Raw genomic sequence first — 57,671 nt, forward strand, 5'->3', positions numbered from 1 at the left:
GAATAAATTGTAACTTTTTTATCCGTCTTCGAAGCGGTTTGAAATGTTCTTTCACGACCATAGCCGCTAACATACTTTGTTCCCTTTCAAATTCATCCAATGTATCATCAGAATATATCTCTTCCTTCTGCAGTTGTTGATGAACTTTTAAATATGTTTCTTTATCTAATAACTGTATTTCTTCCTCTACCCATAGCTTTTTTCTTTCTACTTTTTCTTTTTTCCTTAGTTCCTTTAATAACCACTCAGAAATCAGTTTGATTCGATTTGGAATACGTATTGCCGAATCAAATTCATAAAACTTCTCTTTTATTTGCTCTTTTGAAATCATAACTTTCCCTTTAAACTTAATATCTTTAAATCGCATGCCTTCTTGTTTTAGAAATGCGATATACCGATCCATTGCAGTAATAAATTGTGAACTGGCTTTATATTTTATCCCTTCTAACCGAGCCTTGTAATTTTCATCTTCTATTTTTGTTAATACATACTCCATTTGCGTAAATGGATCTTCTACTTCAAATTCTCTTTCAATATGATTCTCCAAATATTTTTGAAATGTCGTTTGTTTCATATTATCTTCCCCAAGCTCTGGCAAAACAGTGGAAACATAACTATTGAACATCGCATTTGGAGAAAAGAGGACAATCTGATTCGCATGTAATGTATCGCGATAGCGATATAACAAATATGCGATGCGCTGTAATGCTGCTGATGTTTTTCCACTTCCAGCTGCACCTTGTACAATAAGTAAACGACTTGTTTCATTTCGAATGATTTGATTTTGTTCCTTTTGTATAGTCGATACAATACTTTTCATTTGTGTATTCGCATGATTCCCAAGTACTTCTTGCAGCATCGTATCACCAATAGTAACCGCTGTATCAAACATACTCCGAATCTTACCATCACGAATAACATATTGACGTTTTAAAGTCATCTCTCCAGAAATCGTTTCATGAGGTGCACTATACTTCGCTCTTCCTAACGAATAATCATAGTACAAACTAGAAATAGGCGCCCGCCAATCATAAACGAGGAACTGCTCTGTACTTTCATCATAAAATGAATGAATCCCTAGATATATACACTCTTTCTTTTCTTCACCATCTTCTATAAAATCAATCCGTCCAAAATATGGTGACTGCTGTAATCGTTGTAATCCTTTTAGTTGACTCGATATATGACGATGGCTTTGCTCTCGTTCTGATAATAATTCCGCTTGTTGCTTTATACTCGCCGCTGTTTCTACAGCTTCTTCCATATTATCAACATTCACTGTTACATCATCCCAAAAATGTTTGCGTATTTGAACAACATCTTTTGTTACTGTACTTACATATTGCTCTAACGAATCTATACGCGTTCTAATTTTGCTTACGACCTCATCCACGCGCTGCTGCTCTTGCTTCCATTCTTGCTTTGTTTTCTCCATATCGCCACTCCTTATCAACCATTCTCCTGCTCATCGTTTCGTACGATATAAATTTTCAACAAAAAGTTTGACAATCACTCATCACTTTTGATATAATTATATTGGATAATTATTGATTCTTTTAAAAATAAACAATAAGCGTTTTTCCATTTTAACACATATATACAAAAAATCAATAAAAAGTATGTCGGATCCTTGAGATATAAGTCAATAAGATGAATAAGAGACTTCTACCAAAAATCAGAGCTGTCTTTTATCCATTTTTGATTTTTCTAGATGTTGTGAAATGTATATCCAATACAAAACGTTAATCTATTATCTAAAAATGATTAGAAGAGCATGTTTCATAGATGGATTTCACGCAGGTTGTTATACCTAGATTGCTTGCAAATAACGAAGGGTTCAATTAGAAAGTATAGGCAAGTTGATATCTACGTTTAGCTCTTAATTACAAAGTGACTTTCCCACCATGATAACAATAGTAAGTTTCAGCTTTAAGATTTTTAATCTTTTTCAAGGACTGTTGTGCTTTCTCAATATTTAAACAAAATTGTGGATTCGCAATGATTAATTCATCATCCTCATTAACAGCTGCATCACCTGTAATTACACTTTTTAAACTTGGAAAATACAATGAAATATGCCCTGAAGTATGCCCAGGTGTTGCTACTACTCTACATTTATTATCTAGAATCATATCGCCATCATGTACCTTTTCATCAATTGAAACATGCTTCAAATTCTTTAATTGTTGTTCAAACCATTTACCAAATTCGATTTCTTTCATTGTCATATTTTCAAGCATTTCCTCAGCTTGAACCAATCTCTCTGACTTTATTTCACCACTAATGTATTTTGATTCACTTTCACTAGCTATAATGTTAATCCAAGGATACTTTTCTTTGAAATCATAAAGGGAGCCTATATGATCATCATCATAGTGCGTAATGATTATATTCTTTAAATCCTTCACTTCGTATCCATTTTTTAAAATTTCGTTTTCGATTAAAGGTATGAAATTTGCATACCCTGTATCGACCAAAGTTAGTTCATTATTCAATATAATTAAGCTAGGATAAATGTAATTTTTTTGCCCCTTAAATTCAAATTCAATTGGTAGCTCTATTATCTTCATTTTCCCCTCCATACTGCACGTTTGTAAAACGTGCGATAACCAAATATTCTATACATCTACTATATATGATATAGAAAAATATGACATACACCCTTTCATATTCTTAGTTTAAACAATTTTATTGTTGTTCATGAACACTTTCTACATTTTATTATTTGGTCCTGATGCAAGAAATCTTACCCAACTTGTTTCTTCCTCCCTTTTATAAAACCATTATAAAATGAGAAATCCAGATAAGGTGAACCTTTAATCAATGGTAGTTTTCTCCATCCCCTACTGATTATGAACCCTCACCAATCAGGCTGTCCATTAGGGATAAATCGCATTCCAGAATCCCACCTCAAAATTCGAATAGCTTCCCAACCGATGAAAGTTCCGTGTTACAAAGCGGTTCTCCTCTTCAATTCCCTTATAATCCATTTTTTATCATCCCCTTCGAAATATACACATTTTCACCAAAATTAAAAATTTTCATTTTTTTGTTTACTTTTATCTATTTATTGTATATACTTACTAGCGTAGGAAAAATATTCTAAAAGGAGGTCGAATGAAATGTCAAAATTACAATTACATGTTATTGCATCTGTTTTTCAATTTCATAACCATTCGACCAACCTAATGGAGAATTAAAAATCGCCTTTTATTTTTAACTCATACATTCGCCACAGGAGGTCGTATACTTTCCTGTGGCTTTTTCGCGCCCAGCCATAGGAGTACAATATCTTCCTGTGGCTTTTTTGTGCGATTTTTAGTCTCTTACATTATTTTTTAAAGAAAGGAGCAACATTTGATGACTTTTCGCGTATTGTTTTTAAGTATTACGATTCAAAAAACTACGACTTCTGAAGCTGATCTAGCTCATAATGAGCAGATTGAAAAAGCGATGAATGAAATCAAAGAGCGTCAAACACTTTATTGTGATCATCTATAATTCCTTTTCGAAAGGAGGAATTCGTTCACCTATGACCTTTCATATTTTCTTTTTTACAATTACCCTTCAGAAAAAAACATTGTCTGAAGAAGAGATTTTACGAAAACAACAGTTAAAACAAACGATGGAGGAAATAACCGATCGTAGAAGTTTGTACTATACTCAAATGTATTAAATTGAAAAGGGGCCATCTCTAATGAAATTTAAAGTATTCTTTTTAACCATTATCATACAAAAAAATAAGCTCTCAGAATCTGAATTGTTTCATGAACAACAAATTCATAAGGCAGTCAATGATGTAAAAATACGACAAAGCCTTTACTGTAGTCGCTTATAAATTCTTTTAGGATGGAGGAATTCAAATATGAAATTTAAAGTATTCTTTTTAACGATTTCAATTCAAAAGAGACCTTTATCTGAAGCAGAAGTAAAGCAAGAACAACAATATAAAAAAACTGTTGAGGAAATTCGTAACCGCCGAAGTACCTATTGCAGATTCTTATAAAAAATCATATAAACTTATAAAGAAAGGAGCGAGTTAAGATGTTCATAGCACGTTTTGAAAAAATGATTTGGATTATAGAGAGGGATTCCACTTAGCCAAAAAACACACCTTTACACACAGTAGACTTATCAACCTAAAACAATGGAATTAAATATATAAAAATTCCATAATAAATATAGCTTTTTTCATCGATACAAAAAAGATACACCTCCTTTCTCCTTTCCTTCATTAGAGGTGTATCTTCCTTACTTTACTCTATTTCCGACTACTCCGTTTTGTCTTAAATAATCTCACTAAATTAGAAACGACTGTTTTTGTAACCGCATAAGCTGGCACAGCTAAAATCATTCCAATAATTCCAGCGAAGTTCCCTACTCCTAAGATTAATACGATAACTGTCAAAGGATGAATATTTAACTTTGAACTCATAATACGCGGTGAAATAATGTTACTTTCAAATTGTTGAACAATCGTTACGATCAATATTACCCAGACAGCTTGCATTGGCGATACAAATAATCCAACAATAACAGCGGGCGCCGCTCCAATAAATGGCCCTAAGTTTGGAATAATGTTTGTAAATGCCGCTATGATTCCTAAAATGAATGCATACGGCAATCCAATAATTAAATATCCGATAAATGTAAATGCTCCTACAAATAAACAAACAAGTGCTTGTCCTTGTATATATGCAGATAAAGTTTCATTTGTTTCTTTTATAATACGCAGTCCTTCTTCACGGTACGATTCTGGCAAAAAGCTAACAGCCTTTCCAGGAAAAGCATGTCCATCTTTGAACATGTAAAACAGGATAAATGGTACAGTAAATATAACTAACGCGACATTTGTAATGATACCGAATAAAGCCGTTGCACTCGACGTAATCGTATTTGGTATATCTTTCAAATATTCCACTGCATTTTTTTCAATTGTTTCAATAGAAATGTAATCTTGTGTAGTTAGCCATTCAAATAGCCTATGATGAGATAGTTCTTGTATGTATATTTTTCCCTCTTTAATGTAATTTGGTAAGTTTTTCACTAATTCCATTAGCTGTTGGGAAACGGTCGGAACAACTACACCAATTGCCACTGCAGTTAATGTAATAATAAAAACATACAATAGTAAAATTGCTAAATTTCTAGGAACTTTTTGATTCTCTAAAAATACTAATACAGGATTGAATATAAAATATAGAAACAAAGCAATTAAGATTGGGAAAAATAAAGTTGAAATAAATATGCCAATTGGTTGAAATAGAAACGATATTTTTGTGCAAATAAATATAATTCCTACAACCATTAGCACTTCCAATGTCCAAAAGTGCACTTTCGATTTCAAAAAAATGGCCTCCTTTAAACTAGCACCTCTCCTCATTGTACCAAACTAAGCGTGAATTTCACATAATATTTTTAATTACAATATTCCAAAATACCATCAAATACACTACAATGAAATTAGATTACATACAAATTTGTAGATAAAGGTGATAAATATGGCGCAATGTATCATTTGCCGAAAAGAAACGAAAGAACTTAGTGAGCAACACGTCATTCCAGAGATATTATGTGGATATTATTTCACAAATTCAGTTTGTGATTCCTGCCATGAACATCTTACAATACATGTTGATCGCCCATTAATTAGACATAAACTTAGCCAATATAAAATTGAACAAATGAAGCAACAAATTGACTCTCCCCTTTACATAAATGAATATGGTCAAGAATTAGCTGCGGCGGAAACAGATGTTGCCGAGACAAAAGATGAAATTCATTATTCTAACTCTCTTATTATGAAACTATGTAAAAAACACGATATTTCACTACATAATGAAATTTGGAAAGAAGAACGTGTTACAAAAGTAGCCAGCTCCATTCAACGTGAATTACTTTTGGATAATCGAAAATATAAAATGAGTATTTTAAAAATGGCTTACACTTTCGCTGTTCAAGCAATAGATGGCTATTTTGATGACCCGGATGCAATTGAAATTTCCACCATTCTATCCAACGCAGACTTCTTTGAATTAAAGGAAAAAAGTATTGTGCGTGACTTAAGTAAAAGCTCGCTATGGAATACATTAAATACAAAAAGTGATAATCACTACTTTATTTTATTAAGTGATAAAGACGGTTTATTCTGTTTCATCCGTCTATTTAATATTTTTGATGTTGTTGTTCATCTTTCTCAAAAAGCGTATAATCTTCCTTCTCCAATTGTTGGTGTGAATGATGTTCAAAACCAATCATTCTACATAGAAAGTTTAAAAGAATACATGAATCATTTATTTAGAGAAAAAAGACCATCTACGCATATTTCATCATAAGTATTCAAAACTAGAACATACGATCTCCTTTCTTGATAAAAAGACACTATGTTATAATGAGTATGAAAAGAACAATACAATCACATAAAACAATAAAAATTGTATATAAATAAAAAAGACTAGTGTGCGGCTACACACTAGTCCACGTAACTTGACAGATTGGATTGTTCATTTATCCTATTTGTTTCTTATGAATATAACAACCCATATTCTATTGGCATAGATGGGTTGTTATTTTTTGAGCTTGTCAATTAAAACGACAACGAACGTCAGCAATGCAACGAGAAATAATCCACCTTGCAGTAGCAACGTAATCTCGCTCACGAATTATCACCCCCCTTCTATGTGGAGAAGTGATAATTGAACACCCAACCATACCATAAGTTACCTTTTTATTTTATCATATTTTTTCGAATTTTACGATAAAAACCGGCGAGATAGCAGCTTGCCGGTTTGTTTTTATTACTCTATTATTTCTTTTCTAATGCATAGGCATCCGCAATCATTTCTCCAACAATTTTATCTTTCTCATTTTTGGATACCGGTAAAAGTGGAAATAGCAGTTCAGCTACTTGATACGCTTCTTCTAAATGTGGATAACCGGATAAAATAAATGTATCTATACCTAGTTCTTCATACTCTCTTATTCTTTTTGCCACTGTATGTGGATCTCCAACAAGAGCTGTTCCAGCGCCTCCCCGTACTAATCCAATACCAGCCCATAAATTCGGGCTAATCTCCAAGGCTTCTCTCGCTCCTTTATTTAAACGTGTCATACGTTTTTGTCCAACTGAATCATAACGTGCAAATGTTTTTTGAGCCAATTCAATTGTGGCATCATCTACATATTGAATAAATCGTTCCGCATCTTTCCAAGCTTCTTCTTCTGTCTCTCTTACAATAACATGTAATCGAATGCCGAAGCGAACTGTACGTCCTTTTGCTTCTGCCAATTTTTTTACTTCTTTTATTTTTTGTTCTACTTGCGCCGGTGGTTCTCCCCATGTTAAATATATATCACAATGTTCTGCTGCTACAGCTTTCCCGGCATCTGATGATCCACCAAAGTAAATCGGCGGATGCGGGGATTGAACAGGCGGAAACACAACTTTACTGTCTTTTACTTGAATGTGTTCTCCCTCTAAAGAGACTTGTTCTCCTTGCAAAACTGATTTCCAAACCTTTAAAAACTCATCTGTAGCATCATACCTTGCATCATGATCTAAAAATAGACCATCTCCCTGTAGTTCAACTGGATCTCCTCCCGCTACAACATTAATAAGAAGACGTCCAGATGAAATCCGATCAAATGTCGACGCCATTCTCGCTGCAACTGTTGGTGACATAATCCCTGGCCTTACCGCAACTAAAAAACGTAATTTTTCCGTTTCAGCAGCAAGTGCTGAAGCTAATACCCAAGGGTCTTCACATCCTTGTCCCGTAGGAAGTAATACACCGCTATATCCTAAATAATCAGCTGCTTGTGCAACTTGCTTATAATATCCGTACTCAGCAGCTCTCCCTCTTTTTGTCGTACCTAAATACCTGCCATCACCATAAGCTGGAATAAACCATAATATTTCCATTTCTTCATACACCCCTTTTTCGTTTTACGTTCTCCTTTAACTTGCGGCTTATGAAAATCTCACGATATACTCTGATTCATTTCCAATTCGACTCTTTAAACTCCAGACTCCCCTTTGTAATTATCTCTCCATTTCAAACATCTCACTTCCAATAAGCGAACGAGTGAATCTGAAAATTTCCCTACAAATGCAAAAATAATAATTCCTACAAAAACAATATCTGTATTAGAAAATTGTCTCGCATCCATAATCATATAGCCAATTCCTTCCGTTGAGCCCATAAGTTCCGCTACTACTAAGCTCACCCATGCAACACCTAGAGATAATCTGGCACCTAATAATAAATTTGGTAAAGCAGCCGGTAAAATGAGCTTTGTGATTAACTTCCTTTTGCTAAATTCTAATACTCTAGCAACATCAAATAACTTGGAGTCTACACCACGAATTCCTAAAAACGCATTCACATATAAAGGAAAAAAAGCCCCATCGGCAATCAGTAATACTTTTGATGTTTCGCCAAATCCAAACCATAAAACAAATAATGGTGCCACAGCTAAATGTGGTACAGTTCTTAGCATTTGTATCGAGGGATCTAAATATTGCTCGCTTCTTGTTGAAAAACCAACAATTGTTCCTAAAACCACCCCTAGACTGCCGCCAATGAAAAAGCCAACAGCTGCTCGAAACACACTAATACTTAAATGATTAAACAATTCCCCCGTCTGAACAAGGCTCTGAAAAGCTAGAAAAATATCCCACGGTGTAGGTAAAACTGTTTTAGAAACAAGCTCCAAAAATCCTGCCAATTGCCAAATCAGCAATACGATAGTCGGTATGATAATTGCTCGTATCAAGAGAGAAACATTCTTTTTACGAGAATGAGTCATTTCTTGCGTTTGAGCTAATTTGACTTCTGCTGTCTCAACTATCGTTTTCGCTCCTTCCATCGTGTAACACCTCTTTTCACTCCGATTTTAATGCTTTTTCAACATACGTATTATCTACAACTTCAGCAGGCTTAATTTTCTTTTTAATAGAATGCAGTTTATATTGGAAATCAGCCGTCTTTTGCTGTTCTTTTATAATGTCCTTCGCAATTGGTACTAAAATAGGTTTGTCGTGATGAAATACTTCTTTTACAATTTCAGGATCAATTTTCTTTGCGGAAGCATAAATATTGACTGCCTCTTCAAAATGAGACTCCTGCCACACTCGCGCTTTTTCATATACTTTCAGAAACGTCACAACGAGTTCTGGGTGTTCTTTCGCAAACTTTGTTCTTGCAACAATAAATTCTGGCGATGGGATGTTTAATGTATCACCATCTACAATCACCTTTGCCCCCTTTTTTAATGTATGTAATGATATAAATGGATCCCAGATTGCCCATGCATCTACCGATCCTGATTCAAAAGCTGGCTGTGCTTCATCAGGTTGTAACTGAATAACATCGACATCTTTTGCATCTAATCCTTCTTTCTCTAACGCACGGTATAATAAATTAAATGCGCTGCTTCCTTTTGCGACGGCAACTTTTTTCCCTTTTAAATCTTTTATACTTGTAATTTTACTATCTTTTTTCACAAGAATTCCTGTACCTTTTCTTGCATAGCTCGTATTTGCAATTTCTGTAAATTCAATATTCGCAGCTTGAGCGGAGATAACCGGTGAGTTTCCAACTTCCCCAAAGTCTAAACGATTTGAGGCAATCGCTTCAAAATAAGGAGGACCACTTTGAAACTCCGTCCACTTTACTTTGACACCAGCTTTTTCAAACTCTTCTTCAAACCATCCCTTTTTCTGCGCGAGTAGTAGCGGACTTAACCCTTGCTGTATACCAATTTGGATTGTTAGATCTCCCTTCTCATTTTTTCCACTTGCTGCCTTACTTTGACACCCCATCAATAAAAGTAATATCCCTAAAGCAAAATAAATCAATATAATCTTTTTATTCTGCATCAACCTTCCCTCCTTATACACTTTTAGTCGTAAGTTCTTCATACTCAAACTCTTTTAAAACTTTCGTTCGAAATTGTTGGAATAATGAAGAAGTCTTACTTCGTGGATATGGTAATGGATTAGGGATCACTTTCTTTATTGTTCCAGGTCTATGACTCATAATGACAACCCGATTGGAAAGATAAATTGCTTCATCTATGTCATGCGTAACTAAAATCATTGTTGTCTTCTTTTGCTTCCAAATATTTAGTAACACATCTTGTAGATGCGTTCTCGTAAATGCATCTAGCGCACCAAATGGTTCATCTAGTAGTAATACATTGGGATTTCGTAATAGTGCTCTTGCAATGGCAACTCTTTGTGACATACCGCCGGATATCTCTTTTGGATAAGACTTTTCAAATCCTTTGAGCCGAACGACTTCAATCCACTCCTTCACTTGTCTTTGTACCTCTAATTGTCTAAGTGATAAATCAGCTGCAATATTTTCTTCAACTGTAAGCCACGGAAACAAACGATGCTCCTGAAAAATAAATCCTTGTTTCATACTTGGTGCTGTCACTTGTTCCCCATCAATGAAAACTTCACCGATAAAATCATTATCTAATCCTGCTACAATCTTTAATAAAGTACTTTTGCCACACCCGCTTGGGCCAATTATAGTTACAAAATCTCCTTTATTTATTTGTAACTGAATATCCTCTAACACTCGAACACTTCCAGAGGATTTCACAAAAGATTTCGTAACGCCTTGAATGGAAACTGTCACACACTCGCCCCCTTAAAATAAATGAATTAAGAAATGATATAACAAATAAAAAAACCAAAGGCATTTCATAAATGAATGAAATGCCTTTGGTTTTTCCAATCAGCAATATATTATTGAATTAACTATATATTATATAAACATTTCCGATAAGTCAACTGTGTTTTATGGGGATTATCTCCAATTTTTTCACTTCTAGATATGTAAAATCATTAAACTCACGTAGTACAGTCTTACATACAAATCCTATAGATAATACTTTCTCGATTTTACTCATATCGCTTACACTTCTCTAATTTTTCAACAACCGCCTCATAAAACTTCTGTTCATCGTCTACATTCAAACGTACGCGCTTTACTTTTTTTACAAATCCATATAATAAATGAGCCGTTAATGGTTCTTTTAGTTTGATTTCGATTCTAGCCGGCTCCTTTATAAACTCCATGAGAGTCGCTTCAAATACTTCTTTTTCTTCTCCCTTTGTTAAGCTTTCTCCTTTATAAAATACAATGTCTTTTATTTGACAAAATGGGATGATTATTTTCTTTCCAAACCCAATTTGAATGATGATTTCTGTTTCCGTCATAATATATGGATTCGTGCGAATTGCTTGTATCTCAGCTAAAAAATAAAGAATTCCATAGATATTGAAAATGAGCAAAATCCAAGCTAACCATTCATTCCATTGATGAAGTAAATAATGAAATCCAATCGATTCGATGAGCGTTGCATGAATAATCATAATATAAAACGGGATGGCTCCAGTTTTTTTATGATAGGAAAATATATGCGGGCTTTCTGGCATCTTTGTACGCCAAGAGAATAAAGCGTAGTACAGTAATTTACATTCCGAAACAATCACATCTACTACCTTATTTCTTCTCACCGCAACATCAAATGCTTGATCAATTGCAAAAGCGAATGATGGATATTCGCTCTTATATTGTTTATAATATCGTATAATCCTAGGCAACGCTCTCGCAATTTTATATAGAATGAATAACTCTAAACTTAAAAACGCCAGTTCACCGGCCACTAAAATATAATGAATAAATGAAAATGACTGTAAGTAATTACTATCTTTTTCCCCTTCATTTGAATCATCCCTTACTTATTTTTCGAGCGAAACCACGCTGTACTATAATCAATAATCTCTCTCTGCTTCATAACTCTACACGTTGCATTTCCAATCTTTCCAATTTGAACAGCATTTGTTTCTTCAAATTCTTTCCCAATCTTAACAAATGGTGCGGGATCATAGTCTATTTCATCAAACTCTTTCCATACGCCGACCCCATTTTCAATAATAGGCGCTCCTTCTTTTATAAATTCACACGCCCCAGCACGTATTTCCGATAAATGAAGTGATGTATTCGAATCATAGCCAACTCCTATGAATAATACATATCCATCTAAATCATATATTTTCTTTAATGGAGATTCTTCCCCAAAACTAAATGACAGTGAATGGCCAGCTATAATCTGTTCTGCATGTTTCCCCCAAGCAGCGAAACTATTTAACGGATGACTACTTCGCTTTACATTTGGATATGTACGGAAACACTCTACAATTTCCCCCATCGCTCTTGTTGGAGTGATATCAGGATGAAAGGCAGGTACATTCTCACGAATTATGGGCCACCAATTTTCTGGAACTGGTGGTCGCGCCCAATTTTTTGGATCCGACAAATCAGATGTTTGCGTTGGCATTACAATCGTTCCCTCTTCCGTAATTACATTCATTAACGCTTCTACCACCGCAACTGCTCCGCCGCACACCCATCCCATTGAACTAAGTGAAGAATGTACAATCACTGTCATTTCTTTCTGTATCCCTAATTTCCTTAAATCATTTGTGATTGTTTCAATGGTATTTGGTAAATCTGTTTCCGCTACTATGTCATTTATTTTCATCATGATTCCCCCACTTTATCACAAACCTTACATAAACTCACATTTTTCATTTTATCATATTTTTCTTAATTTTTTATTTATTAGAAGATAAAGTTAAAATTCTTATCATGTATATTTAGAAAAATAAATTTAGAGATATTGAAAAAATACTCTCCTAAAATATATGTAAGAAGTATTCATTCCCAATAACACTGAAACCTTTCCACACCTGGATATTTTTCTCCTAAGCTTGTAATAATCCATCCACATTTTCTATAAAACTCAACTGCTTCACAGTCTGTTTCGGCTTCTAAGTAGATTAATTGATGTATTCGAATGATTTCCTTTATCATATAAGAAGCAAGTCATTGATGACGATTCGCTTTTGAAACAGCAATATGGCATAATCTTGCTTTATTTTCACCTATCAGTTCCATTCCAACACAAGCATTCTCTCCACATTTATATAATATCGCCTGCTGATTTTTTGTATAAAAATGAATTGCTTTTTGTAAACTGGGCTCCGAGGGGCCAACTGCAAGCTTCAATATATGTACCATGTTATCTTGTCCTATGTTTTCAATTCGTTCTAACATGCTGTACATCACCTTTCTTCACGATATATGTACGGGAACTTTACTGACTAAAATGAGGAAATGAATTGTTTTCACTTCCTCCTATATATCCTTTTAAAAAATAGTAGCTCTTTTCTTTTAAAGAGCTACTATCGATTTACGCTGTTATTTTCTCTTCTTTCTTTACAATGATCGCAACATAGCTATGCAATACCATTCCAACAACAACTAAACTCATGCCAATCCAAGATAATGAGGATGGAAATGGGGCTGATAACCAGATTAATTCTCCTAATAAGGCAAAGAAAACCTCACCAGACTGTGTTGCTTCTACAGTAGCTAATTTTTGCGGATCATCTTTTACAAGATCAGTTGCAAAAAAGAATAATACAGTCGCAATTAAACCAGAGCTAATCGCTACAATCAAACATTGTACGACTTGATTGCTTGATGGTAATCCACTAACAGAAAGCTCATAACCCGATAATACAAACCAAAACGGTAAGCTCGCAATTGTCATACCGAGAACACGTTGGAAAACATCTAACTCCCCTTTACAAACTTGCATCATTTTCCGATTTCCAAGTGGATAAGCAAATGCAGCAATGATAACAGGGACAACACATAAAAGCGTTTCGCGAATCCCTAACGCTGAAGCATGTTCTACTTGCATGAGAAGAACGCCTAATAATATGACAGAAGACATCATAAGTTCCTTTACGAGAATTTTTTTATGTAGGGAATATGTCGCAAAGAATGGCGTTAATAAAATTCCTGCTATAATGGTAATTTGCCATGTAGAAGCAACGAGCCAACCCGGACCAAATGCTCCTGCAAAACTAAGCGGCGCATAAAAAAGATCAAAACCGATCGTACTCCATAGGAACCACTCTTTCGGGTTATGTTTCATATATTGAAAAAGTTCTTTTAAGTTCCCTCTATACATCACGATCATAAATAGTAATGGAATCATAAAATAGTAACGTAAAGAAGCACTCCAAATCCAGCTTCCTCCCTGCAAATCCATTTCCCGGTTTAAAATAAACGTAAAGGCAAAGAAAAACGATGCCAATATCCCTGCTGCAATTGCTTTCATCCTAAAACCCCTTATACTTTTTCTTCTACTATATAATGAAGTATAATTAATTTGAAGAAAAATCTGAAAATAACACATAAATCTTTCCTTATCATCTTTTCTCCTTCACAAAAATAACACCATATATTCTTCATCACGGTACATACCGTTCATTTTTAGCGCATTTTTTTCTATTCCATACGTTTTAAATCCGATAGATTGATACAGCTTCTTTGCTGCGTTGTTATCAGAAACGACTCCTAAATAAATTTGCTCTATGTCTATTCCTTTTGCCTTTTCTATTAATGCTTCCATTAATGCTTTCGCAATTCCTCTTCCTCTACTTCGATGATCGACATACATCGCAACAAGATGGCCCTTATGCTTATATACCGCTTTTTGCTCTAGCAATAACGTTACTACCCCTACCAGTTGATTATCATTCTGGAAAGCACCAAATGTATAACTAGTATTTGAACTTAAATTTCGCTTAACCTCTTCAAGAGGTTTTTCTTTTTGTAGCGCTTCTTCGTAAGTGGTTACAAATGCATCTGGATTCATTTGTAATGCTTGTAAACGTAAGTCCCAATATTGTATGGCGTCTTCTTTTGTTAAAATACGAATCATATCTTTCCACCCCTTCATCAAACTAAGTAACGAACAATTTGTTTACATAATAATATTATGTTTATCTATACTTCCCAACCGAAAATCCTTCAAACAATCTCCCTCCATAACGATCTAATGTTTGTTCAATAAAAAAAATAAGCTCTCTCTTTTCCCCAGTTCTATAAAAATGATCAAACGCCGCTACAAACGCTTCAGCAAATGTTTCATCATATTTTCTTAACACACGAAAAAACCATTTTGAATTTCCAACCCATTGTCTATTTACTCTCAGTACAAATTCATGTAATAAATCTGCCAGGAGATTTGCAATAAACAATTCCTCCTCCCTTTTTGTTGCACCAATAAAATCATCTAATGCGTCTGTAAGGAAATAGCGCTTTCGTCTAATTATTTCTTCTGTCCAAGTTTCAGGACCTTTCTCTAATAATTGCTGCGCTTCCTTCTTTACATGTGACACGATTTGCTTTTCTCCCTTTAACATAATCCCTTCTAAAACAAGTTGAGGAAGAGTTGGTCTTCCCCTCTCACAATCGCTTTTAAAATATTGTTTATAGGTTTCAAAATTATGTACAAACACCTCAACTGGCCAACCGTTGCAAAAGAATGATTCTCGATAACAAGACGGCAGCTTTTTATCTAATACAACAATGTCGAGATCTGATGTTGTTGTTTCTTCTCCTCTTGCAACGCTACCTCCTAATAAAGCAACATCACAATTTGGAAATCGAGCCTCGATTATGTTTTGTGCAGCCTCGATTGCTTTCATATCGCTCCCCCTTTTTTTATCTCTATATACATATGAATATTCGACACTATTTCTAAATTTCCTATTTTATTTTTTACAATACAGTATGTGAAATTTTAAAAATGATGATCTTCATCTTTTTCATTCAGCCCTTATCACTTAACCATATAACAATGACGGAATGAAAGAATCTTATACAATTTTTATAAACTTTCTTTGCATTTCCCTACCTAAAATTGCTAATATAGTAGAGTAGAATTTTTATAGAGAGAAGGAAAATTATGCACAATGGAATTCCAATGACAACTTTAGTAAAAAGGGTACTGCTACTTTGCATCGGGGCTATTTTTTTATCCGAAATGATTTTAGGATTAGGAAATGCTGTTCATGCAAGTACAGAAGATGACGCAAAATCGGTTCAACTTGTAAGTGAAATTCAGACAGCTCTTGCTCCGAAAGAAGCACCGAAGCAATATAACGGGCAAGTTCGAAAAGTCGCTTACTTAACATTTGACGATGGTCCTGGAAAATACACTGCTGAACTTTTAGATATGTTGAAAAAAGAAGATGCAAAAGCTACATTTTTCCTAATCGGTTCAAATGTAAAAGCATTCCCTGATTTAGTTAAACGTGAACATGCAGAAGGTCATTATGTTGGTATGCACAGTATGACGCATAACTACAAAAAGCTTTACACAGAAGGTCGTTACGTTGATGAAATGAAAGAGGATCAAGGTTTAATTGCCGGCGTTATCGGAAAATCACCAGTTTTAACACGCCCATCTTACGGATCTATGCCTGGATTAAATGAAGCTCTTCGCAATAAAGTAGTCGAAAACGGCTTAAAGGTATGGGACTGGACAATTGATTCTTTAGATTGGAAATATAATAAAATGCCAGTCGATGCAGCATCTGCTCAAATTGTTCAAAATGTTCTTGCTGGTGCGAACAAGCCAACGGAAGTTATTCTTATGCATGACATTCATCCACAATCCGTCAAAGCAGTGCCTGCTATTATTAAAGGCTTAAAAGAAAAAGGATACGAGTTAGAAAGCTATAAAGAGGACGAACACTTCCCATTAAACTTCTGGCATGATCATCGTATTTAATTGAAAAAGACTTGATTTTCTTTATTAGAAAATCAAGTCTTTTTTCTTTCTGCCTCATTTAAAATAATTTTGCAATTTCGCTAATCAAAATACCAATAACAGCGAAATCAGAGTCACCAAATGTTGTGTTTTCAAACCCTAATCCGCCTAATACTGGTAACAATAATGCTGGAAGGAACGAAATAAATAATCCGTTTACAAATGAACCTAAAATCGCTCCCCTTCTTCCTCCCGTTGCATTTCCAAATACAGCAGCTGTTGCTCCTGTAAAGAAATGAGGAATCAGTCCTGGTACGATAACACTTAAACCAATAACAGGTAAAATGAACATAGATAATAATCCAGCAATGAAACTTGTTAAAAATCCAATAATAACTGCGTTTGGTGCAAATGGGAAAATAGTCGGGCAGTCAAGTGCTGGTTTTGCATTTGGCACAATTTTATCCGCAATCCCTTTAAATGCAGGCACAATTTCCGCAATTAACATACGAACACCTGCTAAAATAATATATACTCCCGCCGCAAATGTAATGGCTTGCATAAAAGAATAAACTAAAAAATTTTGTCCATTACTTAACTCTGCTTCAATAAATTGCTTTCCAGCAAATGGTGCAACAACGAAGAAAAGAACAGCCATTGTTAGTGACATAGAAACAGATGTATCACGTAAAAAACCTAGGGATTTCGGTACTTGAATTTGCTCTGTAGATTTTTCTTTATTTCCAAACTTGCTACCAACAAAACCAGCCGCTAAATAACCAACAGAACCAAAATGTCCAATTGCAATATCATCCATACCTGTAATTTTCCTAACATATGGCTGTAATAGTGCTGGAAAAATAACCATCAGTACTCCTAAAAGAATGGATCCTATCAATACAAGTGAAAAACCTTTTAGCCCCGCTGTAGAAAATACAGCTGAAATTAAACAGGCCATAAAAAGTGTATGGTGCCCTGTTAAAAATACATATTTCAGTTTCGTAAATCGCGCAATCAATAAATTTACAATCATCCCAAATACCATAATAAATGCTGTTTCTTTTCCTAACGTTTGCTGCGCGATTGCAACGATTGCTTCATTATTTGGAATAATCCCTTTAATATGGAATGCCTTATCAAACATTTTACCAAAAATATCTAAAGAACCTGTTAATATTGTAGCTCCGCCACCTAATACGATAAATCCCATAATCGTTTTAAGCGTACCAGATACAGTATCTGCAAAGCTTTTCTTTTGTAACAATAAACCACACATGGCAAATAATCCAACTAAAATAGCTGGTTGTCCTAAAATGTCTTTCATAATGAAATCAAACATGGCACCGCTCCCCCTTCAGCTCAGAATCAGTGGGACATCAAATCATCCCACTGATTAAAGTTTCACTTTATTCAACTGTGTTACATGAGGTGTTTTTGCAATGCTTCTTTAATTTCATTTTGATCTAAAATATTTGTCAATCCAGCAACAGTACGAACACCATCTTCTAAATTGCAAATAATATCTTTTGATCCTAAATATAAATCAGCTTGTTCCGATTTACTAGATGCTAAATCTGTATGAGAAACTTCCGCTTGTAAACCAAGTTCACCTAGTATTTTCTTCACGTTCATTTCAACAATAAAACTACTTCCTAATCCATTTCCGCATACAACTAAGATTTTTTTCATTTTAACTTCCTCCTAATTTGAATACTTCGCTATCATTTCTAGCATTTGTTCTTTTGAATTTGAACGAATTAACAGATCGACATTTTCAGGTTGTGATAACATATCACTTAATTGTGCCAATGCCTTCAAATGCGTTTCATTATCAATAGCAGCTAATACAATAATTAAATTAGCCGCATGTTCTTGTTTTTCAGAAAATGAAACACTTTCTTTTAATTGCAATAAGCTCATTCCTAATTTTTTTACACCTGCTTCAGGTCGTGCATGAGGAATTGCAATTTTAGGTGCAATAACAATATAAGGACCTAATTTTTTTACATTTGCAATCATTTCTTGCACATATTCTTCAGAAATATATTCCGTTTGTAACAGCGGTTTTGCTGCAATTTGAATTGCATCTTCCCAAGAATCAACGCGATCTTGAAGCTGAATATATTCTTTTGTTAATAGCTCGTTTAACATCGGCTTGTATTTCTCCTCTCTTCCTAAATGCACTGGACCACTTATAAATTCTCTCAGTTCTCTTTTTAAAGCATGCTCATCTCTCACATCTGCATATTTGTGAATCATCTGCATCATAATATCAACTGAATCATTTTGATCCTCACGAAATAAAGTAGCATTCACTTTTCGAAGCAAGGATGCCTTTTCAGCATCTGTCAAAATGGGATTTACCATAAAAATAGGTAGCAATCCCTTCTCTAATTCAGTAGTTGTAATAATACAATCTACATCAAATGTATTAGATTCATATTCTCTCTTTGAGATTGCTTGTAAAATATCCATATGTGAGAATAATTGTTCTAGCTGATATTGCAGCATACGTGACGTACCAATACCATTTGGACACACAAGTAAAGCCGTTTTCCTTGGACTGGGAACGATTCCTTCCTTCCTCATCCAAGCGCTAAAATGCATCGTAATATATGCAATTTCATCTTCTGAAATTTCTTTCCCTACATATTGTTCAAAATGATGAACCACTTTCTTTGTTAAATGATATACTTCCGCATAACTGTTTCGAATTATATGCAACAATGGGTTTTCAATTTCAATTCCATATTTCACGCGATAGAAAGCTGGCTTCATGTGTAAATATAGGTCAGAAGCAAGACCTGTAAAATCTCGGAATATGACACAAGCATAATGCTGAAAATCTTTTATCATGTAATCGACAATATGCCAAATACCGTGAACATCATTCTTTCCATACTCTTTTTGCTGCGCGTTCACTTTCGCTCCCAATAAGTGCGTTGTAATATAATAAATCTCATCCTTTGGAAACTTCACATGTAACACTTTTTCGAACTGTTTTCCAATATAGGTAGCTGCTTGAAAATGCTTTGTTTCACGAAGAACAGCTTTCTCAGTTTCCTCCATTTGAACATATTGCCCTTTCACAATACGACTACAAAACAAACACATATAAACGCTTAAATTCTCAAGCACCTCGTCTGTATATTGAACGCCCAAAAATTCCTCACACTTCGATAAAATATCTTTCATTACACGAAGTTTTTCTTGTTCTGTTTGCTTCTTTTCTCCTTCTCCATGATTCACAATGTTCCTCATATGAGAAACTACATATTCCCAGCTGTGCTTTGCAATTAACTGTGAAAGATATGCTATTAATACATTTCGCTTCCCTTGCTCCATTCCTTTAATGTAATATCCTTGCTTACGGTGAAACTGTAGAGATAACTTGAACTTTCCTAACTCTGCTTTCAATTTTTTCAAATCAGCTAGTATTGTATTTCGGCTCACTTGAATAAGTTTTATTAAATCTTCCAACAAAATTCTTTTTTCTTCCGTTAATAAATATAACGCAAGCCATGCCTTTCGTTCTTGTGGAGAATACTCATATTGAACTGTTATCAATCCTTGTAACTTTTGAGCTACTTTTTGTTTTGTTTTCTTATCTAAACAATATCCTAATGGACGAACATATTGAATTGGTTCTAGATGTTCCGTAATTAACCAGTCATCTACTTTTTTCATATCATAATAAACTGTTCTTTTCGACACTTGTAGTACTTCTGTCAATTGATCAACAGAAGTATAACTATCCGCTTGCATCATTTGTTGTAAAATTGCAGCACTACGATGATCTAATATCATATGATGTACACCCTTTCTATACTTGTTCTTCCTTCACCTTGCAAGTATAGATACTAACTTTGCAAAATTAGATAATTAAAATCATCTTCTACTAATATAGTATCTCTTATTTCTTGCAAAATTAAGTCCAAATTATCGTTTATGTACGGTGCAATAATTGTACTGTTTTTTCACCTTCTTAATTTTATGATATATTTACAATACGGTATGTGAAATTATATATCTTCATTCCAAGCAATTTGTTATGGGTAGACTAAAAGCTTTAAGCCCAAAAGTCTACCCTCCATATGTCGCACTGCAACAAATACACGTACGAATTTTCCTTATAACAATTTCCGCATCTTTTTCATCAAATATTGAAAACTCCATATCTGCCCCTGATACATGTTTTGGAACCTCTATTGACTCTTGGTTATATAACACTTCTTCAAAAGAATGAACTGTGCGTAAAATCGCTGTATTTCTTTGGCTGCTTGCTATCCGATTTTTTATAATGTGGACTGGTAAATCAAACTTCACAACAATTACTTTGAAACCGTGTTTTTGAAATTGTTGAATGAGTCTTGTCCGCGGCGCTTCCTGTAAATTCGCATTACATACAATCATATGATACGCAGTGTTTAATATTGTATACTCTATGATTCGCTCTGTTATACTGTATTTCAATATATTTTCTCCTTCTTTTGGTACAAGTAGAGGATAAACAGATTGAAGAAATACTGCATGTTCATCTTGGTCGATTACGACTGTATGTTCCAATTCCTTTTCAAGTTTCCTTGCGAATGTACTTTTCCCGCTATGTGTTTTTCCAATTGTTAAGATTACATATCTTTCCACCATACACTATCCCTCTTCTCCCTTTCATCAGCACTTCTATACTTATTATATATAAAATCACATATTTCCTTTTCTTATTAACTCATGATTCAAATAAAAAATCCTACTCATACTTTATTTCATATGAGTAGGATTTTTTTATTTATACTTTATTCTGCTTTCGTACTTTGCGTTGTTTTCACCTTCGTTTTATTTTTATCACGATGGTTATAATTGTACTTCGAACGATCTATAGGTGTGAAACCTTCTGGTGTATAGAATCGTAATAAATCACCATTTACTACTTGGTCAGAAAGTTTAAGTGCTTGCTGAACCATTTGTTCATTTTGTTTGATTTCTTCTGTAACCTCTACTGGTTTTCCAGTCGTTGTATCATAATATCTTCCGTTAAGCGCAGTAACAGTCGGACTTACGTAATTACCGTTACGGAATGCTACAACTTGTTTATGCTCTGGTGATAATAAATCTGTACCAAATTGGATATAATTCTTTGTATCGATACCTAATAAATGTAATAGCGTTGGAAGAACATCGATTTCTCCGCCATACTGATGCTGAACGCCCCCCTTCATTCCTGGCACACGAACAATGAAAGGTACGCGTTGTAATTGTGCATTTTCAAAGGAATGAATTTCCTTGCCCATAATCTGTGACATCGCTCTATTATGGTTATCTGAAATACCATAATGGTCCCCATACATTACGATAATGGAGTTGTCATATAAACCAGATTGTTTCAAGTAATCGACAAAACCTTTGACTGCTTCATCTAGATAGCGCGCTGTTTGGAAATACGTATCTACAGATGAATCGCCTGTTGTTGCTGGCTCAATTGTTGCTTCTTCCTTATCAATTGGATAAGGGAAATGGTTTGATAGCGTAATAAACTTCGTATAGAACGGTTGCTTTACTGTTTCTAATAATGGGATTGACTCATTAAAGAACGGTTTATCTTTTAAACCATAGTTAACAACGTCTTTCTCGTTCATATCATAGTATGATGCATCAAAGAATTTATTAAATCCAAATGATTTATAAATGTCATCACGGTTCCAGAATGTTTTGTAGTTACCGTGGAACACCGCTGAAGTATATCCTTGTTGTCCCAAAATAGCGGGTGCTGCTTGATACGTATTATGCGATTTTGTTGTAAATACAGAACCTTGCGGTAATCCAAACATGGAATTCTCTAACATAAATTCCGCATCCGATGTTTTCCCTTGTCCCGTTTGATGGAAGAAGTTATCAAAATACAACGTATTTGCATCTTTTGTAAATGAGTTAATAAATGGTGTTACCTCTTGCCCATTTAACTTGTAATCAATTAAAAAGTTTTGGAACGATTCCAGATGAATATAGATAACATTCATCCCTTTTCCTTTTCCAAAATACTCTGCGCTTGTGCTTGCATAGTTTGAAGCGATGTAATTTCTGACCTCTGTCATACTGTCACCATCTGCCATAGCTCGTTCTGTTGATGCTTTCATACTTTGAATACCATCATAAATGGTATAATTGTAAGCGCCTAAATATTTCACAATGTAGCTGCGGTCAAATGTTCTTGTTAACAATTCCGGGCGATCAGATTCTGCCAGTCCTAAATTAATGCTGAAAATTAAAATGGCTGAAATAAATACTAGTGACAATTTATACTTTGCAACGCGAATTGGCTTTGGATTCGCAACTTTTGTTAAAACAAGTACAAGTAAAACGATTGTGTCTAAGAAATATAAAGGATCATATGATTGTAGCAATGCTACAACACTGCCGCCTAATTCCCCAAAGTTATTCGTTTGAGTCAATGTTGGAAACGTAATAAAATCGCTGAAGAAACGATAGTATACAACATTTGCATACAAAAGAATTGACAGTAGCAAATTAATAATAATCAACCAAATATAAGATCGTTTCCCTTTTGCAAATAATGCAAGTCCTAGAAACAAAATGGCTGAGCTTAACGGGTTAAAAAAAAGCAAAAACTTTTGAATTGTGTTCGATATTCCTAAGTTGAATTCTGTCACATATGCTGCATATGTTTTCAACCAAAATAAAATAACCGCAAAAATAAAGAACCCAAAGTGATTACTTAACACTCGTTTGCTCTTTTGTAATAATTGTTTCATCTCTCCACCTCTTTTAATCATCCAAGGCTTATTTCTTATAAGTCTATCTCTATTTTTTATCTACTTTCTTCATATCGTTCATTTATTTAACCGTATGAAGAATATTAGTAATTATAATTTGAAGCTGTTATTTATTCAACTATTTCCTACTAAACATTTTGACCTTACTTTATATTTAACAAAATACATTTGTAATATTTCCATTTTATCCCCCAAAAAACAACCCATTAATGAAGATATACATCACTATAAACCTTTGCGGTTTCATTCGCAAACATTTTTATTTCCAAAATTACCAATTGGATTGGTAATGGTTCATTTATATAGGTAGAGAAAGTCGATCCATACTTCATTTCCGATTAAGTGAAACTTTAATCAATGGGGGATTCACCCTCCACTGATTATATTCGGGCTGTTACTACCTTAAAATAGCGGAATAAAAAATCCCCCCTATACGCTTTCTTAGTAAAGGGGGGCCATCTGTTTATTTATTTTGGTACATTGCGCTTACTTGCTTTTGTAGTTCTTCATTTTCTAAGTACTCATCGTAAGTCGTTTCTTTATCGATTACACCATTTGGTGTGACTTCAATAATACGATTTGCAATTGTTTGTACAAATTGATGGTCATGAGATGTAAATAGAATTGTACCTTTAAATGCGATTAAACCGTTGTTTAATGCTGTAATAGATTCAAGATCTAAGTGGTTCGTTGGGTCATCAAGTACTAGTACATTCGCACCGCTTAGCATCATTTTTGATAACATACAACGTACTTTTTCTCCCCCAGATAATACAGAAACATTCTTCTTCACTTCTTCACCAGAGAATAACATGCGGCCTAAGAAACCACGTAAGAAGCTTTCAGATTCATCTTGTGGTGAGAATTGGCGCAACCATTCAACTAGATTATATTCACTGTTTTCAAAATATGTAGAGTTATCTCTTGGGAAGTACGATTGAGATGTTGTCACACCCCATTTGAACGAACCGCTATCTGGCTCCATTTCACCCATAAGAATTTTAAATAATGTTGTCATCGCAATATCGTTACGTCCAATAAATGCAACTTTATCACCTTTATTTAAAGTAAAGTACACATTATCTAACACTTTTTCTCCATCAATTGTTTTTGAAAGACCTTCAACCGTTAATAAGTCATTTCCTACTTCACGTTCTGGCGTGAAACCAACGAATGGATAACGGCGTGATGATGGTTTAATATCATCTAATGTAATTTTATCTAATAATTTTTTACGAGAAGTTGCTTGCTTTGCTTTTGATGCATTTGAGCTAAAGCGTGCAATAAAGTTTTGTAACTCTTTTATTTTCTCTTCTTTTTTCTTATTTGCATCTTGCGTTAATTTTAAAGCTAATTGACTTGATTCATACCAGAAGTCATAGTTACCAACATACAGTTGAATTTTACCGAAATCAAGGTCAGCCATGTGCGTACATACTTTATTTAAGAAATGACGATCATGGGATACAACGATAACAGTATTTTCAAAGTTCATTAAAAAGTTTTCTAACCATTGAATTGCTTTTAAATCTAAGTGGTTGGTAGGCTCATCTAATAATAGAACATCTGGTTGACCGAATAAAGCTTGCGCAAGTAATACTTTTACTTTCTCTGCACCTGTTAATTCAGACATCTTCTTATCATGAAGCTCTTCACCAATACCAAGTCCTTTTAAAAGAATAGCAGCTTCCGATTCCGCTTCCCAACCGTTAAGCTCAGCGAACTCACCTTCAAGCTCTGCAGCGCGCATACCATCTTCATCACTGAAATCTTCTTTCATATAAATCGCATTTTTCTCTTGCATTACTTCATATAAACGAGTGTGACCCATAATAACTGTTTCTAATACTGGAAACTCTTCATATTCGAAGTGGTTCTGTTTTAATACCGCTAAACGCTCACCTGGCGTAATATGTACATCACCCGTTGTCGGCTCAATTTCTCCAGATAAAATCTTTAGAAATGTTGATTTACCAGCACCATTTGCTCCAATTAAGCCGTAGCAGTTACCCGGCGTGAATTTTATGTTAACATCTTCAAACAATTTGCGATCCGCAAAACGCAAACTAACGTTACTTACTGTAATCATTTGGTTCCTCCAATTTCGATACTTTTATTACATACTCCACTTACTATACCATATTTAACATGTTAAAGGTATATCCAATCATCTTTGTATATTGTCAACTGAAATTTTTCTTCTCACATACTTTTATCCTTCTCGCCTCCTATTCTACTTCTTTTATTCGCACTAACGTCGCTATAATCCTATATAAAAGTAATAGTACTCCATTTCAACATGCAGCAGAAGCAAAAAATGAATCCAAAATAGACTATTCCTTCATGCTTGATTGATGAAGACGAATCATTACTAAGGAATTGGCGCTTTACTGATGAAAGTTTCAATCGTCGTCGAGGTTTTCTTCAAGTCTAATGTAGCTGGAACAATTCGCTTGCTTAATAGTATTACACATTTTGAAGGTGTTAAATTCCCTTCGCCAGCGACTTAGATATAAAACAATCGACATTTTTTCTGTTAACCTCTTTTTATTTTACTTGTAGTTTACTTAATGTCCCAAAAAACTCCGGGTATGAAACTCCAACGGCGTCAGCATCTTCAATAACTGTTTTGCCATTTGCTAAAGAACCTGCAATCGCTAACATCATGCCAATGCGATGGTCTCCATGACTATTTACGGTAGCTCCCATTAAATTAGACTTACCATAAATAATCATTCCATCATCGGTTGCTTCAATTTGAGCACCGAGTTTTGTTAATTCTGTAACAACTGTATCAATACGATTCGTTTCTTTTACTTTCAATTCATGGGCATCTTTAATGACAGTCATTCCTTCTGCCTGTGTTGCCGCTAAAGCGATAATAGGAATTTCATCGATAAGTCTTGGAATAATATCTCCTGCAATTTCTATCCCTTGCAGCGTCGATGTTTCAATCGTAAGACGAGCAGCTAGTTCAACTGCTTCCTGATCAATCGGCTCTATCTTTAATTTCGCTCCCATTTTCATTAGAACATCTATAATTCCTGTACGAGTTGGATTCATTCCGACATTTTGTAAAATAAGTTTACTATTTGGCAAAACTGCTCCTGCGACTAAGAAAAAGGCTGCTGAAGATATATCGCCAGGAACTGTTATATTTGTCGCTAGTAACTTTTGTCCACCAGCTAGTTTCACTGTTTTCCCCTCACGTGTTACAGTAACACCGAACGCCTCCAGCATTCTTTCTGTATGATCTCGCGAAATATGGGGTTCTGTAACAGCCGTTACACCTTTTGCCGTGAGCCCTGCTAGTAAAATTGCTGACTTCACTTGTGCACTCGCGATAGGAGATTGATAGTCAATCGCTGTTAAATTCCCGCCACGTATTGTAAGTGGCGGAAACGTCCCCTCTTCTCTCCCATCAATGTTTGCTCCCATTTGTTTCAGCGGGACTGTAACTCGTTTCATCGGCCTTTTTGCAATAGAATAATCTCCTTGTATGCAGGAATAAAATGGCGTATTTGCAAGTATTCCAGACATTAAACGAATCGTTGTTCCTGAGTTTCCAACATCTAAAACATGTTTCGGCTCTTGTAGTCCTTCTAATCCTTTTCCAATAACAACTACTTCCTCACCCTCTTGCTTTATTTCTACTCCCATTTCTTTAAAACAAGAAATCGTACTTAAACAATCCGCACCAGGTAAAAACCCTTTAATCGTTGTTGTTCCTTCTGCAATCGCTCCAAACATCACAGCGCGATGCGAAATAGATTTATCGCCGGGAATTTGAATTGTTCCTCTTAATCCATTTTTCACACGTTGTATCACTTGTTCTTTCATCTATTTTCGCCCCCTTTTTTATATTGTTTCATATGTTTGATATTCTTCTTTTTGCAGTACTATCTTTGCTTTTTGACGATCTTCTTCCCTTTGAAAGCTAATGCGAAGCACTCCAAGCAAGCCTTCTCTCGCCTCTAATATTTGCAAGTTTGTAATGCTAATTGCTTCTTGTGCCAACAGATTTGTAATATGAGCAAGTGCTCCAACTCTATCCAGTACATCAACATATAAATCATAATAAGATGGAATGGCCCCGCTTTTTCGAACAGGTAACGAATCGCGGTATTCTTTCGCATTTGCAAAGTAATGTTGTAATTCATTCGCACTGCCGCTTGCAACTGTTCTATATAACTCTTTCATTTCTACAATCCATTCTTCTAAAAGTTCTAATATATGATCTTGATTTTGTTTCACAATATCGCTCCACATTTTCGGACTGCTTGAAGCAATTCTTGTAATATCTTTAAAACCACCAGCAGCTAATTGATGAATGAGCGGGTTAGCACCAGCATGCTTCTCAACTTGCTTCACTAATCCAGCTGCGATCAAATGTGGAAAATGGCTGACTACTCCAGTTACATAATCATGCTCTTTCGTATTTAATACGAGAAAATGAGAACCTGTCCCTTTCAACCATTCTTGTAATTCTTCAACACGCTCATCTAATACGTGATTCATAGGTGTTAAAATATAAAATGCATTTTCAAATAGATGCGCTTTTGCACTTTCCACTCCTGTTTTATGGGATCCTGCCATCGGATGTCCTCCGATAAAAGAGACTTTCTTTGAGAATAAGCTTTCCGCTTCTTTCATAATAGTCCCTTTCGTACTCCCTACATCTGTCACAATGACATCCTCCCGTAAATGAAAGGACGCAAGTTTGTGTAACAGTTTCCTTGTTTCTTCAACAGGGGAAGCGAAAATAATGACATGTGCCTCCTCACATGCACGCTGTAAATCTAGCGCCACTTCATCTACTACATGTAATTCTTTAGCGCGCTCTACTCGATCTTTATATATGTCATAACCGATCACTGTTACAGCATATTCTTTTTTTATGGCTAGTGCGAGAGAACCACCTATTAACCCCGTCCCAATTAATACCACTTTTTTACGCATTTTCCTCATCTCGAGACGTACTGGTTTTCTTTTCAAAGTGTTGTTTTAACACGGAAATCACTCCTTCATTTTGCTCCTGAGTTCCTATTGTAATCCGAACACCATTTGGAAATGGACGAATAATGAAACCAGCATGTGCACAAGCTTCATATATCTCTTGTGCATGTTCTATCGGTAAAAAGATAAAATTCGTTTGAGATGGATAATATGCAACCTCATTTTCATGACAGAACCTTTCATATTGTTGTATCCCTTCACGATTCCTTCGAACAACCTCTTTCATGAAGTCATCATCAGTAAAAGCAATGGCTGCGGCTTTTTGTGCAACTGAAGATACATTAAAAGGTAAACGAACAACATTTAATTTCTCAATTAACGTTTTATCTCCGACTGCATATCCAATGCGAAACGATGCTAAGCCGTATGCTTTAGAAAATGTTCGGAGTATAAGAAGATTTTTATGGTTCATTAGAAGCAGCAATGTTTCTGGAAAATCTTGTGCAACTACATATTCATAGTATGCTTCATCTATAACAATTAACGTTTGCTTACTTACTTTCTCTATCAATTGATTTAATTTTCGCACATTCACGTATGTGCCTGTTGGATTATTCGGATTACAAATCCATACGATTTTTGTCTGTTCATCAATCGCTAAGCACATACGATCTAAGTCATATACACCATTTTTTAATGGGACTTCTTTCACTTCACATCCTTCAATGATCGCATGATGACGATACTGCGGGAATGTAGCTCCAGCGGTTACAATATTATCGCCTGCGCAAAGCATCGCGCGGCTGATGATTTGAATGACTTCATCCAGTCCGCTTCCACATAAAATCTGTTCTTTTTGAACGCCTAGTTTATTTGCAATGGTCTCTCTAAGTTCTAGCGCCTCACCATCCGGATATAAAGCATGCTCACGCCATTCTTTTCGTAATTCTTCCATCACTCTTGGCGAGCAACCAAATGGATTTTCATTTGATGCTAATTTCACAAATGAATGATTTCCGTATATTTCTTTCATTTGCTCTGGTGATTTCCCTGGTTTATACGGCTGTAATGATAATAATTGCTCTTTCACTCTCATCTATCCTCTCCCCTTCCTTAAAATTCTTTTGCGTATTTGTGATGCTGCATTATATTTTGAGCGATTAATTCCATACGATCTTTTCCGAATTGTTCCACTAACGCATCCGCAAGTTCCCATGCAACGACAGCTTCTGCCACAACACTTGCAGCTGGAACCGCGCAGCTATCAGACCTTTCAATACTTGCGTGGAATGCTTCTTTCGTATCTATATCTACACTTGCAAGCGGTTTATATAATGTAGGAATTGGCTTCATTACACCTCTTACAACTATTGGCATGCCTGTTGTCATACCGCCTTCTAGTCCACCCGCATGATTTGTTCGGCGCATATACCCTTTTTCTTCGTCCCATAAAATTTCATCATGCACTTGACTTCCTGGTTTTCTTGCCGCTTCAAATCCAATCCCAATTTCAGCACCTTTAAAAGCATTAATACTCATCATCGCAGCAGCCAGTTTCGCATCCAGTTTGCGGTCATAATGAACATAGCTACCAACACCGATTGGCATTCCTTCTGCAATAACTTCAACTATCCCGCCAATTGAATCTCCATTTGCTTTCGCGTTATCAATCGCTTCCATCATTTCTTGTTCTACTTCTTTATCTAAACAGCGAACAGGTGAATTTTCCGTAATATTCCGAATTTCCTCTATTGAAAAATCCCCTTGATATTTTGCTTCCACGCCTCCAATTGCTAGAACATGTCCTGCAATTTGAATACCTAACTCGGCTAAAATTTGTTTTGCTACTGCCCCAGCTGCTACTCTTACTGTTGTCTCTCTCGCAGAAGATCTCTCTAATACATTTCTTATATCGCGATGACCATATTTAATGGCGCCATTCAAATCGGCATGCCCTGGACGCGGCTTTGTAATCGTACGTTTCATCTCTTTCCTTTCTTCCTTTGAAATCGGTGCTGCTCCCATCACTTTTGTCCAGTGCTGAAAATCATCATTTTTCACGATTAATGTAATCGGAGAGCCAAGTGTCATGCTGTGGCGCACACCACTTACAATTTTCACTGTATCCGTCTCGATTTGCATACGTCTTCCTCGTCCATACCCTTTTTGTCTTCTTAATAACTCTTTATTGATCTGTTCCGCTGTTAATGATAGTCCTGCTGGTACTCCTTCTAAAATAACGGTTAACTGCGGTCCATGTGATTCTCCAGCTGTAATATATCTCATTTTTCCTTTCTCCTTTCCAATTTTTTGTACAAAAAAGTCCCTACTGAGCGCTCAGTAGGGACGATTCAAATCGCGGTACCACCCTAATTGTAGACCGTCTTCGTCTACCTCTTATCATTGTTAACGATCCAAATAACCGTCTTTTCCTTCATACAGATTTCACTCCATACTACGAAAAAGATGCTCCAGGGTTGTAATTCATGTTTATCTTTGTACTGATTTTCACCATCCATCAGTTCTCTATAAACAGGGAGATAAGCACTACTGTTTCCCTTTCTTCGCATATTCTATATGAACTTAAGATAATTTATTTTTGAATTCTTTTAACTCTTCCATGAATCTATGGAACTCTGGAATATCCATTTGCTGTGCTGAGTCAGATAATGCAACAGCTGGGTCTGGATGTACTTCTGCCATTACTGCATCTGCTCCAATTGCTAACGCTGCTTTTGCAGTCGGTAATAATAAATCTCTGCGTCCTGTTGAATGTGTTACATCCACAACAACTGGTAAATGTGTTTCTTTTTTCAAAATTGGTACTGCTGAAATATCTAACGTATTACGAGTTGCTTTTTCGTATGTGCGAATGCCGCGTTCACATAAAATAATTTGATCATTTCCTTGTGCAATAATGTATTCAGCTGCATGCATGAACTCATCAATTGTCGCTGCTAAACCTCTTTTTAGCAATACAGGTTTATTCACTTTCCCTACAGCTCTTAATAAATCAAAGTTTTGCATGTTGCGTGCCCCAACTTGAATCACATCCACATAATCAAGAGCCATTTCCACATCGTTCGGATTTAAAATTTCACTAATAATCGCTAAATCAAACTCATCCGCTACTTGTCGTAAAATTTGTAAACCTTCTACCCCTAAACCTTGGAAATCGTATGGAGATGTTCTCGGTTTGAAAGCTCCCCCGCGCATTAATTTTAATCCTTGCTCTTTCATCGCTTGCGCAACTTGACGAACTTGCTCTAAACTTTCTACCGCACAAGGTCCCATAATGAATGATTGTGTGCCACTACCTAATCGCTTCCCTTTTACATCCACAATTGTATTTTCTTGTTTTTTCTTACGGGAAACAAGGAGCGCTTTACGGTTATCATCTTCTTGAAGCTCTAAGCTTGCTTTGAAAATCGTTTTGAAAATGTGTTGAACCGTCGATGTCTCAAATGGCCCTTCATTACGCTCCGCAATCATATCTAGTACTTCGCGCTCACGAACAGGATCAAAACGCTTCGTTCCTTGCTGTTGCTTTTGTTCACCAATTTTTTGAACGATTCTACCTCTTTCATTTAAAAGCTTTAATAGCTGTAAATTAATTTCATCCACCTGTTTACGTAATTGTTCTAATTCATGATTTGCCATTTTCATATCCTCCTCAAATGTGTAAAAGTATAGTAAGAGAAATAAAATTCCCTATTTTCTGAATCCATAAACTAAATCGTTATCATATGAAATCGATACCGCCTTTTCTGTGTACAAAAAAGCCCTACTGATTCCTTCAGTAGGGACGATATTTATCGCGGTACCACCCTAGTTGCAAGACTAACTTCGTCTACCTCTCTTCACTGTTAACGATCAATCGACCGTCTTTCCCTTCATAAAGATGCTTCTCTTTACTACGAAAAAGATGCTCCAGGACTGTAATTCGCACTTGTTTTTGTACTGGTTCACACCACCCACCAGCTCTCTGTTACAGGGAAACAACTACTACTATTATTCCTTTCACTGCATTTCCTATTCCATTTTCAAGTTGGGCCACGAAATACAAAAAATCCCTACTGATTCCTTCAGTAGGGACGATATTTATCGCGGTACCACCCTAGTTGTAGACTAACTTCGTCTACCTCTCTTCACTGTTAACGATCAAATGACCGCCTTTTCTTCATAAAGATATATTACTCTATTCCGAAAAAGATGCTCCAAGACTGTAATTCATGATAACCCCTGTACTGATTCACACCAACCATCAGCTCTCTGTTACAGGAAGATTCTCACTACTGTGATCTCTTCATTGCACGTTATTTATTCAAATGTTTTTGAAATTAAATAAGTATGATTCGTATTATAGAATGCTTTTTTGAATACTGTCAATAATTTTTCATTCATTTTTTTAAAATTCCGCTTTCCACTTATGATTCTTGCTGAAAATTTGCTACTACAATGCCAATTCGAATCATTTCATTTTGAATTGCGGTCAATATCTCACCATCTACATGACAAGTCTCTAATATTTCTTTCATTTGTATCATTTCATTTTCAAAGGAGCTCGCGTCTTGCACAATTTGTAACAAAATAAAAAATAGTTTCGCATATGCTTGTACATGAGCTATGACCTTTTCTTTTCTCGTTAAAATCGTCAACAGTAATTGTTTCATTTCCGCCTCTGAACAATGTTCGACCGGAATTGGAAAGCAGTTCAAAATGGTGTACACCCCTTTTTCTGCTACTTCATCCATATAGAAAACAAAACGCAATAACATTACATATTCTCGGCCAGTTATCAAACTCATTTTCGGTCGCTCTTTTAAAAATGTAGCTAACCACGATTCCCAAAATTTTTGTTTCTCTCGCGCGCTTAATGTTTTTACATAATAGCACAAATGTTCCAGAAATTTTATTTTGTCATGCTCTTTTTCTTGTATAAATATCATGTAAACCCAGTCTGTTCTCTGCTCCCAGTACAACACACACTTAATACATACAAAGCTTAACCATTTTAAAAAGACTTGTTTTGTATGTGGATGCAATAACTCTAAATGCTCAGCTGCATGTTTAATATATTTTTTTATCTCTGTAAATAACGGCAAATTAATTTGTGTATAGCATAGCCCTGCCCATGCATATTTCACCGCTTTATGTTCTCTATTTAAATTAAGATACGGAAGCAAATACTTTCTGCACCATTGTTTTTCAATGTGAAACAAAAATGTAACATCAGCCGTTAAACGCGCTAACATAAAATACGTTCTCTCAGAAGCAACCTTAATTTGCTCTTCAAATAAAAATAAATATTCATGTATATTGCGATCATATAAATGATCATATGCTAATAGTTTTAATAAAACTGACGTCATTTTTCCCACTGGATGTTGGATTGATTCATTATAAAAATCAAGTTCTCCTACTTTAAAACTGTTCTCTTCTTTCATGATATGCGGGAATAAAGAAAATGCAAATCGCTTCACTGCCCGAATCTGATTTTCTTGAAACTCTTCTAATCGATTACTAATCTCATACAAGAAGCTACTAATCAACCAATAAAATGCGGGATTTCGTACAAACTGTTGCAATAGCGGAATAATCTTTTGAATTTGCTCATTTGTCAACTTTCGATTATTCCTCCATTCTCTAATGCAAACAAACCATATCTCATTACTTACTCCCTGCTCTCCTATAAGCTGATAGGCAAGTGTAATACCCCAATCTACATTCAACTTACAAGCTTTTGATAACATCTCTAAAAAATGACGTTGTTCAAATGAATCGTCATTTGAAAATAACAAAATTTGTTTCTTTATTTCATGACCTTTCAGTTCTAATAACCCATCAGCTGTTACGTTACATATAATGTTTGGAGCCATAACTTCTTCTTTTTTCTCACTGTATTGATTCGAAGTAAAATGCGGATGCGTTCGTTGCATTGTGCGATAGGCTCTGGCAGTACTCGTACTATTTGCATCACATATGTACAATAAATCTAGCACAAGGCACGCATCAAAAAACCTTTCACTTTCAAGCTGTTTCATCACTTCTTGAATGACTTCTTTCTTCGTTTTTTCTAATGCATTTTGATAATGTTTTTTCAGGAATTGAAATACTTCATGCTTATATGTAAAATCTAAAATAAGTTGGTGTTTTCGCAACCACATTAACTTTTCATCAGCTGTTACAAATGTATTTTTACTCATTGTTTCAATCGCAATTTTCTTTTGTAATATACTATCTGTGTCGATCATTTGCGCGATATAATACGCCAATTTCTCTTTATTATGCTCACATAAATAGGCGAGACATTCTTTCACAATTCGGATTAAAAAAGTAAAATCTTTCGGTTGTAAATCGTGCTCTGAAAATTCCACTGTATGATAAAGAACACTATCTCTTTTTTGTAAAGCTGTTTGTCTTAGCGATAACATTTGCAATTTTTCCAGTCCCATAACTAAAATAGGACCTGCAAAATAGGAAATATGTGGTTTCATTTTTTCTTCCCAAATGCGTTGTACATGTGAAAACACCGGTACTGGCAAACGGCTTGATTCCTCTAATTCAACGGAATCCTGCCTATCATCTTCCCATCGTTTTACTCGTTTCAACTTAATTTTCCCATCTAAAATAAATGTTAATAATAAAACGCTAATTTCTTTATGCTCAGGGAACGAACATTTATGTAATAAATAGGAAATCTTTTCTATCGACTGACTATTATTCTCGGCTGTCTCTAATAAAAGTAGCGTCCATTTTGAAAATAATAACGGGTCCATCGGTTCTTTTGTGTCTTTTAAATAGGTGCAAATGCTTCTCCAAAGTAGCGGGGATATTTTAGAATGATTTTTAAAAATGAGTTGAAATAATTCTTTTTGATGGCTAACAAGAAATTGTTCAACAAGCCACTCAGCAAGTAATTCATCCACTTCATCGTAATGCGAAATAATGCGAAATAAATTTTGTAGCTTTCCTTCTGCTTCCAACCATTCCACCCACCCATAATCACGGGCAAATTCCACAAAGTATCTAAGTGTTTCAATTTTTTTAATCGCTTGTTTAATATAAGATAATTGTTCTTGTTCAACAGATGGTGGAACTGTTACAATATCGCGAATACGCATTCTTTTTGTAATATAATTATCTCCCATCAATTCCGCCCATCGTTTTACTGCTCTAACAAGCGCTTGATGGTTATTTGCTTTATTCGGATAAACAATCGGCTTTACTCCTAAATGTTCCCAATGATACGTATTATCCCCTTGTGCAACAAAAGCGTACCGCCTTGTACTCGGCGGTAAACCTGTCGCTAAATATTTCATAACCGGATCATTATGGCTATATCCAATAAACAAAACTGTGTAATTCGAGAATAAATCAACTAAAAAACGACGCGCCCATCCTTCTGTCAAATAAGCCCTTCCAAAGTCACCATCTGTTAAAATTAAATTGTCTTGTTCTTGCTCCACATTTCCGTGTATATATGCTAATCCTTTAAACGCTCTTCCCGTCGGCAAAGCAGGCGCATAGTAAATATTAAAATCCCGCTCACTCTCTCGCATAGCAGTAGTAAAATGCTGATCGAAGTTTGTTGTTACAATTCGTACATCCGTATCTTTCGGAAAAAGCCTTGGAATCGCATAATGCAATGGGTTCGGTTTCGATCCTTCCACGTTTACGAGATCTTTCGCAATTTGATGAACATCTTTCGTCTTTGCAATTTTACCAAGATAGTAATCATGTGGTTCTGTTATTTCACGTTTTTCAACGTATAAAGCCTTCGCAATTTCATCAACTAAATCATCAAAGTTTGGTAAGTTTGATTTTCCTTTCATAGAAACTCCCGCTCCGACAAATAATACGAGCTTCCCTTGTTCAAGGTGATCAAATAACTCCTCTGGAATTTCTACTTCTGAAGTAATCCACATTCGGATTCCCCCCTTACCTAAAAATGTCATAACTCCTCATTTTACTATAACATTTTTCCTATAACATTTTTCAATATTTAGTCAAATTACTAACATGAAAAAATTTTCCGCCTCAATATAGATATGATATGTATGAAGTTCTTACTTTAGAGAAAAACTATGTAGAAACGGGAGGTGTACACGTTGAGTGATCTTGCTTTAGTGCTCATAAAATTTATATCTTGTATCATTGCTTTTGCCATCGGACTTGCTTTGTTTTTTCCGGCCACACTCGTTCAAATTATTTCCTTTAGTTTATTTGTAACGATTGTGTCATACGTATTTGTAGATAAAATAATCTTAGAACGCATTGGCCGATCTGCAGCTATTATGACGGATTTCCTGTTAACTTATTTAAGTGTATGGATTTTTGGAAACATTTTGCTGGATCATTACATGCAAATTGCATGGGGAAGCATTCTTTCTGCTTTAATCTTTACTTTATCTGAAGTCATTGTTCATCGTTTTTCCCATGCTCACGAACGGCATAACAGCGATAACATCCGCCTCAATCGCCGCTTCTCATATGGAACAGAATTTGCGGAAGAACAAAATCCATTAGATAAAAACAAGAAAAAATAAACAAAAAGACGTCATCATTTAAAATGACGTCCTTTTTTTGCACGATTTACTGATTTTGATAATACTCATCGAACACGGATTTCGGTACCATTCCACCGCCTGTTGCCCACATCATATGTATCGAACGATTCATCTTACCTTCTAATTTATGTTTTTTCACATAGTTTTCTTGTTGATACAATTGGACTGGACCATAGACTGCTGCTAATGCAGACGGTTCTAAACGTATATTCTCCGTATCTACCATTGCCTTTAATAACTGATACAGTTGTTGATCTTCAACTGTATAACACCCGCTAAGAAGCGGTTCCATGATCTTTCCAACAAAACCAGATGCCCTTCCAACCGCAAGGCCATCTGCTTCTGTTACATTATCAATCTCGAAATCTTGAACTGAAATTTCATCATGAAGTCCTGTCACTAAACCGAGTAACATGCACGGTGAATGTGTTGGTTCTGCAAAAAAACAATGTACAGCATCACCAAATAGTAATTTCAATCCAAAAGCAACTCCGCCAGGACCTCCGCCAACACCACACGGCAAATAAACAAATAAAGGATGTTCTTTATCTACTTTGATATTTTTATCTTCAAGCTGCTGTTTTACTCTGGAAGCCGCAACTGCATAACCTAAAAATAAATGCTTTGAGTTCTCATCATCAATAAAATAACACTGAGGATCTTGCTCTGCTTCTTTTCTCCCCTCTTCCACTGCTTTACTGTAATCAGACTCATATTCGACAACCGTTACCCCTTTACGACGAAGCAGCTCTTTTTTCCATTCCTTTGCATCAGCTGACATATGTACCGTTACTTGAAAACCTAACTTCGCACTCATAATACCGATGCTTAGCCCTAAATTACCTGTTGATCCGACCGCAATGGAATATTGAGAAAAGAATTCTCGAAACATATCGCTATCTAACTTTGCATAATGATCTCCTTCAGAAAGCAAATTGTGCTCTATCGCCAACTTCTCTGCATGCTGCAACACTTCATAAATACCGCCGCGCGCTTTTATCGATCCGGAAATCGGTAAATTGTTATCACATTTTAATAAAAACCTACCTGGCATTTCCTGCGCAAAGGTCCCCTCTAAATATCGCTTCATATGCCTCGTTTCAACAAGAGGAGATTCGATAATTCCATTCATCTCTTTTGTTTCTGGAAACACTTTCGCAATATAAGGCGCAAACCGAAGCAAACGCGCCTCTGCCTCTTTCACATCTTCCTTCGTTAAAACAAAATCCTGTCTCGCTTTTTCATAGGAAATATAGTTTGGATTTTCCCAAAACACTTCACTTGTTTCTATTAAATGATGTAAAATCGGATACTCCTCAGTCCACTTTCTTATTGTTTTTCCTTTCATCATTTTTTCCCACATATCATTTCCTCCCCTAAATGCTTCTATTTTACGATTCATTAAACATTGAAATCTGTATATTCCTTATTATTAACACCAACTTGTAAGCCCTTTCAATCGAAGTACTATGTAGTAATAAACAGCAATTGAAGCTCCACTACAACATGCTTGATATTACGTTTGACATCCATCTCTTTTAGAGCGCTTTCATTCCTGCTCGATTCATTATACAAAGAACGTTTTGGATTGTCATCCTACAAAAAAGACCCTGTAAAACAGGATCAAAACAATCTTTAACACTTCTTACTGTTATTTCATATTAAAACTTTTCCATAATGGCAAAATAATTCCCTTCATAGTCAGCAAAATTAAAAGCCTTCCCCGTAGGCATATTTACAATTTCGCCAACTGCCACCTTTTTATCAACAAGTTTTTTATGCAACTGCTCAATATTTTCCGTAAAAAACAGCATAGAAGGTGTATTCAAGTTTAATTCTGGCTGCATTTTCGCAATAAATTCTTTATTATGTAACACAATACTTGTTTCAGCTTCCTTCGTTGGCGCAATTTCGATCCATCTAAATCCCTTACCGTTATCTTCTTCAGCAATTAGATGAAAGCCCATCTTTTCCGTCCAAAATTGTACAGCTTCCTCTTGATCCTTTACATATAACATAATTTGACCAACTTTATGAATCATCATCTTCTCTCCTTTTCTAGTCACATAGTTATATTTAGTATATAAGAACGTTCATTCCTTTAAAATATTTTTTGAAATGATTCTATGCTCCCTACCCAAAACCTTCTAATCTATCACCCTTTTATTGTAACCGATTTATTTAGACGAAACATGCAATGAAAACCCAAAAAACAATTTAACATAATTATATTATGTAAACAAAATGAAATTATGCTTAACGCCACTTTCTTTTATTTATTCTATTACTCAATGTTTTACACTTTCAGGCATTTGCTTTGCGACATGCGTATGAAAAATACATATCGCAAATTCTTTTGGGATTTTTTCTACGATTTCTGCAAGGAGAGCTACTCTATCTCCTTCTATCAGTTTCACTTCTTCCTTTTCAAAAAACGAGCCACTCTTTTAAAAGGTTCTATACCGCTCAGATCAGCATAAACGGTGACTAATTTTGTTTCTATAGGTTATTTAACCATAAGAAAACTGCCTTTCTATTCCACTGCGTTCAGATAAAACTACTTCTAAAAACATCCTTGATGAAATTTTAGCTAACTTTATATCCCACTACGTTCTGATAAAACTAAAGATGCGGTAGCAACACATATCTACCAATCCGGCTTTATATCCCACTACGTTCTGATAAAACTAAAGATGCGGTAGCAACACATATCTACCAATCCGGCTTTATATCCCACTACGTTCTGATAAAACTAATACGCAATAGGAGTGAACAAAATGGCTGAGTACACTTTATATCCCACTACGTTCTGATAAAACCCTATACAAAAATCACCATAATTCTCTTTCAAATCAATACATTTATTATACAATAAACTGAAAGTTTTGCAGCACACTGCTAGTTTTGTTTCATATGCATTTTCAAAAATAAAGTCTATCCCTTGAAACATAAGGGTTTTAACCTCTTTCTTTCAAAAATCGATATGCTGCAAAATGAGCATTGGTATAGGTACACTCTTATTTTCTAATATAATACAAAACTACATTTAAGAAAAGAATTCTTTTAATCATTAAAAAAGAGGGCTAAATCGCCCTCTTTTCATACACATTATGATTGCTGATAAGCCGATTTCGTTGCTTTCACATAATAAACAGCGTGTTCAGCATTTAAAATATGTTCTGGCTTTGGTTTTCCGCGATTTGCACGATGACCAGCTAAATGTTCTTCGCTTGTCTCCCAGTTTTTCCATGCTTCTTCAGATTCCCAACGAATCATAATAACAACTTCTTCGTCTCCTCTTCTTACCTTTTTCACAAGAACGTTTAAATCAATAAAACCTTCGAATTTTTCAATCATACCTTCTCCAGAAAAACGCTGCACAACAAGATCTGAAGTACCTTCTTTTACTGTAAGTGTTTTTGTTTCAATAAACATATATCCCACTCCCTTAATTTCCAAATCACTTTCATATTCTTCTATTATAATTGATTTTGATAATTATTTTCAATTAAAACATTTAAAATGATTTTTGCTGAGTGGATTCATTAAGAAATGTACAGTATGGAAGCAGGATTTCTTAAATACATGAATTTAAGAATTGCAAACAAAAAGTAGCTCGTTTTGTTTGCAATACGTGTTTCCCTAATCAGTGTTGCCACCACTCTAAAGAGCGCTAATGTTAAATAAATCAAAGACACATGCTTCCTTTTTCGTATGATATGGGAACTAATCACATATCATTTATAACTGTATCCAAGAAAAGAAAGGAGATTTCTAGATGAGAAAGGCGATTTTAACATTTATTTTCGCTATTTTTATTATTGGAATCATTCATATTGCTGTAACTCCAATAAATTATAAGTCATATACAATCGAGGCTCTTTGATTCGCAAGTGCCGGTTATACACTCATCTTCCTTGCTTTTTTAAACTATGTTCTTATTAGCATCAAACAAAGACAGACAATATTTTTTGTCATTTGTCATACAGCAAATATTTTATGTACTATTTTGGTTGCTTTCATTCTTACGATTGCATTCGCTCCTCACATAATCCTCTTGTTTGTTTTATTAGTTTCTAAAACTTTACTTGTCATTGGATTTCAATTCTCTTCAAAATCTTAAGAATGTCCATAAATTACGGCATGCTTAAGGTAGGAAACGATAAGAATATAAATAAAAATTCTATTTTTAGTGCGTGTTTAATTAGCAAATTTCTAACAGGAATTCTTGATTTAGATGAGGATATAAACAAAAACTTGTGTCGTGGAAGGTACCTGAAAATGATTTAACTAAAAATAAAAGAGTTACATTACGAAATTTGCTTAGCCATCAATCTGTGGTTATTGATCCTCAAAATATATTTTTATGGATTAGCAAATGTAACTTGATATAAAGAATTAACTTTTTTTACTGCAGCAGAACAAACATAACCCGTTTCTCCTTCCCAACCAGGAAAACTATAATATACTTTTCCATCTGAACTTTTTATAATTTCATCATTAATATCTTTCATCGGATAAATATCGTCAGTAAATGCTTGTATTGGATGGAAATTCAAAAAAATCGTGGTACGAATAGCAAGTATAGGAGTACTATATAAAAATCTATAAAACAAAATAAATAATACAATTGTAAATACTCCTATTATAAAAATAATCTTATATCTTTTTCTCATCTTTAAACTCCTTTAATTTCATAATCAGTCATATTTTTTAAATTATATTAAATTTTAAAATAAAATAACTTTTTATGATATAAGCAAATTTTTTAAACAAGAAAAAACCAAAAAGGAGTTTGTAAAATCACACGGTACTCTTGTTTTTGGGTGAGAGAGCTAGCTGGGGGTTTTGGGGCTAGCTCTTAGAAACTTAACGTAACTGAATATGAGTATCTTTACCCACCCCCTCAAAAAAGGAGAATAGCAAAAACATTAGTAACAAAATCCTTAACAGCATGTTTACTTCTTTTAGATTTAAACAGGATTCTACTTCAAACTCTTAGATCCTTAGCTATTATATCCCGTACTTCGTCATAACTAAACTCAGTCTCCATTACGTTTGCTATCATATATAGCTTTCCATTCCCCCTCTTATTTTGTTCAATATTAAATTCTATAAATATTCAAATTACCATTCTATTTTTTAAAAAAAGACGCACTTAAAACATGAACTGTGCGTCTTATCTTCTATCGCTATTCTGACATAATAAAATGAGCTCTTTGCTTTGGAAGTTCTGTTTCTAAATAGTGATCTTCAGCTTTCCAATACCTATTTTTAAACTTAGAAATATTTTTCCGTACAGACTCATGTTCTCGGGCAAATCGCTTCTCGCGTGGACAATCTAAATATATGATGTAATCAAAGTATTCTCTCCACTCTTTACGCTGGAGAAAAATCCCTTCGATGATTATAGTACATGGGATCGGAATCTTAATATCACGCATTTTACAGGAATCTGTTTTATCATTATAGAATGGTAACCGAAACTGTTCTTTCCGCTTTAATTGCTGAAAAAAATGATATCGTAACCATTCTATATCCCACTGTAAATAGTAATATTCGTACCATTCTTCAAATTTAGTATGATAGCGTTTGTTCCGTTCTACAATATGATCATCCATATGAAACATATAAAATGATGCACCCTTTTGTTTTAACTTTTGTTCAAGCTGTTTCACCAAAGTTGTTTTCCCTGAACGACTTAATCCATCTATTCCTAAAACAAAACGTTTACCTATATTCTCATCAATCACTTTTAATATTTGATTGAAAGACATGATCTTTTCTCCCAATCTTCTGCTAATAAGGAATAGATGATGGTATCATACTCTACATTATTTTGAATCATATATTTCCGAAGCAGTCCTTCTTTTTGAAATCCAACCTTTTTCAATAATTTATGAGAAGCCTCGTTCTCTTTATATACAACAGCTCCAATTCTGATAAGTTTCATCGTTTGAAAAGCATATGTAACAATTGCCTGTACCGCTTCAGTTGCATATCCTTTTCCCCAATATGCATCATCGAGTTCGTAACCAATTTCAGCTCGCTTATGATTAAGATTAATAAAGTGAAATCCACATGTACCAATTAATCGATTTGCCCCTTTCAGTTCAATTCCCCAGCGCAATTGGCTTCCTTCTTTATATTTTTTGCTAAACATCTGAATCATTCTTTTTACCTGTTCCATATTTCGAATAGCGTCCATACCAAAATAGCGCATAACAGATTCTTTTTGGAAATAATGAAACATACTGGCTGCATCTAATAACGTTAATTCTCGCAATATAAAACGCTCCGTCTCTAAAGCTGGAAATCCCATTCTGTCTCTCCTTTTTCTCCTGAATTATATTCAACATATGTGCTATGTTCACCGTTTAGTAGTAAACTTTCTTCATAACTTTCAACGTATAACTACCTTCTCTAACATTCGACAAATTATTTTTAAAACCTTGTTTTCAACAAATGATAGCATAAAAAAATAAGACCGATTTCTCGGTCTCAAACATATTGGCATAAACAGGAGATTGGACATAACCAGTTCGTGTTTTTATTATATTTTATATTTTCAGATTTTTAAACCTTTTATCACACGATCAATATTGAGAAAATTTTTTAGCCCTTTTTATGTAGTGCGCCCTTTTGAATAAATTTTTCCATTTCGCACATGCTAAAGATGGAGGTGTGCACAAATGGAACCAATGTTATGTCCAAATTGTAAAACAAACCGTACTCGCTTTAATATTCTTGAACAACAAGTCAAACCGGTAAAGCTCGACCCACAAACAGGACAAATAGAAGAAGAATATACAAACGAAACATTAAATGCGTTTCATATGTCTTACCAAGGTCCTACATACCGTGTACAATGCGCTGTATGTGGATTAGTTGAAAATCCAGAACAATTTATAAAACCTGCGCAAAATCGTTCTTTTTAATGTTTGGATATTTTTCTAATCCTGTGAGAACCTAGCATGTTCTTATATAAGGTGAAACTTTAATTAGTAGGGTTTTCTTCATCCCCTACTAATTAAACCCCCACACCAATTGGGCTGTTAAAAAATAGCGTGATACATTTACAAATACTTAAACATTTCATTCTATTATCGTTCCTTAAACAGATAAGAAAGTTGCTTAACAAATAAGCAACTTTCTTATCTTTATATTTTATGTATTATATCGTCAAACAATATTATATAATGTTGTTGCTTACAATGTAGTACAACTACGTTCCCTATCGCTTAATAACGCAAGAAATATGCTAGTATCCACTTCAAACAAAACCCCTTCAATCAAGTACCACTAACTTAACCGAAAGGGTTCGAAAAAATATTTTCCTTATTTTACTCGTTGTCCGTCATACACGTTGACAGTTAACGGTGCTGTTAAAAATTGGTCTGCGTTACTTAAGAAAGAAGTAAAGTGTTCACTTGCATTATGAGTTGCGACTGCTTGTTGGTCTTTCCAAACTTCCACCATTATATATACACTTTCTTTTTCTGTATCTTTATATAAATCATATGATACATTTCCGCTTTCCGCTCGTGAACGATGAATTAGCGGCTGGATTTCATTTAAAAACACTTCTTGTTTTGCTGGGTCTACTTGAAATATTGCATGAATAATAATCATGATGTTTCTCCTCTCATATTCCATTTCCATAAAGTTCCTAGAAATATTTCCCTATAACTTTATAAGGTTACTTCTACCCAGTAATTTTGTCAACTAGAAGCCGTACAGGTCGATAACCACTTTTCCAATTAAGATTCACATAACGCTCTTTCTCTAATCCGAAAGCCTCCACAATTTCCTCTGCTAGCATCAATCCACGCTCTACTATTGTACGATAAATCTCTTCTTCGTTAGCAAAGTTTTACGTCTTCTCAAGTTGAATATAAAAAAGACTATTCCTTATAGAAATAGCCTTTACATTCAGAATAAACTCCCTTATTAGTAGACAAACTACTGTTCATTTTGAAAAGTCTTATATGTAATATACAGCAACTAATCCGTTATGAATTACTACTTGCGGAAGCCGCTGCAGTAGAAGCCGAAATGGCTGCGATAGCAGCTGCTTGCTGCGCCTGTATGAGAATTTCAATCATTGTTTGTAATCCTGTGTTAGCCGCTTGATGTTCCATACCTTTTTGACTCACGAATAGTTGGATTGCAATCAAAATATTTGTATCCGTCTGCCAACGGAATAGCTTATCCCCCTGCAATTTCTCAATAAATGCTCGAACAGAAGAAACCTCTTTTTCCCCATCTTCAAGCAATGCTAGTAGCCCGATAGCTGGATAATGCATTTGTTTTACTTTTACTTTTTCTTGCTTAAATAAATTCCATATGTTTGTACATCGCGCCACTAAAATATCTTCACGAACATCCTTCTGTAGAGAGAGAATATGACTTAAAAATTGAAGATCATTTCCTTTGCGCAAGCCAGATGCCGCTAGCTTCTGATAGAGGCGCTCCACCCGGTCCATAAGCTGCCCAAGTTTTTCTTGTTGTCCCGATAACAAAACAGCGAGCGGGTAATCACTTGTACTTGTAAGGAAGAAGTGGTCCTCTTTCATACGTTTATATATCTTCATGGAACGCTGAATGCGTGCTTCATACTGCTCACGATCGTCTGGCAAAAGCGTAGCTGCGGCTAAATAAGTAAAGATACTGCGGCTAAAACCACTAGCGATAAACCGTTCATATAAGTCTAAAAACTGTTGAAATGCTGTTTTATAATGTGTAAAGTGAATATCTAACGTTGCCGCAACTACAAAGCGATGATAAGATTTCAAATAGGAAAACATACCTACTTGAGATTTAATATAATTACTAATTTGTAAAAAACGTTCTAAATTAAAAGGTTTATCGCTACTTGTATACATAGCGGCAATCATCATCCCTGTTTGAGAACCACTCGTTTTCCACTTTAGTTCTCTCTTCAACTGTTCATATATACGCGTATATTGCTCTAATTTTTGTTGTAGTGTAATCATAGCTGCCCTCCATTTTTTATTTTTTCTTCTCTATCATAATACAGTTCCATATTTAGGAATATCTTTTTTTCATATAACTTATTGATTCTTAACAATATGTTCTATATGAAGTGGCAACTGCGTCATTTTATCTTTTAAAAACTCTGGTTTTACGTTATATTCACGTATTTGTTCTAAAGATACCCATTGAAAATTATATTTTCGTCCTTCTTCTTCAAGAAGAAAAGAATCTGCTCCTTTTACCGGTAACGTAAGTAAATTGACTTCATAATACAGACTTATTTCATGGAACTGCCTTGAATCATATGTAAAGAAATTTTCTATAACCCATAAAGGTCGTTTCACTGCAATATCGACTCCTAGCTCTTCTTTTAACTCTCTTTTTATTGCTGTTTCACTCGTCTCTAGCAATTGTACACGACCGCCTGGCACATACCAGAAATCTTCTCCCTCATTTTGAAGTATTAAAATTTTATTATTATGTTTACATATTGCACCAACTCTATAATTAAAACATGATTGATTGACTTGAAATGTAAGATCCATGATGATATACCCCCCTTTTATTATGTTAGATTGATAAATTACCATATGTTATTTACATTGTCCCTTACTCGCAATCATGATGGACAGTAATCCATTGATTCCTAAAAAAATTACAACACAAATGCATAAATACGCTACATCTGGTGCAAACATATAAGTCGCATGCCACGGAGAATCTGTGCTATAAATGAGTGCTGGAATGATAATAAGAGCTATCAGAAAGAAAACAATACCGAAAATATACCACTTATTCCTTTTGCAACGTTTCTTTCCTTTCATCTTTTTAAGTAAGGAAATGAACATTGCAAAAAGTAAGCAAATGATTCCGAATAGAATCCATTGAACAATCGGTGTACTTGCTGGAATATGTACCGGTTTATTCCCATGTAATATATTTATTATCCCTTGTTTCAATTGAGGGAGCGCTTCCTCTTCAAAAATATGATTCTTATTCGTTAAAATAACGCCGCCCCAACCTGTTTTAGGTATAAAAAACATTTCTGCATGTGAATCCGGTGTTGAACCTGAATGCCATATCACTTTCTCTTCAGAATTTGGATTGGTAATTCTTACTCCTAAGCCGTAGTACAGTGTTTCACCCGTTTGAACATGCGGCGACATATATAAATTCAACATACCTTCAGTTAAAAATTCACTATTCTTTTGTCCGCTTAGAAATTGAATGTATTGAATCATATCGTCCGCACTTGCTGTTATGTATCCATATGGTGCTCCTCCATTATCATATGTTACGGAACTTTTTCTAGGGATTCCAAACCATGACTGGTAACCAGCTACATATCCTTGTTTATATGCCAAATCCTTATCAGCTGCCGCATTCTTCATACCTAAAGGCAAAAAAATCTCCTCCCTCATGTAATCAGAATATGATTGATTCGTAACCTCTTCAATAAGAGCACCAAGGATTACGTAATTTGCATTACTATATTGATATTTTTCTCCAGGAGAAGCAGTAAGTTGAATATTTGATAGACTTTTTACGTTATCTTTAATAGCGTCAAATTCATCAGATTCTTTATCTGATATGACTAAGCCTTCGTAAGTGCTAATTCCACTTACATGAGTAAGTAAATGTTGAATTGTTATTGTAGATGATGCTTCTTTATCTTGCAGTGTAAACCATGGAATATATTTTTGAACTGGGTCTTCTAAGTGAACAACACCTTTTTCAGTTAATTTCATAATAGCTAAACCTGTTAATGATTTACTTATCGCTCCTATCGTAAAGGGCGTTTTAGTTGTTACTTTTTCCTCCGTTTCTCCTGTTATCCCCCACCCTTTCCAATAAAACAAAAATAAGCATATAAAAATGACTATGAATTTTAGTATTTTTATCTACTTATCGTTACCCTTCAAATATAAAGCACGACCAGCATAGAAATGAGTACCGAAATACTCATGCTCGTGAACATTAACAGCGAATTCCACCAAGAATTATCTGCTATTTGGTACAAAATATTATAGTTAAACGAATGATTATCACGCTGTGGATGAAATGATTCTGTTAAAAACATCGAGAGTAGAAGTTATGAAGTGAGGTAAGTAACAAGGATGGTAAAAAATCCGATCACAAATAAAACGCCGGTTCTATTTTGGGATTTTCGTATCTGTTTTATTTCAGAATGAAGATTGATCCCGTTCATTTCTAAAAAATCTTTCACAAATGTTGCTGTATCTCCTAAATCATATAAACTATCTTGACCGTGTTCACGGCATTCTTGCATATACTCTAAAAGCTGCTGTTTCACAATTTTCCTATTCTTATAACTAACTTGATATTGTTTTAACTCTTCCAAAACTTCTCTTATAAACCGTTTTTCTTCTTGAGTTACATTTTTTATTCATTCCAAATGCTCCCCCTTTAAGCCACTTTGCAGTAAGGATTTTATATCTTGCTGTAATCCTAACCACTCATTGATTTTGTTTTGAAGATACAAGTTCCCCTTTTCATTTATTTCATAATAAACTCTAACTTTACCACTTCCCGTCATTTCGCGGAAAGCATAAACCAATTCTTGCTCTTTCAGCTTTGTCAAAATCGGATAAATACTCCCTACTCCTTTCAACTTTAAATTGTGCTTTTCTAACTCCTTCATTATTTCGTATCCATAACTTTTTCCCTTTGACAATATAGATAACACACACATTTCTAAATGCCCTTTAATTAAACTTGTTCTATCCATAGGATAAATTTAACAAAAATATATATTTCATTCAAGTATATATTTTTAAAAAACATAATTTTCTGTTTATTAAAACAATATCCCCCCGCCTTCATTGGAGGCAGGGGGATATATCCTATATTTCGCGAATTTATATAAAATTCCTAAAAACGATTCACCTCTACATTCTAACCCTATCTTCTCATCGTATTTTCTCTTTTTGAAACCAGAGCTTTAACAATTCTCACTCCCATTCTCTTTCCATACCCGCTTTTCATTCTATATCTTCCCGCAGCTTTTCCCATTGCTACATGTCAGAAATCGTATTTTGAATAAGCCTAAAAGAACAATCAGCGTTAACTACTTTTTCATAGTTTTGTTTCTCCTTCTAACGAAAAAGTTTTAGGAATCCATATAGGCATCTCCGTCCATGGCTATACTTTATTTTCTAGTAAAAATTGTTCTTCTACCCATACAAATTCAGCATCGCTGTTGATAACAGCTTTGTAAACTAGAAAACTAGCATGCAATTTATATAACAATTTTCCTAGTTAAAAAGTTACGAGAGGATAACGAAATTGTTTTTCGCTATTTATACTCTCTTTACAAATGAAACTCTGTTCTCTCCATTGCCATCATAATTTGTATGTACAGATACTCCATCCACGACTTCATCACCTACTTCAATTTCAAATCCAATTTCTTGATGGAATTGAATAGATCCTTTATTTACAGAAGATGTTACAGCCTTTACGATATGACGATGATTCACGCGTACCGCATCAAAAAAATAAGAATAAAGTGTAGAAGCAATCCCCTTTCTTCTATACTTTGGATTTACGCCAATAAAATGAACATATGCTTCATTTTTGTATGTCTGCGATAAGAATCCACATAAAAATCCTACTATCTCTCCATCCTCTTCGATAACAAAACTCGTTTCTTGAAAATGAATGAAGAATAGTTTTGGTAACATATCCGCCATATTCCGTCCACCCCACCATTCGTTAAGGACAGAATGGATAGCTATATAATCTTCACTTTGTATATTCCTAACCTTCATTTTTTTCCTCCTCATTCGTAGAAACTCAATATTCTCATAAAAGGCAACACCTTATAGTATTTGCTGCTTACTGTATCACTTCCTTCAAACTTTGACACAAAATTTTTTTCATATAAAATATTCACAATAATCTAAAAATAAAATAAAAAGAGGTGCATTCATGCAACAACAAAGTTCCACTCAAAAAAGAGCATTAATAGCTAGTTTAATTGGCAGTTCTATCGAATGGTTTGATTTCTTCTTATACGGAACAGCTGCCGCGCTTGTATTTAACAAGTTGTTTTTTGTAAACGAGGACCCTCTTATCGCACTTATGCTTTCCTATCTTTCTTTCGGTATCCCGTTTTTCATTCGCCCTCTTGGAGGTATTATTTTTAGTCATATCGGTGACAAAATCGGTCGAAAAAAGACACTTGTTTTAACTCTATCTCTTATGGGAGGCGCGACAGTATGTATTGGCCTACTTCCTTCCTATGAAAGCATTGGTATATTAGCTCCTATTCTTCTAATCTTACTGCGAATTATTCAAGGATTAGGAATTGGCGGCGAATGGGGTGGCGCTTTACTACTAGCGGTCGAATATGCACCGAGAAATAAAAAGGGATTTTTCGGTAGTATTCCGCAAACAGGTGTTACAATTGGAATGTTACTTGGAACTGCAGCAATCTCCTTTATGACAATGATTTCTGGTGATAACTTTGTGATGTGGGGATGGAGAGTTCCATTTATTCTGAGTGCCGTACTCGTATTCATAGGATTATGGATTCGAAATGGATTAGATGAAACACCTGATTTCAAAAAAGCGAAGAAAAGCGGAAATATTGCCAAACTACCAATTGTCGATACGCTGCGCTATCATTGGAAGTCTGTCCTAATCGCTACAGGCGCAAAGGTAGCGGAAACAGGTCCTTTCTATATTTTCTCAACATTCATTGTTTCCTACGGTACATTGCAACTCAACTTACCGAACACAACTGTTTTAAATGCTGTTACGATTGCTATGCTCATTACGACGATTATGATTCCGCTAATGGGAAAACTTTCAGATGCAATTGGGAGAAAGAAAATGTACATATGGGGTACAGTTGCCATTCTTTTATATGCCTTCCCCTATTTCTTCCTATTAAATCAAGGAACCTCTTTTTCTATCATGATCGCAACTGTTATTGGTTTAGGCATTTTATGGGCACCTGTCACAGCTGTATTAGGTACATTATTCTCTGAAATTTTTTCTACTCACGTTCGCTATACTGGTGTTACATTAGGTTATCAACTAGGCGCGGCACTTGCTGGCGGAACGGCACCGATGATCGCTGCTTATTTAATGAATATGTATAACAATTCTTGGGTTCCAGTAGCATTATACATTGTATTTACTTGCTGTATTTCTTTAATTGCAATCGCTACCGTTTCAACGAAGCAAATTGCAGAAAACAGACAAAATCAAGATATACAAGCCTAGTAAATTGGGGGATTTCTATCTCCCCCTTTTCTATTAAAAAGGAGGATAATTGAAATGATTCATATTACAGAAGAAATGGTAAAAGACATTTATAAAATGAAAGATTGCTTACAAGATGTAGAAAGGGCTTTCCAATATTACATGAACGATGAAATTGTAACGCCGGTACGGCTAAATATCCAGCACTCTCAAGAAGGAGCAAACTCCCTTTATATGCCTTCTTATGTAGCTCCCATCGAATTTACTTCTACGAAAATCGTTAGTGTCTTTCCTCAAAATACGCAAAAAGGGAAAAAAGCATTACAAAGCTTAATCGTTTTAACAGAAACAAATACTGGTGATCATGTCGCAACCATTGAAGCTTCCTATTTAACAACACTTCGCACAGGAGCAATGAGCGGTATCGCGACAAAACATTTCGCCCGTCAAGATACTAATGTCTGCGTTGTCATTGGATGCGGCGCTCAAGCGCTTGGACAAATACAAGCCGTTATGGAAGTTCGCCCGGTAACTCGCATTCTCCTCGTCAATCGGACAATGCAAAAAGCATTTGAATTTAAAAATATCTTACTCTCCTTATATCCAAATTGGAGCGGATCGATTGAAATTATGGAATCAGCTAATGATGCTGTTGCAATAGCTGATATTGTGATTTGTAGTACTACTTCAACTACCCCTGTATTGAATGGAAACTATCTCAAACCTGGCACTCATATAAATGGAATTGGTTCTTATCAGCCTCATATGCAAGAACTTGATGTCACTACATTACAGCGCAGCAATAAAATTATTGTAGATACAATAGAAGGTGTACAACATGAAGCTGGAGATTTCTTGATTGCAAGCAAACAAAATGAATGGGATTTTTCAAACATATATAGTGAACTTGGAGATATTATTATAGGAAAGAAACAAGGACGTTCAAATCCGAATGAGATTACTTTATTCAAATCAGTTGGGGTTGCCTTTTTAGATACAGTAGTAGCTGGTTCGATTTATCAAAAATATACTGGAAAGTTATCTGTAAAGTGATTTACACTGGAGACTTAATTTGAATAAACATCTGTCACAAGCATGATAAAGTGACTCAAAAAGTGACTCGTCACATTACTATAATTTGTATAATTATCCGTCACAGGTACGATATTTCAACGTTTATAATGAATAAACCAATGTATAAGAGCGTAGTCACATACGCTCTTTTTTCGCGGTCACCAAAAGTCACTTCTGTACTATCACTTCCGTTCCCTCCCCCCCTCGTATTTACCGACAATACTCTCGATAATCCACGTTAACTTTTTTCCTCCTTACCTAATTCCCAAACGTAATTTCTCCTCTAATATTAGTAATACGTTAGAATTGAAAATTGAAGATATATTGTGGAGGACGCTAAGTAAGCGTTCTTTTTTATGGAGAAATTTACTATTAATTTGGTATAATTACTATAGTTATATTATGGATATTAAAAGAAGGAAATAGAGAATTGCTAGTATTGCTTTTTTGTACTTCTACTCATCATTTTAATTAGACTTTTTATACACAGTATTTGCAGAACGATAGGCATACTGTTCTAATCACAACTGAAAACGTAAGATAAAAAAATATTGGTTATTTCGATTGTGGATCTTGTAAAAAACGTACTTTAGTAGAGTGGAAACACTTGTAATTGTAGTAATTTAAATGTAAGGAGATAAAGAATGAGCGAAAAAATTAAAAATTTAACAATATATGACGAATTCGAATTACATGGATATTGGTGGATTCCAGGAGATGAAAGCAATAAGGTTGCTGGAAATCTAAAATATAATTCAGACGGTATTACTTTAAAATTACTTAGTAACTTTGAAGAAAATGAACCAGACTATTTTACAAATGATTATACTATCCTACATGGAGTTACCGAACATGGTGAACACATTACTTTATGTGATGGATTTATAAATTCCTGTACAGATTCTTTTGCATCTACAAGTGTAACAACAATCATACTATTTTTTAATCAAATGGTACTTGGAAAACTTTTTGATACAAAAAAAGAGATTAAGTTCCATTCACTATCAATAAATTACTCTTCATTAGAAGAGTGGCTTGGAGAACATCCTTTTACACGGGGAAGTACACTAGAAAAAGGGCAATCATCTGTCATTTATAAATTCCCACCGACGTTTGAAGTCAGCATACACAAGAAATCTACCAAAGTAAAATCAAGTTATACATTAACTACCTCTAGAAAACTCTATAAATCACATACATTTAAACAAAAAGCAAACTTAAAAATTATTCCAGACGCTTTTATGAGTTTAGACTGGTATATAAATATGATCCAAGAACTTCAAGACTTTCTAACACTAATGACAAACCAGGCTATTTACCCTAAAAAAATCCAAGCAACTGGTGACTTCCTTGACGAATCTCGTAATCTGAGAGAAGAATTCTTTATTTTTCTCTTACCTCAAAAAATGTTTAAAGAGCAAAAGATTCATTCATATATGTTGCATCTCAATTACAAGGACATTCAAGATAACTTAGAAACAATTCTAAATAATTGGTTTACTGATTCATCATATTCATCAAGAAAAATTTATCTCAGAAATTTTTACGAAAAGGCTATTGATCAGGAATCGAAGTTTTTAAACTACGCGAGATCATTAGAAAGTTTTCATAGGGATACCAATCTAGTTTCTGGACAATTTATTCCAGACGAAGTATACACACCAATAAAAAAACAAATGTTAGATTCTATACAGCAAGGAGACATCGAAAAAGAAACTTTTAATAATTTTAAAAACAAAATGAGTAACGTGCTTAAATATGCACATCATTTTGGATTCGAAAGACGAATTAGAGACATGTTTAAGGATACTGATAAACGTATTAAAGATATTATCTTTCCTAATGAATTACGGCAACTTAAAGAGTTTTCTCGTAATGTTACAATAACTCGGGATTACTATACGCATTACGGAGAAATACCAGACTACTACTTTAAAGATTTAGATCTTTATTTTGCAAATGAAAAGTTGCATGTTATCTTATATTACTATTTCTGTAAAAACCTTGGTGTTGAAGATGATATCATTTGGCGTGCTATTAATAATGATTTTGTTCTTGAGCGTCGATTAAAAACAAAAACAGAAAAGCTTACAGAAGAACCCACTAAATAATCTTATAAAAAAGCAGACCCCACTTTATAGGAGTCTGCTTTTTTAATACGTTGTCCATATACAACATCAGCTTTTAGAGTTCATCCGCTTGAGATAGTTTTATTAATACTTCATTAGGATCTTTATAAAACTCCTTAATATCAGCTTTCTTACTAAAATGTATAGCAGCCTTAGAAATTCCTTTTTCATCTACTGGCACAATTCTAAATTCATACTTGTTAACAGGCTTCTGGATTGGCACAACTTCTTCAATTTTACAGTTAAACAGGGCAACTGCACTATACAATTGAATTTCAACACCATATAATTTAATATTTTCCTCGTGTGTATATTGAAATACCATCGCCCCTTTTTCTATTAAATTCTGACCATCTACATCCATTTCAATTGTTGTTACAAAACGATCTATAGCACTTGATTGCTTGTATGGTCTAATTTCAATTAATGTACGATATAATTTATCAATCCATTGCTCCCCTTCAATATCTATGTCTTTTTTAGGGTTGAACTGAATATTTAGTTTGTCAGCAATAGCTTGTACCTTTTTCCAGTATTCTAAAGCTGTCATTGCTGCTACTTTTTCTTTTTCAATAGGTACAGAGTTAAGTTGCAAACCTCCTACCTTAATTTTCCCATCTATAAAGGCTTTATATATTTTAAAAGCCTCAATAATCTCTTCAACTCTTTCAGCTTTTAGTATATCTATATGTACGTTAAAATTCAGATTACTTTTCTCTTCGTCAATTGTATAGGTTATTTCTAATCCTCCATCATCAATAGATTTATATAAACTTTTATGCATATCAGCTAGTGGTTGCCTTTTTACAAGAAAATCTTTAGCTATATTCTCTTCTTCGCATTCTATTTTTAATGGAAAAGGTTCACCGAAAGGTTCTGGTTTGAGTATAAATTTACACTTATCCTCATCAAAGTCTTCTTTATACGGGTTTTTCATGAACTGTGACATCTTTATCTGCTTACCATTTATACTGACAATATTTGTATCTGTTTCGATTATTTGTTGTGTTCGATATGCAAATTCTAATAATTCTTCTTGACTTTCAATTTGAATTTCCGTTGGGATATTCATTTTCAGTTTGTCAAATTTAAATGATATATCCCCTTCTTCTGGTACAACTGCACAATACTCTTTATCAACCTGTGCGTATTTAAGCCCTAGAGGTAAATTGTCACTCATAGAAGCTAGTATAGCATGTGGTATTTTTGTAGCACTCTCATCTCTTTTAAACGCTTTTTTAAAATCTGCAAACATTTTATCACCAGTCTTCCTTCATATCTTCCCAAACAATTATTTTTGAAATTAATAGTGTTTTTTCAAAGTGATCTATATCCTCGGTTAACTCTTCTGAGATAAATCGAATAAGTTCTATTCTATCATTCTTTGTTTCTACTATTAAGTATCTAATATCTTTATATTCATAGTTTAACCATAAATCTTTACACTTTGTAATCCCCATTGAATATGCTTCATAAACATTTGGCGATAACAAGGACTGCGGGATTAGTAAATCTAAATCATCTTGATTACTCATATCAGGGACGAAACGCCATTCTTTTTCGTCATGAAAATTACGAAGCACATACTTATCAACTCGCCACATATCACCATTTAATGGTTTTAAATATAGTAAATTTGTTAATAAATAGTTTCTATAATCATTTATTTCTGGGTGTTCCTCGTCTAGATTTTGTAGTGATTTTGAAAATAATTCCGAAAATGTTTTAATTAGCGGCGCATTAACATTCACATATTGAATAGGTTGCACTCCAGCCTTTAACCCCCACTTTTTTTCTAAACCAATTCCGAAAAAACCGTAAAACTTGACATGTGGTCCAAGTCTTTGAAGATGAATATCACAAAAACATGTCATTGGAAAACAGATTTTGTCTATTCCAATGTTATATGTATCCACTTTCTCCTCATAATACCTCGGCATAAACGCTTTATTTTTTAAACTTATTTTTAAAAACTTTAGTTGTTTCATAAAATTAAAAAGCACATTAGCACTCTGTTCCGATGGTATATACTCTTCAGTTTCTGGTGCACTAATTTTTATACTTTCTACTTCTTTGATTTGTTCAGCCATTAGCCTACTATTCCCCTTTACAAAATTCATCACATTCAACATCATATCACAAAAAATTTCCAAAATAAAAAAGCAGGTTTCTATAAACAGAGACCTACTTTTAGCTCACTTTCACTTACGTCGGACTTGCTGTAATATAAAACTCTTGTCCACGTGAATTATGTACTTTGTATTGGTAATAGACATCTACTTTTATTTCCCTATCAAAACTTTATCCTATTCATTCGTCTTTTGCCCTCCATGTAATATACATTTCATTAATTTGATATCCATCCTGATTCATCTGGTCAAAAATATATTGAAGTAGAAACACAAGACAATAAAGAAAGTATTCGATTTACTTACGTAAAAGATGGATTTACAAATAAACCTTGTCTACGAATAAACATCCGTCCTCATGGAAAGTCTCTACGTCAAGGTCCAGAATTTTCTCTTGATAAACTACCTGAAGTTCAAGCTGCTCTTACACAACTATTACTAGAAATTCAAAATGAGAAGTAATCTTCTGTAAATGTATTTAGAAGTTTCTATTTTAGATTTCGCAACCGACGTAAGAATAAAAAAAAGACCGCTCATAAAGGCGGTCTTAAGATTTTATTTAGAATTTATAGATTGGTCGATAGCCGAAATAAGAAAACCCCAGTTGTTTACCAATTTCTTTACCAAAAGCAAAAATATTGTTTAAATGTGACCTTCTTTCAAATCTACAATAATTATTTATATATAGCTGTTACAATCCCATAAATATAATTTAAAATAAAACCAGTAAGAATTAGTATAAATATTAGATTCGATACAGTAAGTTGTTCCTTCCAAGTTTTAGATTTTTTATGAGAATGAACAATATTACCACCCACAATTCTACTAGATAGTTTAATCTCATCATAATCAGTTACTAGTAATTTTATTATTACTTCCTCTTTTGGATTTAATAATAAGGGCTTGATTCCCAGCTCTTTCCCTAATTCGTGGTTATACACAGTACACTGCAGGTCGCTTGGATTCTTTTTATAGATTTCTGCATCAAATACTTTAGAAGATCTATAATGATTGGTAAAATCAATTAAAATATCTGTTTCAAAATCTTCTTTTTTTATAGGTTCGTTACCACTATTGAAAATTTTCAATATAACTAAGTTCAAGTTTTGTTTTATTTCTTCATCGTCAATATAGATACTGACT

51 protein-coding genes, 4 pseudogenes and 3 other annotated features (2 of these 58 only partly in view) are annotated in these 57,671 nt (G+C 34.5%); of the genes and pseudogenes, 11 read left to right on the forward strand and 44 right to left on the reverse strand.

What is annotated here, in order from left to right:
* Together helD and MR063_RS09215 are read right to left on the reverse strand one after the other, a co-directional pair.
* Positions 1–1,435: the 5' portion of an RNA polymerase recycling motor HelD gene (helD, locus tag MR063_RS09210; protein WP_242196724.1), read on the reverse strand. Its footprint begins 908 nt before the window's first position; the window shows 1,435 of its 2,343 coding nt (coding positions 1–1,435); it begins with the start codon at positions 1,433–1,435; its stop codon lies beyond the left edge, outside the window.
* A gap of 448 nt (positions 1,436–1,883) precedes the next feature.
* Positions 1,884–2,570: an MBL fold metallo-hydrolase gene (locus MR063_RS09215; protein ID WP_242196726.1), complete on the reverse strand. Its 687-nt coding sequence runs from the start codon at positions 2,568–2,570 to the stop codon at positions 1,884–1,886.
* A 790-nt stretch (positions 2,571–3,360) separates the two neighbouring features.
* Here MR063_RS09215 and MR063_RS09220 point away from each other — a divergent pair.
* The 4 genes from MR063_RS09220 to MR063_RS09235 are packed head-to-tail and all read left to right on the forward strand — an operon-like array spanning position 3,361 to position 4,006.
* On the forward strand, positions 3,361–3,501 hold the full coding sequence (locus tag MR063_RS09220; protein WP_242196729.1) for a YrzI family small protein: 141 nt from the start codon (positions 3,361–3,363) through the stop codon (positions 3,499–3,501).
* 31 nt (positions 3,502–3,532) lie between these two features.
* The gene (locus MR063_RS09225) at positions 3,533–3,676 is read left to right on the forward strand and encodes a YrzI family small protein (protein ID WP_242196732.1); all 144 of its coding nucleotides are present in this window, start codon (positions 3,533–3,535) and stop codon (positions 3,674–3,676) included.
* 21 nt (positions 3,677–3,697) lie between these two features.
* A complete protein-coding gene (locus MR063_RS09230) occupies positions 3,698–3,838 on the forward strand; it encodes a YrzI family small protein (protein WP_242196734.1) in 141 nt (46 codons plus the stop codon).
* 27 nt (positions 3,839–3,865) lie between these two features.
* Positions 3,866–4,006 carry a YrzI family small protein gene (locus MR063_RS09235; protein WP_242196736.1) on the forward strand — a complete coding sequence of 47 codons (141 nt, stop codon included), beginning with the start codon at positions 3,866–3,868 and terminating at the stop codon, positions 4,004–4,006.
* A 255-nt stretch (positions 4,007–4,261) separates the two neighbouring features.
* On the opposite strand, the gene MR063_RS09240 is transcribed toward MR063_RS09235, so the two are convergent.
* Positions 4,262–5,347, reverse strand: a complete 1,086-nt coding sequence (locus tag MR063_RS09240) for an AI-2E family transporter (protein ID WP_242196739.1) — start codon at positions 5,345–5,347, stop codon at positions 4,262–4,264.
* A 154-nt stretch (positions 5,348–5,501) separates the two neighbouring features.
* On the opposite strand from MR063_RS09240, the gene MR063_RS09245 reads away from it, so the two are divergent.
* Complete coding sequence (locus tag MR063_RS09245) at positions 5,502–6,335, forward strand: HNH endonuclease (protein WP_242196742.1); 834 nt, start codon at positions 5,502–5,504, stop codon at positions 6,333–6,335.
* 231 nt (positions 6,336–6,566) lie between these two features.
* Here the strand turns inward: MR063_RS09245 and MR063_RS09250 are convergent, their stop codons facing one another.
* From MR063_RS09250 to MR063_RS09300, 11 genes and pseudogenes are all read right to left on the reverse strand, one after another.
* Positions 6,567–6,659, reverse strand: a complete 93-nt coding sequence (locus MR063_RS09250; RefSeq protein WP_087095017.1) for a putative holin-like toxin — start codon at positions 6,657–6,659, stop codon at positions 6,567–6,569.
* A gap of 146 nt (positions 6,660–6,805) precedes the next feature.
* A complete protein-coding gene (ssuD, locus tag MR063_RS09255; protein ID WP_242196745.1) occupies positions 6,806–7,921 on the reverse strand; it encodes an FMNH2-dependent alkanesulfonate monooxygenase in 1,116 nt (371 codons plus the stop codon).
* 95 nt (positions 7,922–8,016) lie between these two features.
* On the reverse strand, positions 8,017–8,808 hold the full coding sequence (locus tag MR063_RS09260) for an ABC transporter permease (RefSeq protein ID WP_396021829.1): 792 nt from the start codon (positions 8,806–8,808) through the stop codon (positions 8,017–8,019).
* Positions 8,809–8,884: 76 nt separating this feature from the next.
* Positions 8,885–9,880: an aliphatic sulfonate ABC transporter substrate-binding protein gene (locus MR063_RS09265; protein WP_242196751.1), complete on the reverse strand. Its 996-nt coding sequence runs from the start codon at positions 9,878–9,880 to the stop codon at positions 8,885–8,887.
* Between the two features lie 13 nt (positions 9,881–9,893).
* The gene (locus MR063_RS09270; protein ID WP_242196754.1) at positions 9,894–10,649 is read right to left on the reverse strand and encodes an ABC transporter ATP-binding protein; all 756 of its coding nucleotides are present in this window, start codon (positions 10,647–10,649) and stop codon (positions 9,894–9,896) included.
* A gap of 266 nt (positions 10,650–10,915) precedes the next feature.
* A pseudogene (locus MR063_RS09275) lies at positions 10,916–11,725 on the reverse strand (hypothetical protein); the annotation flags it as partial.
* 29 nt (positions 11,726–11,754) lie between these two features.
* Entirely contained in the window at positions 11,755–12,561 is an 807-nt protein-coding gene (locus tag MR063_RS09280; RefSeq protein ID WP_242196758.1) for an AAC(3) family N-acetyltransferase, read from the reverse strand.
* Between the two features lie 176 nt (positions 12,562–12,737).
* Positions 12,738–13,136 (reverse strand): annotated as a pseudogene (locus MR063_RS09285) (GNAT family N-acetyltransferase).
* A gap of 136 nt (positions 13,137–13,272) precedes the next feature.
* Positions 13,273–14,211 carry a DMT family transporter gene (locus tag MR063_RS09290; protein ID WP_242196761.1) on the reverse strand — a complete coding sequence of 313 codons (939 nt, stop codon included), beginning with the start codon at positions 14,209–14,211 and terminating at the stop codon, positions 13,273–13,275.
* Between the two features lie 105 nt (positions 14,212–14,316).
* On the reverse strand, positions 14,317–14,817 hold the full coding sequence (locus tag MR063_RS09295; RefSeq protein WP_242196764.1) for a GNAT family N-acetyltransferase: 501 nt from the start codon (positions 14,815–14,817) through the stop codon (positions 14,317–14,319).
* A gap of 61 nt (positions 14,818–14,878) precedes the next feature.
* Positions 14,879–15,586, reverse strand: a complete 708-nt coding sequence (locus MR063_RS09300; RefSeq protein WP_242196767.1) for a nucleotidyltransferase domain-containing protein — start codon at positions 15,584–15,586, stop codon at positions 14,879–14,881.
* A 260-nt stretch (positions 15,587–15,846) separates the two neighbouring features.
* Between MR063_RS09300 and MR063_RS09305 the strand changes: the two genes are divergently transcribed.
* On the forward strand, positions 15,847–16,674 hold the full coding sequence (locus MR063_RS09305) for a peptidoglycan-N-acetylglucosamine deacetylase (protein ID WP_242196770.1): 828 nt from the start codon (positions 15,847–15,849) through the stop codon (positions 16,672–16,674).
* 58 nt (positions 16,675–16,732) lie between these two features.
* On the opposite strand, the gene MR063_RS09310 is transcribed toward MR063_RS09305, so the two are convergent.
* The 12 genes from MR063_RS09310 to MR063_RS09365 form a co-directional block, all read right to left on the reverse strand.
* A complete protein-coding gene (locus MR063_RS09310; RefSeq protein WP_242196773.1) occupies positions 16,733–17,992 on the reverse strand; it encodes a PTS ascorbate transporter subunit IIC in 1,260 nt (419 codons plus the stop codon).
* Positions 17,993–18,072: 80 nt separating this feature from the next.
* A complete protein-coding gene (locus MR063_RS09315) occupies positions 18,073–18,342 on the reverse strand; it encodes a PTS sugar transporter subunit IIB (RefSeq protein ID WP_242143198.1) in 270 nt (89 codons plus the stop codon).
* 12 nt (positions 18,343–18,354) lie between these two features.
* Positions 18,355–20,460: a BglG family transcription antiterminator gene (locus MR063_RS09320; RefSeq protein WP_242196776.1), complete on the reverse strand. Its 2,106-nt coding sequence runs from the start codon at positions 20,458–20,460 to the stop codon at positions 18,355–18,357.
* 276 nt (positions 20,461–20,736) lie between these two features.
* Positions 20,737–21,300 (reverse strand): ATP-binding protein, encoded by a 564-nt coding sequence (locus MR063_RS09325; protein WP_242196778.1) that lies wholly within the window; start codon positions 21,298–21,300, stop codon positions 20,737–20,739.
* 146 nt (positions 21,301–21,446) lie between these two features.
* Positions 21,447–23,420, reverse strand: coding sequence for a lipoteichoic acid synthase (gene ltaS / locus MR063_RS09330; RefSeq protein ID WP_242196781.1), 1,974 nt, complete (start codon positions 23,418–23,420; stop codon positions 21,447–21,449).
* Positions 23,421–23,904: 484 nt separating this feature from the next.
* Complete coding sequence (locus MR063_RS09335; RefSeq protein WP_242143202.1) at positions 23,905–25,530, reverse strand: ABC-F family ATP-binding cassette domain-containing protein; 1,626 nt, start codon at positions 25,528–25,530, stop codon at positions 23,905–23,907.
* Positions 25,531–25,988: 458 nt separating this feature from the next.
* On the reverse strand, positions 25,989–27,281 hold the full coding sequence (gene aroA / locus MR063_RS09340; protein ID WP_242196784.1) for a 3-phosphoshikimate 1-carboxyvinyltransferase: 1,293 nt from the start codon (positions 27,279–27,281) through the stop codon (positions 25,989–25,991).
* A gap of 18 nt (positions 27,282–27,299) precedes the next feature.
* Positions 27,300–28,400, reverse strand: coding sequence for a prephenate dehydrogenase (gene tyrA / locus MR063_RS09345; protein WP_242196787.1), 1,101 nt, complete (start codon positions 28,398–28,400; stop codon positions 27,300–27,302).
* Positions 28,393–29,493: a histidinol-phosphate transaminase gene (gene hisC / locus MR063_RS09350; RefSeq protein WP_242196790.1), complete on the reverse strand. Its 1,101-nt coding sequence runs from the start codon at positions 29,491–29,493 to the stop codon at positions 28,393–28,395. The genes tyrA and hisC overlap by 8 nt, the downstream gene beginning before the upstream one ends.
* 17 nt (positions 29,494–29,510) lie before the next feature.
* Positions 29,511–30,683 carry a chorismate synthase gene (gene aroC, locus MR063_RS09355; RefSeq protein ID WP_242196793.1) on the reverse strand — a complete coding sequence of 391 codons (1,173 nt, stop codon included), beginning with the start codon at positions 30,681–30,683 and terminating at the stop codon, positions 29,511–29,513.
* A gap of 53 nt (positions 30,684–30,736) precedes the next feature.
* Positions 30,737–30,971, reverse strand: a binding site (T-box leader).
* Between the two features lie 9 nt (positions 30,972–30,980).
* Positions 30,981–32,057: a bifunctional 3-deoxy-7-phosphoheptulonate synthase/chorismate mutase gene (locus MR063_RS09360; protein WP_242196797.1), complete on the reverse strand. Its 1,077-nt coding sequence runs from the start codon at positions 32,055–32,057 to the stop codon at positions 30,981–30,983.
* Between the two features lie 138 nt (positions 32,058–32,195).
* Positions 32,196–32,430, reverse strand: a binding site (T-box leader).
* 54 nt (positions 32,431–32,484) lie between these two features.
* Positions 32,485–32,716 (reverse strand) — a binding site (T-box leader).
* A 108-nt stretch (positions 32,717–32,824) separates the two neighbouring features.
* A complete protein-coding gene (locus tag MR063_RS09365) occupies positions 32,825–36,355 on the reverse strand; it encodes a DUF4020 domain-containing protein (RefSeq protein WP_242196800.1) in 3,531 nt (1,176 codons plus the stop codon).
* A gap of 153 nt (positions 36,356–36,508) precedes the next feature.
* Between MR063_RS09365 and MR063_RS09370 the strand changes: the two genes are divergently transcribed.
* Entirely contained in the window at positions 36,509–36,946 is a 438-nt protein-coding gene (locus tag MR063_RS09370; RefSeq protein WP_242196803.1) for a YndM family protein, read from the forward strand.
* Positions 36,947–36,992: 46 nt separating this feature from the next.
* Here the strand turns inward: MR063_RS09370 and MR063_RS09375 are convergent, their stop codons facing one another.
* From MR063_RS09375 to MR063_RS09410, 7 genes and pseudogenes are all read right to left on the reverse strand, one after another.
* Positions 36,993–38,330: a D-serine ammonia-lyase gene (locus MR063_RS09375; protein ID WP_242196806.1), complete on the reverse strand. Its 1,338-nt coding sequence runs from the start codon at positions 38,328–38,330 to the stop codon at positions 36,993–36,995.
* 298 nt (positions 38,331–38,628) lie between these two features.
* Positions 38,629–39,009 carry a VOC family protein gene (locus tag MR063_RS09380; protein WP_242196809.1) on the reverse strand — a complete coding sequence of 127 codons (381 nt, stop codon included), beginning with the start codon at positions 39,007–39,009 and terminating at the stop codon, positions 38,629–38,631.
* A gap of 249 nt (positions 39,010–39,258) precedes the next feature.
* A pseudogene (locus MR063_RS09385) lies at positions 39,259–39,390 on the reverse strand (DUF2332 family protein); the annotation flags it as partial.
* 685 nt (positions 39,391–40,075) lie between these two features.
* Complete coding sequence (locus MR063_RS09390) at positions 40,076–40,402, reverse strand: antibiotic biosynthesis monooxygenase family protein (protein ID WP_012094494.1); 327 nt, start codon at positions 40,400–40,402, stop codon at positions 40,076–40,078.
* A gap of 929 nt (positions 40,403–41,331) precedes the next feature.
* Positions 41,332–41,643 carry a hypothetical protein gene (locus MR063_RS09400; protein WP_242196816.1) on the reverse strand — a complete coding sequence of 104 codons (312 nt, stop codon included), beginning with the start codon at positions 41,641–41,643 and terminating at the stop codon, positions 41,332–41,334.
* A 516-nt stretch (positions 41,644–42,159) separates the two neighbouring features.
* Positions 42,160–42,744 carry a kinase gene (locus MR063_RS09405; protein ID WP_242196818.1) on the reverse strand — a complete coding sequence of 195 codons (585 nt, stop codon included), beginning with the start codon at positions 42,742–42,744 and terminating at the stop codon, positions 42,160–42,162.
* Positions 42,723–43,289, reverse strand: a complete 567-nt coding sequence (locus MR063_RS09410; RefSeq protein ID WP_242196821.1) for a GNAT family N-acetyltransferase — start codon at positions 43,287–43,289, stop codon at positions 42,723–42,725. The genes MR063_RS09405 and MR063_RS09410 overlap by 22 nt, the downstream gene beginning before the upstream one ends.
* Before the next feature lie 370 nt (positions 43,290–43,659).
* On the opposite strand from MR063_RS09410, the gene MR063_RS09415 reads away from it, so the two are divergent.
* On the forward strand, positions 43,660–43,905 hold the full coding sequence (locus tag MR063_RS09415) for a DNA alkylation repair protein (RefSeq protein ID WP_242196823.1): 246 nt from the start codon (positions 43,660–43,662) through the stop codon (positions 43,903–43,905).
* A gap of 400 nt (positions 43,906–44,305) precedes the next feature.
* Here MR063_RS09415 and MR063_RS09420 read toward each other — a convergent pair whose 3' ends face one another.
* The 8 genes and pseudogenes from MR063_RS09420 to MR063_RS09455 form a co-directional block, all read right to left on the reverse strand.
* On the reverse strand, positions 44,306–44,599 hold the full coding sequence (locus tag MR063_RS09420) for a putative quinol monooxygenase (protein WP_242196825.1): 294 nt from the start codon (positions 44,597–44,599) through the stop codon (positions 44,306–44,308).
* A 380-nt stretch (positions 44,600–44,979) separates the two neighbouring features.
* Complete coding sequence (locus MR063_RS09425; RefSeq protein WP_242196829.1) at positions 44,980–45,963, reverse strand: DUF4003 domain-containing protein; 984 nt, start codon at positions 45,961–45,963, stop codon at positions 44,980–44,982.
* Between the two features lie 78 nt (positions 45,964–46,041).
* The gene (locus MR063_RS09430; protein WP_242196831.1) at positions 46,042–46,509 is read right to left on the reverse strand and encodes an NUDIX hydrolase; all 468 of its coding nucleotides are present in this window, start codon (positions 46,507–46,509) and stop codon (positions 46,042–46,044) included.
* Between the two features lie 48 nt (positions 46,510–46,557).
* Positions 46,558–47,823, reverse strand: coding sequence for a serine hydrolase domain-containing protein (locus MR063_RS09435; protein ID WP_242196834.1), 1,266 nt, complete (start codon positions 47,821–47,823; stop codon positions 46,558–46,560).
* A 233-nt stretch (positions 47,824–48,056) separates the two neighbouring features.
* Positions 48,057–48,326, reverse strand: coding sequence for a hypothetical protein (locus tag MR063_RS09440; protein WP_242196837.1), 270 nt, complete (start codon positions 48,324–48,326; stop codon positions 48,057–48,059).
* A gap of 45 nt (positions 48,327–48,371) precedes the next feature.
* Positions 48,372–48,713 (reverse strand): PadR family transcriptional regulator, encoded by a 342-nt coding sequence (locus tag MR063_RS09445; protein ID WP_242196841.1) that lies wholly within the window; start codon positions 48,711–48,713, stop codon positions 48,372–48,374.
* Between the two features lie 353 nt (positions 48,714–49,066).
* Positions 49,067–49,198, reverse strand: a pseudogene (locus MR063_RS22095) (NAD-dependent dehydratase); the annotation flags it as partial.
* Positions 49,199–49,284: 86 nt separating this feature from the next.
* Positions 49,285–49,755: a GNAT family N-acetyltransferase gene (locus MR063_RS09455; RefSeq protein WP_242196848.1), complete on the reverse strand. Its 471-nt coding sequence runs from the start codon at positions 49,753–49,755 to the stop codon at positions 49,285–49,287.
* A gap of 160 nt (positions 49,756–49,915) precedes the next feature.
* Here MR063_RS09455 and MR063_RS09460 point away from each other — a divergent pair, with 160 nt between their 5' ends.
* The 3 genes from MR063_RS09460 to MR063_RS09470 all read left to right on the forward strand — a co-directional run bounded on the left by MR063_RS09460 (position 49,916) and on the right by MR063_RS09470 (position 54,381).
* Entirely contained in the window at positions 49,916–51,217 is a 1,302-nt protein-coding gene (locus MR063_RS09460) for an MFS transporter (protein WP_242196850.1), read from the forward strand.
* Between the two features lie 54 nt (positions 51,218–51,271).
* Positions 51,272–52,249, forward strand: coding sequence for an ornithine cyclodeaminase family protein (locus tag MR063_RS09465; protein ID WP_242196853.1), 978 nt, complete (start codon positions 51,272–51,274; stop codon positions 52,247–52,249).
* 665 nt (positions 52,250–52,914) lie between these two features.
* Positions 52,915–54,381 carry an ApeA N-terminal domain 1-containing protein gene (locus MR063_RS09470; RefSeq protein ID WP_242196856.1) on the forward strand — a complete coding sequence of 489 codons (1,467 nt, stop codon included), beginning with the start codon at positions 52,915–52,917 and terminating at the stop codon, positions 54,379–54,381.
* Between the two features lie 73 nt (positions 54,382–54,454).
* Here MR063_RS09470 and MR063_RS09475 read toward each other — a convergent pair whose 3' ends face one another.
* The 3 genes from MR063_RS09475 to MR063_RS09485 form a co-directional block, all read right to left on the reverse strand.
* Positions 54,455–55,654 (reverse strand): abortive infection system toxin AbiGii family protein, encoded by a 1,200-nt coding sequence (locus MR063_RS09475; RefSeq protein WP_242196859.1) that lies wholly within the window; start codon positions 55,652–55,654, stop codon positions 54,455–54,457.
* A 4-nt stretch (positions 55,655–55,658) separates the two neighbouring features.
* Positions 55,659–56,489, reverse strand: coding sequence for an abortive infection system antitoxin AbiGi family protein (locus MR063_RS09480; RefSeq protein ID WP_242196862.1), 831 nt, complete (start codon positions 56,487–56,489; stop codon positions 55,659–55,661).
* Between the two features lie 713 nt (positions 56,490–57,202).
* Positions 57,203–57,671: the 3' portion of a hypothetical protein gene (locus MR063_RS09485; protein WP_242196865.1), read on the reverse strand. 158 nt of this gene lie beyond the right edge of the window; the window shows 469 of its 627 coding nt (coding positions 159–627); its start codon lies off the right edge, out of view; the stop codon is at positions 57,203–57,205.

Origin of the sequence: Bacillus cereus group sp. BfR-BA-01492, from assembly GCF_022662815.1 — a bacterium.
Classification (GTDB): Bacteria; Bacillota; Bacilli; order Bacillales; family Bacillaceae_G; genus Bacillus_A; species Bacillus_A cereus_BD.

Bases quoted from the DNA above. Each gene is read 5' to 3' on its own strand.
- MR063_RS09465 (WP_242196853.1), top strand. From the start codon at position 51,272: ATGATTCATATTACAGAAGAAATGGTAAAAGACATTTATAAAATGAAA.
- MR063_RS09420 (WP_242196825.1), bottom strand. From the start codon at position 44,599: ATGATTATTATTCATGCAATATTTCAAGTAGACCCAGCAAAACAAGAA.
- ltaS (WP_242196781.1), bottom strand. From the start codon at position 23,420: ATGAAACAATTATTACAAAAGAGCAAACGAGTGTTAAGTAATCACTTT.
- MR063_RS09225 (WP_242196732.1), top strand. From the start codon at position 3,533: ATGACCTTTCATATTTTCTTTTTTACAATTACCCTTCAGAAAAAAACA.
- MR063_RS09415 (WP_242196823.1), top strand. From the start codon at position 43,660: ATGGAACCAATGTTATGTCCAAATTGTAAAACAAACCGTACTCGCTTT.
- MR063_RS09310 (WP_242196773.1), bottom strand. From the start codon at position 17,992: ATGTTTGATTTCATTATGAAAGACATTTTAGGACAACCAGCTATTTTA.
- MR063_RS09455 (WP_242196848.1), bottom strand. From the start codon at position 49,755: ATGAAGGTTAGGAATATACAAAGTGAAGATTATATAGCTATCCATTCT.
- MR063_RS09300 (WP_242196767.1), bottom strand. From the start codon at position 15,586: ATGAAAGCAATCGAGGCTGCACAAAACATAATCGAGGCTCGATTTCCA.
- MR063_RS09390 (WP_012094494.1), bottom strand. From the start codon at position 40,402: ATGTTTATTGAAACAAAAACACTTACAGTAAAAGAAGGTACTTCAGAT.
- MR063_RS09360 (WP_242196797.1), bottom strand. From the start codon at position 32,057: ATGGCAAATCATGAATTAGAACAATTACGTAAACAGGTGGATGAAATT.
- MR063_RS09315 (WP_242143198.1), bottom strand. From the start codon at position 18,342: ATGAAAAAAATCTTAGTTGTATGCGGAAATGGATTAGGAAGTAGTTTT.
- MR063_RS09475 (WP_242196859.1), bottom strand. From the start codon at position 55,654: ATGTTTGCAGATTTTAAAAAAGCGTTTAAAAGAGATGAGAGTGCTACA.
- MR063_RS09320 (WP_242196776.1), bottom strand. From the start codon at position 20,460: ATGATATTAGATCATCGTAGTGCTGCAATTTTACAACAAATGATGCAA.
- MR063_RS09480 (WP_242196862.1), bottom strand. From the start codon at position 56,489: ATGGCTGAACAAATCAAAGAAGTAGAAAGTATAAAAATTAGTGCACCA.
- MR063_RS09290 (WP_242196761.1), bottom strand. From the start codon at position 14,211: ATGAAAGCAATTGCAGCAGGGATATTGGCATCGTTTTTCTTTGCCTTT.
- MR063_RS09235 (WP_242196736.1), top strand. From the start codon at position 3,866: ATGAAATTTAAAGTATTCTTTTTAACGATTTCAATTCAAAAGAGACCT.
- aroA (WP_242196784.1), bottom strand. From the start codon at position 27,281: ATGAAAGAACAAGTGATACAACGTGTGAAAAATGGATTAAGAGGAACA.
- tyrA (WP_242196787.1), bottom strand. From the start codon at position 28,400: ATGCGTAAAAAAGTGGTATTAATTGGGACGGGGTTAATAGGTGGTTCT.
- MR063_RS09265 (WP_242196751.1), bottom strand. From the start codon at position 9,880: ATGCAGAATAAAAAGATTATATTGATTTATTTTGCTTTAGGGATATTA.
- MR063_RS09305 (WP_242196770.1), top strand. From the start codon at position 15,847: ATGCACAATGGAATTCCAATGACAACTTTAGTAAAAAGGGTACTGCTA.
- hisC (WP_242196790.1), bottom strand. From the start codon at position 29,493: ATGAGAGTGAAAGAGCAATTATTATCATTACAGCCGTATAAACCAGGG.
- MR063_RS09445 (WP_242196841.1), bottom strand. From the start codon at position 48,713: ATGGATAGAACAAGTTTAATTAAAGGGCATTTAGAAATGTGTGTGTTA.
- MR063_RS09400 (WP_242196816.1), bottom strand. From the start codon at position 41,643: ATGAGAAAAAGATATAAGATTATTTTTATAATAGGAGTATTTACAATT.
- MR063_RS09365 (WP_242196800.1), bottom strand. From the start codon at position 36,355: ATGACATTTTTAGGTAAGGGGGGAATCCGAATGTGGATTACTTCAGAA.
- MR063_RS09215 (WP_242196726.1), bottom strand. From the start codon at position 2,570: ATGAAGATAATAGAGCTACCAATTGAATTTGAATTTAAGGGGCAAAAA.
- MR063_RS09460 (WP_242196850.1), top strand. From the start codon at position 49,916: ATGCAACAACAAAGTTCCACTCAAAAAAGAGCATTAATAGCTAGTTTA.
- ssuD (WP_242196745.1), bottom strand. From the start codon at position 7,921: ATGGAAATATTATGGTTTATTCCAGCTTATGGTGATGGCAGGTATTTA.
- MR063_RS09380 (WP_242196809.1), bottom strand. From the start codon at position 39,009: ATGATTCATAAAGTTGGTCAAATTATGTTATATGTAAAGGATCAAGAG.
- MR063_RS09280 (WP_242196758.1), bottom strand. From the start codon at position 12,561: ATGAAAATAAATGACATAGTAGCGGAAACAGATTTACCAAATACCATT.
- MR063_RS09230 (WP_242196734.1), top strand. From the start codon at position 3,698: ATGAAATTTAAAGTATTCTTTTTAACCATTATCATACAAAAAAATAAG.
- MR063_RS09245 (WP_242196742.1), top strand. From the start codon at position 5,502: ATGGCGCAATGTATCATTTGCCGAAAAGAAACGAAAGAACTTAGTGAG.
- MR063_RS09260 (WP_396021829.1), bottom strand. From the start codon at position 8,808: ATGACTCATTCTCGTAAAAAGAATGTTTCTCTCTTGATACGAGCAATT.
- MR063_RS09430 (WP_242196831.1), bottom strand. From the start codon at position 46,509: ATGGATCTTACATTTCAAGTCAATCAATCATGTTTTAATTATAGAGTT.
- MR063_RS09410 (WP_242196821.1), bottom strand. From the start codon at position 43,289: ATGGGATTTCCAGCTTTAGAGACGGAGCGTTTTATATTGCGAGAATTA.
- MR063_RS09335 (WP_242143202.1), bottom strand. From the start codon at position 25,530: ATGATTACAGTAAGTAACGTTAGTTTGCGTTTTGCGGATCGCAAATTG.
- MR063_RS09295 (WP_242196764.1), bottom strand. From the start codon at position 14,817: ATGATTCGTATTTTAACAAAAGAAGACGCCATACAATATTGGGACTTA.
- MR063_RS09405 (WP_242196818.1), bottom strand. From the start codon at position 42,744: ATGTCTTTCAATCAAATATTAAAAGTGATTGATGAGAATATAGGTAAA.
- aroC (WP_242196793.1), bottom strand. From the start codon at position 30,683: ATGAGATATATTACAGCTGGAGAATCACATGGACCGCAGTTAACCGTT.
- MR063_RS09325 (WP_242196778.1), bottom strand. From the start codon at position 21,300: ATGGTGGAAAGATATGTAATCTTAACAATTGGAAAAACACATAGCGGG.
- MR063_RS09375 (WP_242196806.1), bottom strand. From the start codon at position 38,330: ATGTGGGAAAAAATGATGAAAGGAAAAACAATAAGAAAGTGGACTGAG.
- MR063_RS09470 (WP_242196856.1), top strand. From the start codon at position 52,915: ATGAGCGAAAAAATTAAAAATTTAACAATATATGACGAATTCGAATTA.
- MR063_RS09425 (WP_242196829.1), bottom strand. From the start codon at position 45,963: ATGATTACACTACAACAAAAATTAGAGCAATATACGCGTATATATGAA.
- MR063_RS09220 (WP_242196729.1), top strand. From the start codon at position 3,361: ATGACTTTTCGCGTATTGTTTTTAAGTATTACGATTCAAAAAACTACG.